Genomic DNA, 57,671 nt, shown 5'->3' on the forward strand with positions numbered 1-57,671 from the left:
TTTGTTGCCGCGCTTTCTGAGCATGCGCCTGCGGCAGCTCGCGTTGAGCGAGTCGATATTGCGGATTTGGAGCCTGGCGGCTGGAGCGCTGCCGATGAGCAGGGCTTTCACATTGTGGCGTCGCAGGACCAGACCGCGCACACGACGCTCGTCTCGCCCGATATCGCCACCTGCGACGATTGTCTGCGCGAGTTGTTCGATCCCGCCGACCGACGCTATCACTACCCCTTTATCAACTGCACCAACTGCGGCCCACGCTTTACCATCATCCGATCGCTGCCTTATGACCGAGCGGCCACGTCGATGGATTGTTTTCCCATGTGTCCCAAGTGCGCTGCGGAGTATGTCGACCCACTCGACCGGCGTTTTCACGCGCAGCCCGATGCCTGCTTTGATTGCGGGCCGCATATTACGTGGCGCGAGGCTGTAAACGGCAATGCGTGCGGGAATTCGTCCGCGACACCGGCCGTCGGCACCACACGCGAGGCCAGCGACGCTATCATCGAGCGCTGCGTTGAGCTGCTGGCCAGCGGTGGCATCGTCGCCATCAAGGGCCTGGGCGGATTCCATCTAGCCTGTGACGCTGCCAACGAGCAGGCGGTGGCCGAGTTGCGCCGTCGCAAACGCCGCAGCAACAAACCACTTGCCGTCATGGTACGTAGTCTTGCTGATACCGAGCGCCTGTGTCATATCGATGATGCTGAACGCGATCTGCTCGCTGGCAGTATCCGCCCCATCGTGCTGCTGCGCCGGCGCACTGTTAGCGAGGACAACGACGGTTCCCCCGACATCCTCGCCCTCGCGCCATCTGTCGCGCACGACCTGCCCGAGCTCGGCGTCATGCTCCCCTATACGCCGCTTCAACATCTGTTGCTTGCCGCGGCAGAAGTCTGCGGTATGCACGCGCTCGTCATGACCAGCGGAAACCTGAGCGAAGAACCCATCGAGACCGACGACGACCTTGCCTGGGAACACCTCGTTGCCGCCGGCATCGCCGACGCGTTGCTCGGTAACGACCGCGCGATTCTCTCGCGCTATGACGATTCCGTGGTGCGCGTGGTCGACGGCGCCGTTATGCCCGTGCGCCGCGCTCGGGGATATGCACCCCAGCCGCTGCCGTTGCCGGCGCTCGACGGCGCTCCGTCCTGCGTGCTCGCCTGCGGGCCACAACAAAAGGCCACGATTGCGCTCACACGTGAAGGGACGAACGGCGAGGCGCCCTGTTTTGTGTCGCAGCATATCGGCGATGTTGAAAACGGCGGGACCTTCGATGCCTGGAACGCCGCGCGCACGCGCTTGGAAGATCTCTTTGATTTGGCGCCCGCCGCCTTGGCCTGCGATGTACACCCCAGCTATCTATCGGGCCAGTGGGCGCGCGAGCAGGCGCGAAAATGCAATCTGCCGCTCGTCGAGGTGCAGCACCATCATGCGCATATCGCGAGCGTAATGGCCGAGGCCATCGCCGCGGGCCAGCTTACAACCGACGCGCGCGTCCTTGGCATCGCCTTTGACGGCACCGGCGCCGGCACCGATGGGACCATTTGGGGCGGCGAGTTTCTTGTTGCCAGCCTTGGCGGCTTTGAACGCGCCGCGCATTTGCGCACCTGGGCGCTCCCCGGCGGGGCGGCCTCCGTGCGCGACGCCCGCCGCAACGCCTTTGCCCTGCTCAGTGAGCTCGGTCTGCTCGAGCACCCAGGTGCCGCTCGGCTTTTGGACAGCCTCGACGAGCAAACGCGCAGCGTGACAGCCACCATGATCGAGCGCGGCATCAACAGCCCGCGTACCAGCAGCATGGGGCGTCTCTTTGATGCCGCGGCAGCAATTCTGGGCATCTGCGACAAGGCAACCTACGAGGGCGAACCCGCCATCGAGCTTGAGGCTGCCGCCTGGCGCGCGCTCGACAACGAAATCGCCCATTTTCCCGACAACAACGCCGGCTATTTCGCATCTGGCCCATCGTGGCTGGACGGCCCCTATGTTCTGGACCAGAAAGCACTCTTTGAGGCACTTTTGGGAGGAATTGAAGCCGGAGCGCCCGCCGACAGGCTCGCACTCGATTTCCATGTCTCCGTCGCGCGCTCCTCGGCGCGCATCGCCAGCGATATCTGCGTGCACGAGGGCATCGACACCGTCGCGCTCTCGGGCGGCGTCTTCATGAACCGACTTCTGCTTCAGCTCCTCGCCCGCGAGCTCAAAAGCGCAGGCCTTACTGTCCTTGTCCCCCACACCGTACCCGTCAATGACGGCTGCATCACCTACGGTCAGGCGGCAGTCGCACGCGCTCGTCTTGCGCAGGTTGCATCGCAGTAGGCTGTTCGGCCAGCCCGCAAGCCGCCGTCTCACAGGTGTAGCGCGTTTGCCCGCAGCGCCCGCGAGCGCTACCATCAACTGATGGATTATTGAGCGCCCGTCCAGCGCAAAGCGTATAAAAGGGGAACAATATGTGCCTTGCCGTTCCCGGCAAAGTAGTCAAACGCGACGACGACCTCAAGGCCACCGTCGACATGATGGGCATCGAGCGCCCCGTGTCGCTGCGGCTCGTGCCGACGGCGCAGGTTGGCGACTATATTCTCGTACACGCCGGCTTTGGCATCCAGATTGTCGACGAGCAGGAAGCACAGGAAACGCTCGAGCTTGTTAATGCCATGTCCGAGCTGGTCGAAGAAGACCAGCTGGCCACCAACCCGGCGGAGGCTTACTAGTGGCGCCCGAGCAGCCGGCTCGCTCCGGTATCGATTTCTCGGCATTCCGCGATCCCAAGCTGGCTCGCGAGCTCATCGAGCGCATTCATGAGCTTGTCGGCGACCGCACCATCAACCTTATGGAAGTCTGCGGCACGCATACCGTGAGCATCGGGCGCTATGGCTTTCGCTCCATTATGCCGGCAGGGCTCAAGCTGCTGAGCGGCCCGGGCTGCCCCGTCTGCGTCACCGCCAACCGCGACATCGACCACGCAATCGCGCTCGCCAACATAGACGGCGCCATCATCACCACCTTTGGCGACATGATGCGCGTGCCCGGATCATCCACCTCGCCCGCTGCGCAAAAAGCGGCAGGGCGTGACATTCGCATCGTCTACTCCCCGCTCGACGCGCTCGACATTGCCGAGCAAAACCCTGATCGCCCGGTCATTTTTATGGGCGTGGGCTTTGAGACTACGACGCCCACCATCGCCGCCGCCATCTTGGAGGCCGAGGCGCGCGGGCTTTTGAACTTCTCGGTCTATTGCGCCCACAAGACCACGCCGCCGGCGTTGCGCGCCATCGCCAACGACCCCGAGACCGCCATCGACGGCTTTATCCTGCCGGGCCACGTCGCCACCATCACGGGCTTGGCCCCCTTTGGCTTTTTGGTCGACGAGTTTAAGACTCCAGGCGTGGTAACGGGATTTGAGCCGGTCGACATCTTGCAGGGTATCTGCATGCTGGTCCAGATGGTTGTTGAGGGGCAACCCGCGATCGACAACGCCTACCGTCGCGGCGTCAATGCCGACGGCAATCCTGTGGCGCGCCAGCTGGTCGAGCAGGTATTTGAGCCGTGCGATACCACGTGGCGTGGATTGGGGCTGATTGCCAACTCGGGCCTTTCCATCCGTCCCGAGTTCTCGCGCTTTGATGCCCGCGTTCGCTTTGACGTGCCCGTTGAGGCGACGGTCGAGCCGCGCGGATGCCGCTGCGGCGACGTGCTGCGCGGGGCCATTACGCCGAGCGACTGCCCCCTGTTCGGCCACGCTTGTACGCCCGAACATCCCGTCGGCCCCTGCATGGTGAGCTCCGAGGGCAGCTGCGCGGCGTACTACCGCTACCGCAACTAGCCCGGACACACCCGCACACCGGCACCACCCACGATTGGAGTTTTCGATATGTCCCATAGCGTTACCGATAGCACCGTCCTGCTGGGCCACGGCTCCGGCGGACAGATGATGAAGCGCATCATCGATGAGGTCTTTTTGGATGCCTTTGGGTCGCCCGAGCTGCTCGAAGGCAACGACGCCGGCGTCGCCGCGCTGCCCGCGAGCGGGCGCATCGCCATGTCGACCGACAGCTTTGTAGTCTCGCCGCAGTTCTTCCCCGGCGGCAACATCGGCCGCCTCGCCGTGTGCGGAACCGTCAACGACGTCGCGACCTCGGGCGCCAACGTGCGCTACCTATCGTGCGGCTTTATCCTCGAAGAGGGCTATCCCATGGATAAGCTCCACCAGATTGTGCAGACGATGGCCGAAACGGCGCACGAAGCGGGCGTGTCCATAATCACGGGCGACACTAAGGTGGTCGAGCGCGGCGGGGCCGACGGCGTCTATATCAATACCGCCGGCGTGGGCGAGGTACCCGCGGGCGTGGCGCTCAGCGGCGCAAACTGCCGGCCCGGCGACGTCATCCTGGTGTCGGGCACACTGGGCGACCACGGCATCGCCATCATGAGTCAGCGCGAGGGTCTGGCGTTTTCGAGCACCATCGAAAGCGACGCCGCGCCGCTCAACCACCTGATTGCCGATGTGCTTTCCGCAGCACCCGACACACATTGCTTCCGCGACCCCACGCGCGGTGGCCTGGCGTCCACACTCAACGAGTTTGCACAGGCCAGCGGCGTTGCCATGGAGGTCGACGAGGATGCCGTGCCCGTGCGTCCCGACGTGCAGGCCGCCTGCGAGATGCTCGGCTACGATGTGCTGCAGGTGGCAAACGAGGGCAAGATGGTTGCCGTCGTGCCGGCCGAACAAGCCGATGCGGCGCTGGCCGCCATGCGCGCCGCCCGCTACGGCGAGAACGCCGCGATTATCGGCCGCGTGCTGCCACTTGGATCGGACGCTCGACCCGCCGTGCGCGTACGTACCGGCTGGGGCTCGACCCGCATCCTCGACATGCTCGTAGGAGAGCAGCTGCCGAGAATTTGCTAACGACAAAGGCTCAGGGCTATTAAAGATATTCAGATTCCAAACATGCCCGGCACGCATGCCCAGTATCATGGGGTGCGTTTTACAACTCAAGCGGCAGGAGCACCCATGGCAGCAGCTTTTTCCCATGTGATCTTTGACCTGGACGGCACCATTCTCAACACGCTCGAGGACCTGGCGGCCGCCGGCAACCATACCTGCGAGGCGCACGGCTGGCCCACGTTTGCCGTTGACGAGTACCGCTACAAGGTGGGAAACGGCATGCTCAAGCTGGTTGAGCGCTTTATGCCCGCCGAGTACGCAGGCGACGGCCGCATGTTTGAGCAGACACTTGCCGTGTTTAGCGCTTACTACGGCGAGCACAAGGAAGACCACACCGCTCCCTATGCCGGCACGATCGAGATGCTCGACCGCCTGCGCGCCGCGGGCGTTCAGCTTGCCGTGCTCACTAACAAGGACCACGTCTCGGCGGCTCCGCTTATCGAAAAGTATTTTGGTTCCGAGCGCTTTGCGCTGGTGCAGGGCCGTGTCGATGCGTTTCCGCCCAAGCCCGAAGCACCCGTCACGCTGCATGTGATGGAAGAGCTAGGCGCCGACCCGGCGACCACGCTCTACGTAGGCGATTCCAATGTCGATATCCTGACCGGCCACAACGCCGGCCTTAAGAGTGCGGGCGTCAGCTGGGGTTTCCGCGGCCGCGCAGAGCTGGAAGCCGCCGGCGCCGACTACGTGGTGGACACCCAGGGCGAGCTCGCAGCGCTAATCCTGGGCGAGTAACGAGCGACACTGCTTAACGCAGCTGCGACAATGCTGTTGCGCGGAAAGTAGTCGTTGGGGACGTTCTTAAACGACTAGTCAGACAAGAACGCCCCAACGACTACCCCAACAATGGCAACGCCGCAGGTAGAGGACGGACAGCGAGCGGACACCAGAGCGAACAAATTGGCATGAAAAGAGGACGGCATAGACCTTCTGGTCATACCGTCCTCTTTGAATGACAAGTTGTCGCTCTGGTGCCCGCGCAACGTTGAGCAGTTGCGGCGTTTGGTAAAACGCCGCAACGAACTAGCTCAGCATTGCATCCATCATCTCGGAGTTGACGGAGTCGTCGGCAGACCACTCGCCGTCGTCGTTGCAGGTGTACTTGAAGATAACCGTGGTCTTCCTGGGCTCGGTGGCCTTGGTCACATCGACCATAACCTGACCGGCCATCTTGTACAGCTCGTCATCGGAAGGAACCGTATCAAGCGCGGCAACCTTCTCCTGATACTGGGTGGAGAAGTCCTCGACGATCTTGTTCATGGACTTGCAGGTGATGGAGACCTCGGCGGTCGCGACGCCCTTGTCCTCGTCGACCGTCACGTCGCCGATCTTGTAGTCAAAGCCCTCGAGATAGGTCTTGGCATACTCCTTGGGATCGATACCCAGCTGCTCGAACTCATCGCCCGAAGCCTCCTCCAGACCAGAGAGGAAGTCGTCGCCACCGTTCTTGACCTCGTCAAACTGCGTCGTAAGATCCTCGGTGATGAGCTCCTCAACCGAAGGACCTCCACAGCCGGAAAGCACGACCACGCATGCAACCAAGACGGCCATGAGGGGCGCAAGCAGCAGCTTCTTTTTCATGTTGTTCCTCCCAATGAGCGGCACCGCGCTTCCCGGACGCGGCACACGTTGTAATAAGTAAGCCCATACTATCCACTTATGAACACCCTCGGCAACGCGAAGGCGCGGTCGGTTCGTTTTAGCGTCCGAACGGTTTGCAAGCCCGCCCAACGTGCAATAAAACGCTTCCCCGCGATGTAATAAAAAGGTGGCCGGAAAACCCGACCACCCTTGCACATCCTTTGGATGCCACAGTTTACTTGCGGACGACCTTGACGATGGCGTCACCGGCGGCGACGGCGGAGTCGGCCTCGACGGCGAGTTCGACATCGGCAAACTCGGCGGTGTTGGACACGGCCACGACGACGCAGTCCTTGTAACCGGCAGCGGCGATCTTGGCGCGGTCGATCTTGAGTATGGGCTGGCCAGCCTTCACAACGTCGTCGGCCTTGACGAAGCCCTCGAAGCCATCGCCGTTCATGTTGACGGTATCGACGCCAACGTGCACCAGAACCTCGATGCCGCTATCGGACTGCAGGCCCACGGCGTGACCCATGGTGACGGTCACCTTACCGTCGCAGGGAGCGTAGACCAGATCGTCCTCGGGCCACACGGCACAGCCCTTGCCCAGAACCTCGCCACCAAAGACGGGATCGGGCACGTCGGCCATCTTGATGACCTTGCCCTTGACGGGCGAGCACAGCACGTCGGCGCCGGCAGAAGCAGAGATGGAGGCCGGAGCAGCGGCAGCCGCGGGCTCAGCCTTCTTCTTGAACATATCAAACAGACCCATACGTTTTCTCCTCTTGATTAAGCGCAACGTTGTGCGCATGCCTACGGTAATTATAGTGCCAAATGGTTCAAATGCTAAGGTGGGGACTCGAATCGCAAGCCCTTCTCGGTAGTGCTCGTGGGATGAGCATCTCCTTTGCATCGCGGTTCGATAAGCCGAGTATCGCCCACGCGCGGGACGGGCAGAAGCGGGCACGCCAAACCCGATACTTCTTTTCGCTCTCGAGTCCTGCCGCCGCCCCGTCCCTGACACTTCCTGATACCGACCGAAACGTGCCAAAATAAACCCGTCCCTTTTTGGTAGGTTTGGCGAGTGTGGATTTTCGGACGCTTAACTAACGAGCGTGGATAATCTCCCACTTTGAGGCCGTCACCGAGCCAAAAACGGGAGATTATCCGCTCTCATTTTGGATAACCCCCCTTGTACCAAGCCGAGCTCCATGGTCAAGTAATAACGACTTCTCATTATTAGATTGTTTACATCAATTCTAATAACTATTTAATCCTTAAACTCGTTATTAGAATTGATATGATTGGCCTAATAACGAGTTTCCGGCACTAAAGATATGGAGGGCGCGATGCAAATCGAGGAGAACGGCCAGGGAACGCTCCGCAATAATCTATCGGGGAAATTGGCTTACTATTCGTTTTTTCCAACGCCCTTGCAATCATTGAGGCAGCTAAACCTCACCGAGGAAACCTATCGCACGCTTTCCGCATGCTCACGAAAGCTTGGAGAGCTTGAAGGCATGCTCTACTTTGTTCCCAACGCCGATATGTATCTGACAATGTACGTGCGCAAAGAAGCACTCCTTTCTTCGCAAATTGAGGGAACCCAGTGCACGTTTGACGACCTACTTAGTCCATCGCAAACACAACTCCATCATAAAGATGTCGCAGACGTCGTGAATTACGTCCGTGCTGTCGACCGCGGCGTAGAACTGCTCAAAAAGATGCCCTTGTGCACGAGACTTCTTAGGCAAGTTCATGCGGTCCTGCTGGACGGAGTGCGCGGAACGGAGAAGAATCCAGGCGAGCTGCGCTCCTCACAAAACTGGATTGGCCCCTCAGGCTGCACCATTGCAACCGCATCGTTTGTCCCTCCAAACATTGAAGATTTGAGTAACACGCTCCAGGACCTCGAACGCTTTATCAATGAGCCTCAAGTCGAAATGGATCCGATTGTGCGGGCGGCGCTCGTCCATTACCAATTTGAAACTGCCCATCCATTCCTAGACGGAAACGGTCGCCTGGGCAGGCTTCTCATTACACTTATGCTCATCAATGATGGCGTTCTTCATTCTTGCTTGTTCTATCCATCGTTCCAGTTCAAGAAAAATCGAAGCGAGTACTACCGGCAACTCACATCCGTAAGGGAGAGAGGCACTTACGAGGAATGGATAGAGTTTTTCTGCAACAGTCTTCTCGAGAGTGCGAAGGACTCGGTAGGGTCTTTAAAAAACCTTGTTGACCTCCATAACCGTTCCACAGCAACCATTACCGAAAATCTCGGAAGGACCGCTGCAAACGGGCAAAGGCTGTTGGGCATTCTTGAAGAGCACCCCATCGTCGACACCGCATTCATCGCTGCCCAACTCGATATCGGCAGGAGTACCGCGAGCTCGCTCGTCAAATCATTTGAAGAATTGGGTATCCTCCGTCCGCTCGACGAGTCAAGACAGAGATACCGGCAGTACGGGTATGAAGAGTATCTTTCGATTCTCAGGGAAGACGCCGAGCCGATTAGATAGGCATCGCAACCCAGGCAAATTAAAGCGAGCGTGGATAATCTCCCACTTTGAGCCTGCACACAGGCCAAAAACGGGAGATTATCCACGCTCATTCCTGAGTAGTCATTTATGAACGTCCCCAATGACTAGTCCGGCAACGCCGATGTTTCGGCAACGACAGCGAGCGAGCCGCATTCGGAGCAAGACGACGCCGCAGGTAGAGAACGGACAGCGAGCGGGTCGCATTTGAGACAAGGTGACGTGAAACGAAAGGGCGCTGACCTTCTGGTCGCGCCCTTGAAGTTGAACGTCAGATTGTCCAAATGCGGCCCGCGCAGCGTCGAGCAGTTACGGCGTTTGGTAAAACGCCGTAACTAACGTGCTCCGTACTGCTCGTAGTAGGCGTCGATGGCGGTCTTGAGCTCGTCGTCGATGACAACCTTGCCGTCGATCTCGTGGTTGTAGAGGGTCTCGACGACCTCAGCCATGGAGACGATGCTCGCGACGGGGAAACCGTACTTGGCCTCGATCTCCTTCTGCGCGGTGGTCACACCGCCCTTGCCGACCTCCATGCGGTTGAGGGACACGATCAGGCCCTTGATCTCGACATCGGCAGCAGCCTTGACCTTGGGATAGGTCTCGTCGATGGACTTGCCGCTGGTGGTAACGTCCTCGACCATGACCACACGGTCGCCGTCCTTGGGCTCATAACCCAGCAGGTTGCCCTTATCGGCACCGTGGTCCTTGGCCTCCTTGCGGTCGCAGCAGTACTTGACCTCCTTGCCGTACAGCTCGTGGTAGGCAATTGCGGTCACGACGGCCAGCGGAATACCCTTGTAGGCCGGTCCAAACAGCACATCAAAGTCGTCGCCAAAGTTATCGTGGATGGCCTGGGCGTAATACTCGCCCAGCTTCTTGAGCTGATAGCCCGTCACGTAAGCGCCGGCGTTCATAAAGAACGGGGACTGACGGCCGCTCTTGAGCGTAAAGCTGCCGAACTTAAGGACGTCGGACTCGACCATAAACTTGATGAACTCTTGCTTGTAAGCCTCCATGCGGGCTCCTCTCGTAATCGCGTACGTGCCTTCCAGTTTAGCGCAGGCGAAGCGTCGATGCGGGCGCGCTTTGGGGCCACGGCATTCTGTAAAGGCTTTGTCAGGGGGAATGGTTTTCCGAACAATGGGGTTGACATGTCAAACCCCCTCATCAAGAATACGGGCGGATTAAAAAGGGGTACGAGATACCCAAAGCGCGCTGCGCTCAGCCTTTAGGAGGTGTGCCATGGAAGGCAGTCCTAGTCGAAAAACCTGCATGTCGCCCTCGGCACGCCGCGAGGACTCCGCACACGCATAAACGCCACCGGCAGATCGCCAAAACCACCGCAAAGGCGCGCTGCACCCTTTGTGGGCTCAAGAGCTTGACGTGAGCGACATCTAGGTTTTTTGAAGCAAATACGACACGTACGCTAACTCCCCTCAACAAGGAGGACCCTATGCTGATGCTCAAAACCGTCACGGTACTCGAAGCCATCTCCAAGCGCCGCCGCACGGCGCGCCCTGCCGCTCATACCGGCCTGTCCAAGAACACCATATTCGCCGCCACCCATAGTGCCGAGGACGCCCTCGTACTGCTTGACGCCACGGCAAACGGCCTCACCGTCGAGCAGGCAACTGAGCGCCTGAACGCCGTCGGCCCCAACACCATCGAGGCAACGACCAAAACGCTCGCCCGCCGCATCGCCGACGCGTTCATCGATCCCTTCGCCGGCATCCTCGCCGCGCTCGCACTGGTCTCGCTCTACATCGACGTGCTCGCCGTGCCCGAACCGCAGCGCGACCCCTCCACGGTCATCGTCATCGGCACCATGCTGCTGGTATCGGGCGGCATGAAGTTTATCCAGGAAGCCCGCAGCGGCAATGCGGCCGAGGCCCTCAAGGACCTGGTCTCCAACACTTGCACCGCCCTGCGCGACGGCGAGCGCATCGAGATCCCCTTCGACGAGCTCGTCCCCGGCGATGTAATCCGTCTCTCTGCCGGCGATATGGTGCCGGCAGATGCCCGCATCATCACCGCGCGCGACCTGTTTGTGATCGAGTCCGCACTCACCGGCGAGAGCGAGGCCGTCGAGAAGACCACCGCCGTCACCGTCGTCGAGGGCGCCGACGGCTCCGCACTGCCACTCTCTGCCTGCAAGAACATCGTCTTTACCGGCACCTCCGTGCAAAACGGCGCCGCCATGGCGCTTGTCGTTGCCACCGGCTCGGACACCTACCTGGGCGGCATCGCCAAGATGCTCAACGGGCGCGGCGAAAAGAGCGCGTTTGACCGCGGCGTCTCGAGCGTCTCCATGCTGCTGGTGCGCCTGATGCTCGTTATGGCGCCGGCCGTCTTTGCCATCAACGCCGCCACCAAGGGCAACGTCATCGACGCGCTGCTGTTCGCCACGAGCGTGGCCGTGGGCATCACGCCGCAGATGCTTCCCGTCATCGTGACCACGAGCCTGTCGCAGGGCGCCAAGGACCTCGCCCGTCGCCAGGTTATCGTCAAGGAGCTGCCGGCGATTCAAAACCTCGGAGCGATGGACGTCCTGTGCTGCGACAAGACCGGCACCCTCACCGAAGACCGCATCGTGCTCGAGCGCTACCTCAACACCGATGGCAACGAGGACGCGCGCGTGCTGCGCCATGCGTTTTTGAACAGCTTCTTCCAGACCGGCCTCAAAAATCTTATCGACCTGGCCGTAATCGACCGTGCCGATGTGACGCCCTCGACCGTCGCACCCGATTCCATGCTGGGCCAGAGCCTGCGCGACCGCTACACCAAGGTCGACGAGGTTCCCTTCGATTTCTCGCGCCGTCGCCTGAGCGTAGTTGTCGCCGACGCCCAAGGCAAAACCCAGATGCTTACCAAGGGCGCCGCCGAGGAAATGCTCGAGATCTGCTCCTTTGTCGAGATCGATGGCATCGCTCAGCCGCTCACCAAAGACAGGCTCGCCCAGATTCGCAAGCAGATCGCCGGACTTAACGCCGAGGGCCTACGCGTAATTGCCGTGGCGCAGAAGACCAATCCGCGCTGCGTGGGCGAGTTTGGCATCGCCGACGAGTGCGACATGGCGCTGATGGGCTTTTTGGCCTTCCTCGATCCGCCCAAAGCAAGTGCCGCGGGCGCCGTCGCCACCCTCGAGGCCAAGGGCGTGGCGGTCAAGGTCCTAACCGGCGACAACGACCGCGTCGCCGCCACCGTCTGCGAGCAGATTGGTATCGATGCGCTCGATGACGCCGAACTTGCCGAGCGCGCCGAGAAAACCCACCTCTTCGCCAAGCTCTCGCCGCTGCAGAAGGCGCGCCTGGTACGTGTCATGCGCGAGATGCTCGGCCACACCGTGGGCTTTATGGGCGACGGCATCAACGACGCCGCCGCCATGCGTGCGAGCGATTGCGGCATCTCGGTCGATTCGGCCGTCGATATTGCCAAGGAATCCGCCGATATCATCTTGCTTCAGAAGGACCTGGGCGTGCTCGAGCGCGGCATCATCGAAGGCCGCCGCACTTACGGCAACCTGCTCAAGTACCTCAAGACCACGGTGAGCTCCAACTTTGGCAATGTGCTGTCCGTGACCGTCGCGAGCCTGTTCTTGCCGTTTTTGCCCATGAGCGCCCTGCAGCTGGTACTGCTATCGCTGGTCTACGAGATCGTGTGCATCGCACTGCCGTGGGACACCGTCGATGACGCCTGGACTGCCCGCCCGCGTGCCTGGGACGCCGCGTCCATCAAGGGCTTTATGCTCGAGCTGGGCCCCGTGAGCTCGCTGTTTGACATCGTGACCTTCGCCGCGCTCTTCTTTGTCGTGTGCCCCGCCGCCGTGGACGCAAGCTGGTCCGAGCTTGCCGCCGCGGGCGACGTCGCGGGTATGGCGACCTTTGCTGCGCTCTTCCAGAGCGGCTGGTTTGTCGAGTCCATGTGGTCGCAGACACTCGTGGTCCACATGTTGCGCTCCCAGCATCTGCCGAGCCCGCGCGACCACGCCGCGCCCGCATTGTGCGTTCTTACCGTGCTGGGCCTGGCGCTCGTCACCTGGCTGCCGGCAAGCCCCATCGCCGATGCGCTCGGCCTCATGCCGCTGCCCACGAGCTTTTTTGGGCTGCTCATTGGCATCGTTACCGCCTATATCGCGCTCACCCAGCTGGCGAAGCGCCGCTACATTGCCCGCCACGGCGAGCTGCTGTAGCAAGTAGACGGAAAACACCCTGCCAGCTGCCGTTGCCACTACCACAGCTGCCAACGCCGCTGCCGTTGCCTCTGCCGCCGCCGCAGTCTATCCCCCCAGCAGTTGCGGTGAAATAGTTCCTGTTTAAAGCCCCGTGACTTTAATTTAGGGACTATTCCACCGCAACTTATTGGGAGATTAGCTAGTCCTTGGGTGTCCAGGACCAGAAGAAGTTGATGAGGGCCACGCGCGAGGCGGTACCGGCCTTTTTTTTGATCGAGGAAATGTGGCGATAGAGCGTGGAGCGCGAAAGAAAGAGCGTTGTGGCGATGTCCTGAACGCTCTGGTCCGAAACGACCAAGGCCTCAAGAATATCGCGCTCGCGCTCTGTAAGCTCGAAGGTGGCAACGAAGGCATCAAGACGTTCATCGGACGTGAGCTCCGCTGCCTCCACGGGCTCGGGGTCGGAGCATGTGGGCGCAAGATCCCCACCAAGATCGTCGGTGGCAAGCGGCAGGCCGTCCTGCATCACGACATCATCGGCCCGTTGCCCCAACTGCCCCAGCAGCGTAATCGCAATACCCACAAACATCACGAGCGCCGCACCGACCGCAGCCAGCACGTTTTGACTCGAGATAATCGCCACTGCCGGCGCCGTCACGAACATCGAGCACACGTTGTTGACGACGCGACCCATGCACGGCCAAAAATATGACCAGCGCGCATAGAGCGAGACGGCGGCATATTTTGTGGTAAAGAACACCACGAAAAAGCCCGAGCCCAGATAAAAGATGATCGTGGCAGCAAGCTCGTTGCCGCCATTGCCATCGACGATGAGCACAAAGAACGAAAGCGTGGACAGTATGGCGGCGCATGTCATGCCGATATTCATATACGAACGGCCGTGCAGGTCAAATAGGACGCCAGCGGCCAACGAGCTCACGACAAGCAGTAGGCGCGGCCAATCGCCCAAATCGACGGCTCCGACAGCATGCAAGGTCGTGAGGCCAGCGTTGAGAGCGGCGAATACGCCGGAAAGATACACCGTCGCCACGGTCAGGCGAACTACGGCGCGGCGGAATGCCGCCTTTGCCTTGGGATCGTCTTGCCACTTGGCGCCATATTCCAAAGCATCTACCGAAAGTCCGGCAACGCTGGGTTCAAAGTTGGGATCGGACTCGTCGCGCAGTTTGGCGCGTCGGGCACCGTGGAGCAACGCCACCTGCACGATCGCACAAACGACCAGAACAGCCTGCTGAGGAATACCGACAGGCATCACCATGTGGTTGAACACCTGTACCAGAACGCCCATGGCATAGGAAAGTGCTGCGGCGCGCGCCAAGCAGGGCGTCCGCGCAAAGCGTCGCGCAAAGTTTGCGTGAGCAGTCGATCCGCAGTAGCCCAGCGCGCAGCACGCCACCAAACCGCCGACGATTACCACCTCGACCTGAGCTGCCATAATCAACAGCAGCAATGCCGCCACCAGCAAAATGCCCGTAACGTCACTCGTTGCTTCAATGGCATGGGGACGGCGATAGTACATAATAGGACGCACAAAAAAGCCAATCACGCTCGCGCCGATAACAAGGCTCTCATAAATAACAACCTCGTCCGGAGACACGAACTCGGCCATGCGCGCATCAAAAAGATACTCGCACGCCAAAAACGTGAAGAAGAACAGCGCCAGGCATATAATCTCCCGAATGCCCCGACGCAGATATGCGGTTGTATCTCCCATGTCCCTCATGGTTAACCCCCAGCCGCTCAATTGTCTGGAAAACTATTTTAATAAAGAACCAGTCTCAATATCGAAGCCGAGCTCGAAATGCTGCAAATTTGACCCCAGCCGTTCACGTCACACCGCGGTTTTGAGCCTCATGGACCAGAAGGGACACGCGCGGCCTCTAGCTCGGCAAGGAGTGTCTCCAACTGCCACTCATTTAAGTACGTCCCCAATGAGTGCCCAATGACTACCCGCAGCAAGGAGTGTCCCTATGTGTCGGATGAAAAATGGGCCATGTGTCCCAGTTGTGGAGACTCCTTGAGCCGTCTGGGTATCGTGAAAGATCGCGCACTCCCCCATCATCAAAAGTGACACACGCTACCTGTTGATGGGAGGCAGCCATGGGCTTCTTTGACAAGATGTTCGAGAAGAAAGAGTGCGCGATTTGCGGTACCGAGCTGGGACTTTTGGGAAAGACCAAGATCCACGAAGGCTACCTGTGCAAAGAGTGCGCCGGCAAGCTCTCCCCCTACTTCCACGGCTATCGCTCCAGCACCGCGGACGATATCCGCGAGCAACTCGCCTACCGCGAGGCCAATGCCGAGCGCCTGGCCTCGTTCAACCCCACGCGCACGCTCTCTGCCGGGCGCACCAACATCATGCTCGACGAAGACGCGGGCCTGCTGATCATTACCTCGCAGAGCCGCTGGCGCGACGCCAACCCCGACGTCATCGAGTTCTCGCAGGTACTCGGCTGCGATATGGATATCGACGAGCATCGCACCGAGATCTATCGCGAGACCAAAGACGGCGAGCGCGAGAGCTATAACCCGCCGCGCTACGACCTGGATTACGACTTTAATCTGACCATCCACGTCAACACGCCGTACTTTACCGAAATCAACCTGCGCGTGAACGACTCCACCATCGAGCAGCGCGGTTCCATCGAATACCGCGAGGCCAAGCGCCAGGCAACCGAGGTCCGCGACGCGCTAGTGCAGCTGCGCCAGGAAACGCGCGACAGCGTCGTGGCCGCCAAGGCCCCCAAGACCGCGGTCACCTGTCCCTTCTGCGGTGCAACCACCATTCCCGATGCCAGTGGGCGCTGCGAATACTGCGGCGGCGCCATCGGCGCATAGCCTCCGGCAGCGAAAGGACCGATCATGGCCTTCGAGAGCGTTAACCATCAGTGCCCTGCCTGCGGTGGCCCCTTGCATTTTGCCAGCGCCGAGCAAAAGCTCGTCTGCGACTACTGTGACTCGCGCTTTGAAGTCGAAGAAGTCGAGGCCCTCTATCGCGAGCGCCAGGACAAGGCAGATGCCAAAGCCGATGCCGCAGCCGCGGCCCCCAAGCCTGCTGCCGACGATGCCGTGCAGGAGCTCGCCCAAAACGCCTGCTACATCTGCTCGTCATGCGGCGCCGAGCTCGTGTCCGACGGCACCGTCGCCGTCACCACCTGCCCGTACTGCGGCAACTCCGCCGTGGCGCCCGGTCAGCTTTCGGGCGATTTCTCGCCCGACCTGGTGATCCCGTTTAAGCTCGGACGCGACGATGTCACGGCCGCACTCAAGGAGCACTACAAGGGCAAGATCCTGCTGCCCAAGAGCTTTGTCACCGGCAACCACATCGACGAGGTCCAAGGTGTCTACGTGCCGTTTTGGCTCTACGGCGCCCGCGTTGACGGCGAAGTGTACTTTGACGCGACCAACGAGACCGTGACCGAGGAATCCGACCGCACCGTCACGACCACCGACCACTACGATGCCTACCGTAAGGGCAATATCTCGTTTGAGCGCGTGCCCGTCGACGGATCGTCCAAGATGCCCGACGGCCACATGGACGCCATCGAGCCGTTTGACTACGGCGCACTGCGTCCGTTCTCGGTCGCATATATGCCCGGCTACATCGCCAACCGTTACGACGAGGACTGCGAGACCTGCAAGGCGCGCGCCGAGCGCCGTATGGAAGAAAGCACGATCTCGGCCCTGCGCGAGACCGTCGTCGACGAATACGACGATGCTACGGTCGAAAGCAAGCAGCTCGACTACACCTGGGAAGACAGCGACTACGCCCTGTTCCCCGTCTGGATGCTCTCCACCTCGTGGAACGGCAAGAGCTACCTGTTTGCCATGAACGGACAGACCGGCCGCTTGGTCGGCGAGCTCCCCTGCTCCAAGCCCAAGCTCGCCATCGCCTCGGTGCTGTTCTTTATGATCGGATTTATCCTCTCCCAGATTCTCTTTATGGGGGAATACGCCTTCGATCCGGATTACCTCACCTTTGATATCGAGGGCATCCTCATCAATATCATCGCGCCGCTGATCATCGTGATTATCGGAGACGTGCTACTGGTAGGCCAGCTCAAGACGGCCAACGAAGCAACCTGTGCCGATGAGTATTGTGGCGAGCTCGACCTGACCGAGAAACACGACACTTTCAGCCACACCGAGACCACCGTTGTCATGAAAGACGACAAGGACGACTAAGCAATCCAACCAATACCACCCGGCCTTTGACGAGAAAGGAAGATCACCATGGGACTCTTGAAAGCTGGATTGGGAGCTGCCGGCGGCGTCATGGCCGACCAGTGGAAGGAATTTATCTATTGCGAATCGATGCCTGCCGACGTCTTGGCCTGCAAGGGCAGCAAACGCACCGGTGGCCGCAGCTCCAACACGCGCGGCGAGGACAACGTCATCTCCAACGGCTCGGTCATCGCCGTCAACGACGGCCAGGGCATGCTCGTGGTGCAAAACGGCAAGATCATCGAAGTCGCGCTGGAGCCCGGTGAGTTCGTCTTCGATACCGGCAGCGAGCCGAGCGTCTTTAGCGGCAACCTGGGCGATTCCATCAAGGAGACCTTCGCCAATATCGGCAGCCGCTTTACCTTTGGCGGCGACGCGGGCAAGGACCAGCGCGTCTACTTCATCAACACCAAGGAGATCATCGGCAACAAGTACGGCACCGCCTCGCCCGTGCCCTTCCGCGTGGTCGATAACAACATTGGCCTGGACGTCGACATCTCCGTGCGCTGCAACGGCGAGTATTCGTATCGCATCACCAACCCGCTGCTGTTCTACACAAACGTGTGCGGCAACGTGACCGATAGCTATACGCGCGACAAGATCGACAGCCAGCTTAAGTCCGAGCTGCTCACCGCTCTGCAGCCCGCCTTTGCCAAGATCTCGGAGATGGGCATCCGCTACAGCGCTATCCCCGGCCACACCACCGAGCTCGCCCGTGCGCTCAACGAGGTCCTCTCTGCCGACTGGCGTGACCTGCGCGGCGTCGAGATCGTGAGCTTTGGCGTCAACTCCATCGCCGCCTCGCAAGAGGACGAGCGGATGATCAAGGACCTGCAGAAAGCCGCGGTCATGCGCGATCCCACTATGGCGGCAGCCAACATTGCCAGCGCCCAGAGCGACGCAATGCGCGCGGCAGCCGCCAACCCCAACGGCGCGATGGCGGGCTTTATGGGCATGGGCATGGCAGGCGGCATGGGCGGTATGAACGCCAGCCAGCTGTTCGCCGCCGGCCAGGCACAGCAGCAGGCCGCCCCGCAGCCGGCTCCGGCTCCCGCCCCCGCACCGGCTCCCGCCGCCGCACCTGCGGCCGGCACGTGGACTTGCAGCTGCGGTGCCACCAACACCGGCAAGTTCTGCTCCGAGTGCGGCAGTCCCGCACCCGCCCCGGCACCGGCAAAGTGGTTCTGCCCCAACTGCGGCAGCGAAAACGGCGACAAGTTCTGCAGCAACTGCGGAACGCCCCGGCCCTAGCCCCTCTATCTGGTAATTGGCGGGGAATCCGCCACCCCCGCATTTGCTTCTATGGGTTTCGTTCGATAAAGGAGGACACCATGAAGACAACGTTCAAAAAGTCCGTACTCGCATTTCTGACATGTATCTTGGCGCTCGCCTTTGCCCTGACGGGCTGCAGCGGCGGCGGCAAGGACCCCAAGGCCAACTTCGTCGGCAGCTGGGAACTCTCGGGTGGAACCGTGGATGGCGAAGAGCTGACCGATGAGTACATGAAGATGCTCGAGAATTGGGGTGTCCACTGTGTTCTGATTCTCGATGAGGACGGTACAGGTGCCCTCGACCTGTTCCTTGAAGTCATGGACCTTAAATGGGAGGCAAAGGACGCCACCACCGTAACCATCACCGCCGAAGACGAGTCGCATGACATGAAGCTCAAGGACGACAAGCTCGTCCTCGAGGTGGAAGGCGACAAGCTTATCTTTACGAAGTCCGACAAGGATCTGTCCGGTACGGTGAAGAAGGATCGCGAGAACGCCGAGAAGGAAGAAGAGATCGATGAGGCCGTCGAAGACGACGACGTCCAGAGCATCGAAATCTCCCCCGCCGTCACCGTCGCCGATGACGACCTGTGCACCATCACCATCACCGAGAAGTTCAAGGACGACTGGGGCGACATCGGCTTTGTCGTCAACATCACCAACAAGAGCGACAAGGACCTGACCTTCCACGCTCCTTCTGGCAAGACCAACGTCAACGGCACCATGAAGGAACCCTGGTTCTCGGCTCACCTGATGCCCGGCACCAACGCCACCGAGGAATTCACGTTCTCGAGCGGCGAGCTTGACAGCCTTGACGACCTCGTCAATACGACCATCGGCATCGACGCCTACCTGACCGATTCCTATGAGGACGTCGCCTCCTACACCGCGACCATCGCGTAGCGACACGTAACATCAGCCGCGGATTGGCGGACACATCCGCGCACTTGCCAGGCGGGGCCGCAGGAGTTGATCCTGCGGCCCCGCCGCTTTATGCCGATGCGTAACGAGCGCTAGCGCTCCATATTGGGAACGATGCTGCCCTCCGTTACTGCGCGCACGGCCAAGCGCATGATGTTGTCGTAGCCGGTCTTATTGAGAATCTCCGAGATGCGGCGTTTGATGGTGCCCTCGCTCATAAACAGCTCGGCCGCGATCTCGCGGCGGCTCTTACCCTCGCAGGCAAGGCGCAAGATCGACAGCTCGACATCGTCGAGGGCCGCCGTGCCCGAGAAGATGCTCTCGGGCGGCTTGGGAAACGTGCAGTAACCCGCCAGCGTGGAGCGCATCACGGCGAATAGCTCGTCGATACCGACGTTCTTGTACACAAAGCTGTCGACGCCCGCCTCGCGCGCCTGGTCCACAAAGGTGATTTCGGGCATACCCGTCATGATAATGACGCGGCACTCGGACAGTTGTTCTTTAATGCGCGCCGCCGCCACGATGCCGTTGGAATCATGCTCGGTGCATACGTCCATCAGTATCATGTCCGGGCGCTCCTTGAGCGCGACACCCAAGGCCTCGGAAGCATCGGCAATGGCGGAAACAACGGTCATATCGGGCTGGTCTCCAACGGAGCGTGCCAGGCTCTCGCGCAGGATGGCCTGGTCTTCGACTATAAGGACGCGGATCATGAACTTCTCCTTTGGACCGTGGCGTTGGAGGCGAGCGGGATGGACACCGTAAGCGTGAAGGGCGGGGCGGTGTGGACTTCCAGGCTGCCGCCCAGATTCTGTGCGACATGCCTCATACCTGGGATACCCGTTCCCTCGCGATACGATACGGGTGCAGGCGCGCCGTCGTTAGAAACGGTCATCCGCGCAGCAGCACCGTCTTCCGACGTCTCCTGCCACAGACGCACGTGGACCCGATGCGCCTGTGCATGCTTGGTGGCATTGGTCGAGGCCTCGCGGATAATCTGCAAAAATGCGGCGGCGACACGCGCGTCCTCAGGCAGCGCACCCTCAACATCGATCTGCACACTCACCAGGCCAAAGGCATGGACGATATCTCCCAGTTGCTCTGCCGGTTCGGTGTCGCCCCCGCTGCGCAGATCGGCAGCGATTGAGCGCAGCAGCGGGTCGATCTGCTCGAGTGACTCGTCATCCAGGCGCCCCTCCTCCAGATAACGATGGAGGATGGACAGGCGCTGCCCGATCACGTCGTGCACGCGAGCGCGCATACGCAGATAGGCCGCATTGTCAGCAACTTTTTTGACTTCTTCGATCTGGGCTTGGAGCTCTTGGCCCGCAAGCTCAAGCAGGTGGTTGGCTTGCGCCAGGCGATCATGAGCATGCGCATACTCTGTTACATCCAGGCCGATAATGCGCTCGAAGAGGCGGCCCGAAACCATAACGTCATCGTGCACAAACAAGCGAATCTCGGCGGGAGAAACCTCGACCACCGCCCGCGCCTCACCAAAGCGGTCCAGATTAATCCGCACGCGGTTCTGGCTGCTTTCGGGCATTTGCATGCTGAGTTTGCGCAGGTCGTTCCATGTACCGCTCATATCGCCTAGGTCGGTGGGCATATGAAGCTCCACCAGGTTTTTCGCATGCAGCGGTTCATGAGCAGCGGACGGCCCCTCGGGTCCAGATACAGGATGCCCACGGGAATCACGTTGATGGTTTCGATCGTCGAGAACGCGGTGATATCCTCCTGGCGGTTGCGGACATCCATCAAGAGCGCCGCAATGGAGCGGAACAGGAAAAACGCTCCCTCTGCGATAAGGACCGTGGCCCACGCCGAGCCCATGGCAAGCACCACCGGCGGTGTCACGGCGGCAACGAGCAACAGTTCGGCCAGCATGACGGGGCGACGATAGTGCACCATAAGCACCATGCCGTAGGCAAAGATCACGGCATTGAGCCACAACGCTCCGCCCATTGCCCTGGCGCAAACGTCAAGCGGCGCCACCAGATATGAGCCAGACGACGCGAACAAGATGAGCGCCGAAATAATTAGGTGAAGCACAAGGCTCGCCTCGTAGGCACAAATCACCTTACGGTTATAGGACGAGCGGCGCGATGCGATGAGCGGGACGTGGATCGTCTGCAGACACGCAGCCAGGGCAAAGACAACATCGAGCGCAACGATTTGGGGAAGAATGAGCGAAATCTGCATCGTCACTCACCCGCCCTCGGCATCAAGACGATCATGCGCAGCTGGCCGGGCTCGCCCTCAAGGCGGTATGCCACGTTGCGCCCTTGCAGAGCGCTTTCGAGCTCTTGCGCAGCGGGCGTCTGCGAAAGATCTGCATCATCGTTGGAAAAAAGCGCGGCACGCAGCTCGACACTGCATCGGTCATGATCGCCCAAGTGATACATAAGCGCCGGATGGTCGGTGGTGTAGGCAAAAAACGCAAAGTCATACACGCAGTCGTACAGGGCGCTTACCGTACTGGCGTGCATCGGGCGCCGTATGGCGATAATCGAGGCGCAATCGATATCGATGGTGCGCAGGTCGCTTGCGAGCTCGTTGGCAATGAGCTGAATGCGGTCACGATCAAAACCGCTCTCCCCGTGCTGTGCCAACGTGAGCGACCCCTTGCGCTTGCAATAGGCGACGAGCATCTTGGCGCGCTGCAGCATGCGGTAACGCTCGTGCGAAGACGATTCATCGGTCAACGGCGGTAGCGAGCTCAGCAGGTCGTACATCCCTTCGAGCGCGCGGGCAAGCGCCTGGTCCACGTCTTGGACCAGCAAGGTCTCGGCCTCTTGGTCTGCCAGGTGCGTCTTAAGGTCGTAGTCGGCGGCGAGCAGCTCGTTTTGACGCTGCAGCTCCATGCGACGATGTGCCAGTTCACGGTTAAGCTCGTTGAGATCCGACACGTCTTGGGCAAGCAGGGCCGATCCGCCCAGCAGTGGAAAGGCACGGTACATCACATCGGGATCGGACGCCACGGCAAAGGCATGGGCGCGGCCGTGCGCCTGGGTCCGCAACTCCTCGCGCACGCCTACCGGCATTGGCTTTGACACTGGCGTGGCATAGACTTCCTGCAGGTCGCGCGTTAGAACTTTGAGGTCAAGCGGCAAGGTGTCGAAAATGCCGGCGATGTCGTGATATGACGGAATGACACCGCAATCGAGACAGATTTCCATCGCCGCCACGCACAAGACGCAATAGACGAGCGAGAAGTTGAGCCTCCATGCCCAGGGCACACGCAACGCATATGAGATGGCAAAGAACGCGCCGCCCAGCAGCACGAGCGCCGCCGTGCCCGAGAAACGTTGGATGCGAAAGGACGAGGACCGGCCCACCAGGGTAAAAAAGGCCACAAAGTTAAAGGCCGTCCACACGAGGACGGCGAAATAACCCCAGCCGTACGTGTAATCGTTGCTCCAGGTGTCGCTTGTACGGTCAAAGTGGAAGACCTGCTGGTGAAAATCGTTGGTGAGCACAAATCCGATAAGCAGGATAGCCATAATCCACAGCGCAGCGCAGTAGCGGCGACCCAGGCGGTGTTGCTCCAGGCCCGCAAGGCGCAGACCACACAACTGGTAGAGCAGCGGAATGAGCGTCATGGGCACGTAGTACAGGTACCACAGCACGGTGGCATAGAACGGCGTGAACGACTTGTACTTGAGAATGACTTCGATCATCCACAGGGCGCAGATGGTGGCGACGGCAACAAGGCGGCGGCGCAACACATAGTCCAAACAGCGCAGATAGACCGATACGCCCCAGATCGAAAATATAATTGCGGCGACAAGCAGCGGGAGAGAGCTCGAATGGACAAGCGCATCCACGACCTCTTCGGACACCTCGCTATAGGCGGGCGCGGCGTTAGAAAGTTTGGGGTCGAAGGCGAACAGCGCCGGTAAGACTGCCAAAAGCATGAGGAACATCGCGGTGATGGCGCCGGCGATAGCAAAGACGCGGTGACGGTATACCCGATGTGTTATGCCAACAAGGAATCGCGGCATGGCGAAGAGCCTGCCACCCATAGGATCCGCCACGGGTGCGGATCGGGCGGCCGCGTGGCCGATATGTCGCTCGCAGGTACCCATAGTGCTTTTAGTGTACCGACAGATGGGTCGAAAAAGCGGGCCGCATGTCCCAAAATCCGCAGACGGCAAGGCGCCCGGCAGCCTCCCCCGTCTGGCACTTCCCGATATCCGCCCGCCCCAAACCACCGCAAAGGAGACAGGCACCTTTGTGGTGGTTTGGGGCGATGCGCTAGTCCACGGTGATGTCGATATTTTTGCCGATGAGGCCTACGTAGCCGCCCTCGGCAGCTTTGGGACTGTCGGCGTGGCAGAGGACCCACTTGTCGGCCTTCCAGTAGCAGTAGCTGTCACCGGCGGCAGGCATGTCGGATGCAGCCTCGGGGCGCGGGCCGTTGGTGCCCGCCGGCAGCGCCACCATCACCTGGAAGCCGCCTTCGTCGACCATACAGGGCGTGTAGTGGAGCGTGGTGTTGAAAACCTCGACAACCGTACCCGCCGGCACGCGGAACGCCTTGACGCACGCGGTATCGAGCTTGCCGTCCTCGATCTCCCAGCGATGCGCCACGAGCAGGATAAAGTCGCGGGCACCTAGGTTAAACTCGCTGGCGCGGTGATACTCCAGGCAGTTGAGCTGCGTGTTGTGGCCATTGCACCAGCCCAGCTGGAAGGGTCGACCGCCAAACATGAGAAAGCCCAGTTTATCGGCATCTTTGACACCCTCGAGCTCCGGCGCGCTTGCTACGTACTTGCTGCCCTCGGGAATGGGCGTGGCAGAGAGCGCCTCGAGCACGGGCGACGTGAGCTCGGACGGAACGTCATCCCAAACGTTGCCATAGGATTTGAACTCGGGATCGTTGACAGAGTAGATATGCATGTTCACTCCTGTTTGTAAATGTGACTATACGAACATTCTAGAACAAACATGAGCGATTTTGAACGCTCGTCCCGACCAATCAACAAAAAGGCGCCCCCGCATAAGCGAAGGCGCCCAATGCGCGCGTTTTGGGCGATAAAGCCCTTACGCCTGCTGATAGTGCAGGTGCTTCTCGTCGATATCGGCCAGGTCGCGGTCGAGGTAGCGGCGCGCAAGCCAGTTGGCCATGGGGAGGTTCTGGTCCAGGTAGTTACCGCATTCCTCGGGAGCGGCACCGGGGACATCGCCCTCAAAGCCGGCGACAAACTCGAACAGCTCACGCACGAGCGGCAGGATCTCCTCGCTCGTCACCTCGCCAAACACAACCAGGTAAAAGCCCGTGCGGCAGCCCATGGGGCCAAAGTAGACAATGCGGCCCGACCACTCGGCATGATTGCGAAGGAACGTCGCGCCCAGGTGCTCGATGGTGTGGCACTCGGCCGTGTTCATGACCGGCTCCTTGTTGGGCGTGGTCAGGCGCAGGTCAAAGGTGGTGACGGCGGCCCCGGTCGCCGGATCGCGGTCGATGCGGCTCACATACACGCCGGGCTCAAGCAACAGATGGTCAACGGAAAAGCTCGCAATGCGCTCCATGGCAGATCCTCTCGGTAGTCAATTTGGGACGGGCTCTTTTAGCTGGTTCGAATGGTCGCACCAATCATACCAGTCAAAAAAGCCCCGTCCAAAAAGACAACTTAGCCAAGGACACGGGCCATACGCGTCTTGAACTCGGACAGGAAGCGCGGAGCATCCACGGTCAGTGCCACAAGCGCGCTCTTGTCCGGATCGGACAGGCGGCGCTCATCGCAGATGGTGCGACCGCGGTACTCGCCCAGCAGATCAACACGCAGGTTGCAGCCGAGCGCACCTACGAGCGTGGGGTCGATCGCCACGGCAACGGCCAGCGGATCGTGCAGCGCACAACCACCCAGGTAGGGTGCGTTCATCTCGTACGAGCCAATGTAGTGCTCGACCATGCTCGCAAATGCGCAGCCCGCCATGGTGCCCGAGCCCGTCCAGCCGGCAATGTCGCGGCGTGTGAGCACCACGCGATGCGTCACGTCCAGACCCACCATGGTGAGCTTACGGCCCGAGCGCAGCACCGCGTCGGCTGCCTCGGGGTCGCTCGCCATATTGGCCTCGGCGCCCGCGCTCACGTTGCCGGGCACGGTAAGGGCGCCGCCCATCACGACCACGCGGCCGATGGACATCATCGCCGCCGCATCGCGCTCCAGGGCGAGCGCCAGGTTGGAGAGCGGGCCAGTCGCCACGTAGACCAGATCGGGACCATAGGTGCGCGCGGCATCGATCAGATAATCGACCGCAGCGTTGCCGTCGGCCGAGGTCGCCCCCACCGGCTCGTAGGGCGACGCGGGCACGCTCGCGCCGCCGATGCCGTTCTTGCCGTGAATGAGCGCGGTGGACGCCGGCGGCGTATAGGGCTCAGTCGCCTGCAGAGGACGGTCGGCACCCAGGTACACCGGAACCTCGGGGCGACCCAGCAGATCGAGCACCGCCAGGCAATTGTGCGCCGATTGCTCGACGCGCACGTTACCAAAGCACGTGGTGATGCCCACGAGCTCCACCTCGGGGCTCGCGATGGCATAGGCCAGCGCCATCGCATCGTCAACACCCATATCCAGATCAAGGATCAGCTTCTTGATTGCCATTGTTCTACTCCGCTTCTCCGTCTTGTACTAAATCGTCTAAATCAAACACGCGCTCAACTTCGGCGCGCGTGGGAATCGATTGCTGAGCGCCCAGGCGCGACACCGTCACCGCCGAGGCGCGAGCGCCCGCGGCCATGCACTCAAAGAGCGGCAGGCCCTCTAGGCGAGCCGCCGCCAACGCGCCGATAAACGTATCGCCGGCGGCCGTGGTATCGACTACCGTACTCGAAAGTGCCGGCATGCGCAGCAGCTCACCGCCATCGCCGAGCGTAACCGAGCCGGCACCGCCCAACGTGATGACCGCAGCCCCGGCACCCTTGTCGAGCAGCGCATTGAGCGCCGCGACGCAGCTTGCATCATCCGTGGGCAGAATGCCCGTCAGAACCTGGCACTCGGTCTCGTTGGGGCAGACCAGGTCGACCGCAGGCCAGACCTCCGCAGGCAGCTCGCAGGCAGGCGCTGGATTAAAGACCGTATAGAACCCCAGCTCGTGAGCACAAACAAGCGCCTCGGCCGTCGCCGCAAGGTCACATTCACCCTGGGCGATAAAGACGCTTCCGGCAGCCGGGGCAATCTCGCTGGCGTCGTCGTCGAGCTCATGGGCCACCAGACGCCTCAACGCGCAGGCAACGTCCGCGCCCGCAAGCGCATGGTTGGCGCCCGGTGACAGTATGATGCGGTTGTCGCCCTCGCAGCGAATGATGGTCGCCGTTCCCGTCTCCACGTCATCGCGATGCACTACAAAGTCACAGTCCACGCCGGCGTCTTGGAGCCCCACCACGAGCGACGCGCCGAACGCGTCGCGACCGACCGCGCCGATCATGTGCGTGCACGCGCCCATACGCGCGGCAGCTACAGCCTGATTGGCGCCCTTGCCGCCGGCGTTGGTGATAAACCCGCTGCCGCCGACGGTCTCGCCCGCACGCGGTATGCGCTCGCACGCCACCGAAAGGTCCATGTTCATGCTGCCGAACACCGCAACGATGCCGCGATCTGCCATGGAAACCTCCTCATCTGCGGGCCTTATGCCCACCGCCGGCCGTCGATCGTGCACTCTCGCACCCCCTATAACTTTAGTTCACTTTGATGTGGACGCGCGCTTGAGCTTGCGCCAGCAGCAAGCATTCACAGGAGCAGGCAGCTACAATGAAGGCGTGCTGATTATTCTCGTCATTGGATGATGTTTTATGGAACAACTCTCGCAATCGGGCTCGCGCGGTCGACGCCGCACAGGCAACGAGCCGGCGCCGCACGAACGCGTGAAGAGCGAACGCCGTGCCAACGAGCCGCGACGCACCGCGAGCCCCCATCGCGCTTCTGCCAACAACGCGGGTCGCGCCAACACTCCCGCCGCGGAGCAGACGCCTGCTCGCCCCAAGTCCCGCTACATCCCTGCCCTTGACGGCCTGCGCACGCTTGCCGTCGTCGCGGTGGTGCTCTATCACCTCAACCTCACGTGGGCGCAGGGCGGTCTGCTCGGCGTCACGATCTTCTTTGTGCTTTCGGGCTATCTGATCACACGCCTGCTGCTCAACGAAGTCGCTAAGACCGGCCGCATCGACCTCAAGAGCTTCTGGATCCGCCGCATCCGTCGCCTGGTCCCCGCCGTGGTGACCGTCGTGGTGGTGATCTGTGCTCTGTGCACCGTCTTCAACCACGTGATGCTCACCAAGATGCGCCCCGACATCCTGCCGTCGCTGTTGTTCTTCAACAACTGGTGGCAGATTGCCCAAAACGTCTCGTACTTCAATGCTCTGGGCGACCCCTCGCCGCTCACGCACTTTTGGTCGCTTGCCATCGAGGAACAGTTCTACCTGATTTGGCCGCCACTGCTGTTTGCCATGGTATCCATGCATGTGAGCAAACCCAACACGCGCCGCGTGGTTCTGGGCCTTGCCGCGGTATCTGCCCTCGCCATGATGGTGCTTTACAACCCTGCCGCCGACCCCAGCCGCGTGTACTACGGCACCGACACCCGCGTGTTCTCGCTGCTGCTGGGTGCCTGGATGGCCTTTATCCCCGATCGCGACCTGGCGCCGGTGCGTCTCGCTCGTCGTTTGGGGCTCGACCGCTTGGTCGGGGCCGCCAAGCACGGCAAGAACGCCGAGGGCAAGCCTGGCGAGAAGGCCGACGAAGCAGCCGAGACCGCCCCGGCACAGCCGAGCGTCCTCGTGCGTTTTTGGTCCTCGCCCGCATCCATCGATGTGTTGGGCGTCGTGGGTCTGGTTGGCCTTGCCGCCATGGTCGCGCTCACCAACGGCTACACCGCCTTCCAGTATCGCGGAGGCACGCTGCTGTGCTCGATCCTCACGCTCATGGTCATCGCGGCCTGCGTGCAGCCCCAGGGAATGGTTGCCCGCGCGCTGTCCGCCGAGCCGCTCGTATGGGTTGGCAAGCGCTCGTACAGCATCTACCTGTGGCACTATCCACTGCTGTTGCTTATGAACCCGGTCGCCAACATCAACGATACACCGTGGTGGCAGTACATTTTGCAGGTGCTGTTGGTGGTCGCCGTGGCCGAATGCTCATATCGCTTTATCGAGACTCCGTTTAGGAAGGGCGCCTTTGGGCGCACCGTCGCCGAATTCCGCGATGACACCACCACGCCCGCCAACTGGGCACGCACGCACGTCCCCGTCTGCGCAGCCTGCGCTGTCGTGTTGGTCGTTGCACTGGGCGGCCTGATCTTTGTGCCCGAGACGTCTGCGCTGAGCGGCGAGGGCGCCGAAGTTCTGAACAAGGAAGCCAAGAACACCGCGCCCACCGACCAGCAGGCGGCCGACGACACCGACACGGACAACGACGGCTTCCCCGATGGCTCCTACGATCTGCTTATGATCGGCGACTCCGTGTCGCTGCGCGCCGTTGATTCCTTTGACGGCGTGTTCCCGCACAGCCATATCGATGCCGAAAAGGGCCGCCAATTTGATGCGGGCCGCGCGACATTTGAGGGCTATCTCCAACAGAACCTTGCCGGCAAGATCGTGGTCTTTGCGCTGGGCACCAACGGCTTGGTAACCGACGATCAGATCGACGCCATCATGGCCGATGCGGGAGATAAGCGTATTGTGGTGTTTGTGAACACGCGCAGCCCGCAGCCGTGGGTTGGCTCTACCAACCAGGCCATCGCCAACGCCGCTACGCGCCACAAGAACGTGCGCGTTATCGATTGGTACGGATACAGTGCCAACCGCAACGACCTGTTCGATGGCGATGGCACGCACCTATCGACCACTGGCGTGACTGAGTACCTCAACTTGATCCACGATGCCGTCAAGAAGGACCTGCCCGTACACCCCGAGGATCACGTCAACGATCCGCAGCCGGCAGCCGTCAAGTCTGCCACCGACGCACTCGTCAATGCGCTCGCTCTCAAGCCGCACAAGCTGGGCACCGACAAGTAGCCCGCAGCACAAACTTCCCACATCCGGAGGGGGGGCGCCTGCCACGGCAGACGCCCCCCTTCCGGTAGTTGGGGACGTTCCTTATGTGCCGGCACCTAGGGACACTCCTGACACAGCCGAGGAAGACCTCTACGGATGAATTCCGGGCCGCTCCGTCGCTCCAGACATCGTTTCCGCGCCTCGCGCCTGCCCCAAACAATCAAAACAAGCCCTTTTCGCCGCACCCTCAAAGGTCTGTGGGCAAAAAAGGGCAAATATGAGTACTGTTACCATTTCAGTAGCAGGCAAAACCACCCAAAATGACGTCCGAGCGACCCCTACAACCCCCTAAAGCAGCCAACCTGACTGGTTTAAGGCGTATTACAGCCAATTTTAATGAACATACTAAATGCTATGTTCATTATCTTTTAGGATGTAAATGCTATTCACTTAGCAACAGTACTCATATTTGGCATTTTTTGTCCATTGCTATATAACTAACACCCTATAGCAGACAAAAAACAGGCCGCAGCCCATCGCTGCGGCCTGTTCGGAAGCAAAAGTGGGCGTTAAGCGCTGTAGCCCATCGCTTGCAGCACAAACATGACGACTGTCAGCACCGTAATCACGGCGATAGTCGCCCAAGTGAGCACGTTCCACACACGGCCGTTGCGGTTGGCACCCATAATGTGGCGATCCGCCGCGATAACCACCTGGAATACCAAGACTACAGGCAGCAGCACGCCATTGATGACCTGCGAGGTCATCATAATCTGGAACAGATCAACGCCGGGCATAAGCACCAGCACGGCAGAGATACCGATGATGGCCGTAATGATGCCGCGGTAAACCGGGGCCTCGTCCCAGCTGCGGTCGGCACCGCGCTCCCAGCCAAATGCCTCGCAGATAGCGCTCGACGTAACGCCCGGTAGCACGCAGGCGGCCAAGAAGCTCGCCGCGACCAGGCCCGAGGCAAACAGTACCGTGGACCACTGACCCGCAATAGGCTCCAGCGCGCGGGCAGCATCGGCGGCATCGCTAATCTGAATACCCGCCGGGAACAACACCGTACCGGTCGTGATGATAATAAAGCCGGCAATGATATCGGCGGCAAGCGAGCCGCTCACAGTATCGATGCGCTGCAGCACGATATCGTCCTCGCCCGCGTTCTTATCGACCACGTTGTTCTGCGCCAAGAAAATCATCCACGGCGCGATGGTGGTACCGATCGTTGCGACCACGAGCGACACGTAGCTGGGGTCATTTTGAATGTTAGGCACGACCAGGTCGACCGCGACCTCACCCCAGTTGGGGCCAGCCATAAACGCGGCGACAATATAGGTCACGAACACGCAGCTCACCAGCAGCAGAATCTTCTCGATGCGCTGGAAACTACCCGACATGGTAAGCATCCACACCAGCAGCGCTACCAACGGCACCGAGATGCTCGCCGGCACGCCAAAGAGAGCAAGGCCGCTGGCGATGCCCGCAAACTCCGAAATGGTCACAGCCGTGTTGGCGATCAACAGCGCCGCCATAGCAAGTACACTCTTGCGCACGCCAAAGCGCTCGCGAATGAGCGATGCCAGGCCCTTGCCCGTGACGCAGCCGCAGCGCGCCGCGGTCTCCTGCGTCACGATGAGCAGCACAGTCATGACGGGAAGCATCCAGAGCATCTTGTAGCCATAGCTGGCGCCCGCGCTGGAATACGTTGCAATGCCGCCGGCGTCATTGCCCGAAAGCGCCGCCAGCAGACCGGGACCCATAGCGCCAAAGATGGCCGCGATGGTCAACTTTTGCTTGGTGCCCGACTTTTGCTTGGTATTTTGCACGCGACCACCTAACCCATGACCGACATGGTGAGCAGCACCGCAGCGGCGCAGTACGCTATGCACGAGATCATGACGGCAATAACGTTCATGGCGGTGCCCGACGTGTTGAGGTCATGCTCGTCACGCCAGAACAGCACCATCAGGTAAATCACGGCGCTCATGTTGCCAACCAGGCAAATGATGGCAGCGATATTAAAGCAGCCGGTAAAGAGCTGCTCCTCAAACATGGGCGCATCGGGAAACGCGGCGGTGCGCACCAGCTGGGCGCACAGATAGGTCACGAGTGACAGAATCAGGCCCATGCCCGTGCTCTGGAAGAAGAACCCCAGATATGGCTTGGGCTCGTCGTCGTGACCGTCATACTCCAAGAAGTAGTTCTTGACGAACGACACCATGCGCGAGGCAGCAAGCAGCACGAGCGGCATGGCGCACATGGGGAACACCACCAGATGCGCGGAGCCGAGCGCCGCCCCCAGCACCGTTGCCATGATGCACGAGGCAATGCCCCACACGACAACCCAGTACTGGCGATGCACGAACCAGCTGAGCACGTTCGTCGAGTCGTCCGACGCGCTATCGCCCGAGCCGACACCGGCGATCTGCAGGTCCTCCTGATGCTCCTCGGCGATAACGTCCATGGCGTCGTCGAAGGTCACGATGCCCAGGATATGACGGTTCTCGTCGCAGACAGGGATGGCAACCAGGTCGTACTTGGTCATCTCGTCCGTCACGTCTTCCTGGTCCTCGTCGGGCGACACGTAGACCAGGTCGCGATAGGCGAGCTGGCCCAGCGTGGCATCGCGGTCGGCCACGATCAACGTGCGCAGCGAGAGCACGCCGGTGAGCATGCCGCTCGGATCCTCGGTATAGACGTAATAGACACTCTCGAAGTCCTCATCGAGTTTGCGAATCGCCTCGATGGCGTCACCGACTGTTGCCGTGGCGGGCAGGGAGACAAACTCCGAGGTCATGATGCGGCCGGCGGTGTTGTCCTCATACCCCAGCAGGTTACGAATCGCCTTCTCCTCCTTGACGCCCATCAGGCGCAGGAGCTTCTCGGCCTTCTCGTAATCGAGCTCGTCGATCAGGTCAGCTGCATCGTCCGGGTCCATCATGGCCAGCATCGACGATGCGTCCGTGTCGGACAGGCCCTCGAGCATCTCGGTCATAAGCTCGTCGTCATCGAACTCCGAGATGGCCTCGGCGGCCTGGGCAGTATCGAGCTGCGCAAACACCTGCGCACGTAGGCGCGGGTCGAGCTGCTCGATAATATCGGCGATGTCGGCAGGGTGCAGCTCGCCGAGCGTCTTGTGCGACACCGAAAGTTGAATGTTCTTGGTCGAGCGGTCGAGCAGGTCCATGTAGGACCAAGCGATGATATCCTCACTGAGCGGCTTGCCCAGGTGCTTCATAAATCCTTCGACGATATGCTCGAGCGCGGGGCTGATGGCGCGTAGCAGACCGCGGGCACCGACCTCGGCGCCCAGCAGGCGCAGCTGATTTTCGCCCGACATGGAAAACTTGATGTCGTTTACGCGCACGACCTTCATGCCCTGCGTGTCGACAATCTGCTTGTTGAGCACGTCGCGGGCAAGCAAGAGTTCGGTCGGCTGCAGGTACGAAAAACGGATTTCGGTGGCCGACGTCTTAAGGTGTACACCCGTCTCGTCGATACGGTCGACCCATTTGCGCCAACTGATCATAAACGGCGTCTTGCCGGGACCGCGGAACGCGAGCGACGTCACGTGTGGAAAAACTTCGCCGGTAGCAATGCCAAAATCGTTCACAACGCCGAGCTTTTCGCCATCGACGTCCAAGACCGGCAGTTTGAGCATCTCACTCAGATAATTCAATGGTGCTCCCCATCATTATTCCTCCGGACGTGGCCGCGCGTGCGGCGTCCGGGGGCTTCTGGATATGTATACGCATGCGCGGGCGGCACGCCGCTCGGCGCTCACACCCCGTGCATGCGCAAGAAGCACCTGCAAGGGGTCATCGACTGTATGGTCGAGGTTTGGATTTCACCTGTAACCTTTCTCTTGACCCTTGTTATCCGCAGTAACTATAGCATCAGCATCGCGCCGTGGCGCCGAATTTATGCGCTGCACATTGCAGGCATACCAAACGCTGACGCATCCGTGACATAGTCATTGGGGGCGTTCTTAAACGACTATTCCGTAGTGTCGTCATTTTCGGCGAGCTGGGGGAACACGGCGTTTTTGGGCATGGTGACCTTCGTCAGCGAGGTGAGCTTTTTGCTCAGTGATGTATCCGTCTTGACCAGGTCGCTCAACGTCACGATTTTGTAGCCGTCGGCAATAAGCCCGTCGATAATCTGCGGCAGCGCCTCGAGCGTCTGCTCGGAGCACTCATCGCTATCGGTGAGTAGCACGATATTGCCCGGCGTCACCGAATCCAGCACCGTCGAGACCTGCTCGTCGGCACCGTTAAGCAGCCAATCGCCCGAATCGATATTCCACGAGACCACCGCGGACACCAAATCCATCGAGTCGATCCAGTTTTGTTCGTCAAAGGCGGCGTACGGGGCACGCAGCAGCATCGTCTTCACGCCGGTCGCCGACTTGATGGCATCGGTGCCCTTCGAAATTTGCTTGCGCACCGTCTCGCGGTCCGCGCCCTTGAGCGAATCGTCGCTGTAGCTGTTGGAACCGATCTCACATCCGGCGTCGACAATCGCCTTGGCCGTAGCGGGCGAGGCCTCGGCCGCATCGCCCGAAAGGAAGAACGTCGCGGTGACGCCCTTTTCCTTGAGCACCTGCAAGATCTGCTTGGTAGTGCCGCTCGGACCCTCGTCAAACGTCAGCGCCACGTACTTTTTGTTGCCCTTGGGCGCCACGCTGGCGCACGCAACAACGCAATCGGTGGCGGGCACAACCTCGCCGCGGTCCTGCGTCTTGCCCGACTGCTCACCAACCCACACCTCGGATCGGCCCTGGACACCCCATGTCTGCACATACTCGATAGCGCCCGTGCCCTCGACCTTGAGCTTGGGCTCGATAACCGTAGCCTGAACCTCGTGCTTCTCGTAGGTGTTACGGCCATCCTTGACCGTCACCTTCTCGCCACCCTCAAGTTCGCGGCTATCCCATTTGCCCTGCTTCACGCGCTTGCCGTCGACCTTCACCGACAGCTTTTCGCCTCCATGGCGCTTGAGCACGCTGTCATCGACGGCCAACAGGTCGCCTGCGTCGTAGGTGTCAGTCAACTCCTGGTCGTCGATGAGGTTTTGTAGCGTAGAGCCGACGCGCACTGCGGTCTTCTGGCCGTTGAGCTCCACGTCCACGCTGCGGTTGACGTAGCCCACGACGGCAGCGATAAACAGCACGAGTGCGCAACCCACGGCGATGAGCGCATAGGGCAGGCGAGACGAACGACGGGGTGTGCGGCTGTTGCCGATGCGAGCGCTGCGGTCGCTAAAGCCGCGGCTATGGTTGAGATACATCGCGCCGGGCTTACGGTGACGCTTGCGCTGACCGCTGGGCAGCTGCCCCAGGTCGCGGCGCGCCGTCGGACGCGCACCCGAACGCCCGTTTAAGTTGGATCCGTTTTGGCGCATGTGCCCTCCCCCATAAACACAGCGAGCCGGAGTTACATGTCTCCGGCTCGCCTCCCATCGTTTGGTATGTCGCTATTTGTTAGCTTTCGACGAGCCCCCGCTCGCCTTTTGATATTCGTCCTTAAAGGCCTTGAACATGCCACGTGTCTTACCGAGCTGCCTGCCCAATGCGCGACTGCCCTTGTCAACGGCAACCGAACCCTTGTCATCGAGCACCTTGGCACCCTTTTTGACCTTGTCGCCCACCACGACACTCGCCTCGGCAGCCTTGGCGGCCGCACCGCCCGAATACCCGAGCGTCTTGACCTCATCCGAGACGATCATCGCGCCGTTATCGTAGCCGCGCAGCATCGTCGGCGGCACCTGCGTGTCGCCCACCAATATGCTCGATGCAGCGCTGGCGGTCACATAGAACGTCTGCACAATGCCCGAACGCGGTTTGAACTCAACATCCGAGCAATAGCCCACGACATCGCCCGATTCCGTGCGCACGTCCATACCGACCCAGATAATGCAGTCGTCCAGGTTGATATCGAGGCGCTTGGCAGCGGCGGCATCGTAGGTGCCCTTGGCGTCATCGACCGCGATGGCACCCTCGTAGACACCGATGGCATCGAGCGCCACAAACCGGTCGGGACGCTCGATCATGCCCGCGATATCGGACTGGCGAACCATAAAACCCACCACGCGCGTGCCGCCCGGCGAAAAGACCGGAAAGTGAATCTTGCCGAGCTTTTTGGGGCTGCGCGGCGTGCCGTCCTTTTTAGTGCGCTTGTCCTCGGCGGGCTTGCGGTAAACCTTGATGCCGACAAAATCCCCGGTGCGCATTATGCCTCGGTCGAAGGCTCCGCAGCCACGGTGTCGGCCTCAACGGCGTTCTCGACCACGACATCGGCGGCGGGCGTCACGTTGCCACCCGAGATGGCATCGTTGAGCTGCTCGCGCAGTTGGTCCATGCGCTCGCGGGCCAAGTCGACCTTGGCACGCAGGTCATCGGTCTTAGCGTCGACCATCGGGCCGAAGTCACTGACCGCGGCGCGGGCCTCCTCGGCACCGTGCTCGTAGGTGTCGCGCATGTTATCCCAAGCATCGTTGGCGATATCGGCAGCCATGGCGCGGGTCTCGGCACCCGAACGCGGGGCCAAGGCAACACCGATGATAGCGCCAGCGGCAGCACCAAAGAGCGCGCCGGAGACAAAGCTGAAAGTCTTTCCCATGATCATTCCTCTCCTGCGGGCACCTCAGTGCCCACCGTTTGAATGCTGTCCATTATACCCGCAGCGCGACACTTGCCGCCCCGCTCATCTGCGTACGGTAAAAGCGCAGGTAGACGGCGGTAATAAACGCGTGAGCTTACTCTTGCGGCAGGGCCGGCATGGCCACCGTGGCGGCAGGGTCCTCGCCGGAGCCGTCCACGAGCGGCAGGCTGCCCTCGTGCGCAGGTCCTGCCGGAACCGTTGCCGCACCGCCAAAGACGGCAGCGGGGACCTCGTGGCTCTCGACGGTCGCGCCTTCGGTATCAATAGCCACCTGCGGCTCGTCGTCAAAGCTGGGAACGCCCTGGGGCTCGGCAGGCTCGGACTCAGGCTCGGCAGCCGTTTCGGAAACAGGCTCGGCGGCGGTTTCACTTTCAGCAGCGGCGTCGCCCTCAACAGCATCCTCTGCCACGTCCTCGCCATTCGCGGCGGCGACGGCCTCGTGCGGATCTTTGCCCTCGGCCTCGGCGCGCATGCCCAGCACCAGGTTGCGCAGGCCCGCGACCGTGCCCTCCACGTCGGGGGCCGGCTGGTCGGCGTGCAGGTAAGCCCAGTCCATCATAAAGGTGGCCGAAGACAGCGCACCGATGGCCAGCGCATCATCGGGGCACGAAAGCTCAATCTCAAAGACGCGCTCGTCGTGCTCGCTCACGCGGGTGCGGCCGCACGAAATGCTGCCCGCAAGACCGGTCTCGTTCATGAGCTCGACCGTCACATGCTCAAGCAGGTGGCAAAGCTCGGTCTGGCCCATGCAGTCCTGGAACTCGCGACCGGAATCACCCAGGCACAGGTGCTTGGCAATCGCCGGCACCAGGTAATACACGCGCGCCGTGGCCTCGATATCCTCCGAGGTCATGAGCGGCATGCCGGGGTTCACCAGCACATGCGCGCAAATCTTGTCCTCGCTGACGGTGACCTTAAGGATGTTGAACAGGCCTGCCATAACTCTCCCCTACTCTTCCTTGCCCTACTCGTCGCCATCGTGCGGATCCACAGAGCCCGCACCCGACGCCGCCGGCTTCTCTGCCGAAGACTCGGAATCCTTCTTATCGGTTTCGGCCGGAGCGATCACGCGAATAAGCGAGATGCGCTGGCCACGCATCGACTGCACCTTAAACTTGTACCCCGCAACCTCAAACACCTCTCCGATGTCGGGCACCGAGTCGCAAAGCTCCAAAATCCAGCCGGCGATGGTCTCATAATCATCGCTTTCCTCGAGCGGCCAACCAAGCTCAATCGCGTCATCGCACGAAAAACGCCCATCGACGAGCCACTCGCGGCGCGAAAGGCGCGTGAGGTACTTGTTGTCGGGGTCGAATTCATCCTCGATCTCGCCGACGATCTCCTCGACGATGTCCTCGATGGTGATGATGCCGGCCGTGCCACCGTACTCGTCCACGACCACTACGATCTGGTCGTGCGAAGTCTGCATCTCGGACAGCAGCGGCAGGATGTCCTTGGTGTCGGGCACAAAGGTGGCGTCGCGCAGGTAATCGGCGATGGGCTGGTCGCCCTTGCCGTCGAGCGCGGGCTGAATCAGGTCCTTGATGTGCGCGATGCCCGCGACGTTGTCGGGATCCTCATGATAGACGGGGATTCGGCTGAAGCCGGTCTGGCGCATGGTGGACAGCACGTCGGCGACGGTCTCGTCGTCCTCGCACATGGTGGTGTCAACGCGCGGCACCATGACCTCGCGGGCAACGGTGTCGCCCAGGTCGAAGATCTCGTGGATCATGCGCTTTTCCTCGTCGAGCAGGTCGTCCTGCTCCGAGACCATGTACTTGATCTCTTCCTCCGAGACGTTCTGGCGATCGTCGGCGCTCTTGATGCGCAGGATGCGAGCCAGACCATCGGAGCAGGCGCCGGTCAGCCACACGAGCGGACGGGCGATCTTTTGGAACACGGAAAGCGGCCCCACGACCTGCTTGGACACGCCTTCGGCATTGGCCAGACCAATGCGCTTGGGCACAAGCTCGCCAATCACGATGGACACGAAGGCGACCGCGACGGTGATGATGACCGGCGCCAGGCCGCGCGCGATGGCGGAGAGCGGCGCGATGCCAAAGCTCGTGAGCCAAGCAGCGAGTGGGTCGGACAGGCTCGTCGAGGCGACGGCGGACGAGGCAAAGCCCACGAGTGTGATGGCAACCTGGATGGTGGCCAGCAGCTCGTCGGAATCGGCGGCCAGCTTAACGGCGCGCTCGGCGCGCTTGTCGCCCTCCTCGGCCTCGTGCTCCAGCACGGCGCGCTTGGCCGTGGTGAGCGCCATCTCGGACATAGAGAAGTAGCCGTTGATGAGGGTCAAAACGAGGGTGGTGATAAGGGAGATGGTTATGTCCATCGGGAGTTTCTCGAACCTCCAAGATTCGGGACGTTAGGTAGTAAGCGTAGGTGACGGATAGGGCAGTTGCGCCCGGCGGCCGCCTGGATGGGTCCGCGGGCACAGACGCGATCGCTAGATTACGAAGAGGATCACCGCCATGAACTGGAAGATACTGCCGGCGAGCACCCACAGGTGAAACACACTATGCAGGTAGCGCACGTTTTTAGCGATGTAGAACGGCACGCCCACGGTGTAGCACACGCCGCCGACAGCGAGCAGGGCAAGTGCCACGGGGTTGAGCAGCGACACGAGCTCGGGCAGCTTAAAGACGACGAGCCAGCCCATCAGCAGATAGACCAGGCCGCTTACCCAATGCGGTTGGCGCTCGCGCAAAAAGCACTCGAGGGCGATGCCGATAATGGCGATGGCCCATACGGCAAAAAACAGCACGGGGCCACCGTCGTTTGCCAGCGTGATGAGGCAAAACGGCGTATAGCTGCCAGCTATGAGCAGGTAGATGCAGCTGTGGTCGATGATGCGAAACACACGCTTGGCGCCCGCGGGCTGAATCGCATGGTAGAGCGTGGAGGCAAGGTATTCGAGAATAATGCTGGCACCGTAGACGATTGCCGCGGCCATATGCGCCGGACCGCCACCGCGAAGAGCGGCAAATACGATCAGGAGCACCAGGCCCGCGATGCCCAGCAGGCAACCGACACCATGGGTGACGGAGTTCATGATCTCCTCGCCCACCGTGTAGTGCGGAACGGCCGCGGTCTTGGGTCGCGGCTTAGAACTGTCGCTCGAATCGGACATGCCGGTTACATCCTCCAACGTAAAGAGTTCTCAACACTATATCAAAGCGTCTAGATACGTGCGAAATTTGCACCATATGTGACCCTTTGTTTACCCATTCTTTGCTTGTTGACGCATCAACGGCAAACGCCCATAATGCGCTTGCATTAAATGTTGATGTATTAACATCTTATAGGAAAGCTTCTTATGTCTCAAAACGCACGTTCCCATCGAAAGCTTAAGATAACCGTCGTTGTTGCGCTGGTGCTCGTTGTCGCGTTGCTCGGATTTGCCGGCAACTTTTTGTTTGACTTTGCCCTGAACCCCCAAGCGCCCTACACCATGAAGATGATGCAGGATGGCAAGGCCGACAAAAAAGGTGAGCAGCCGGATGCCGAGGAAACCGAGGCGCGGGCGTGGTTTAAAGAGAATCGCGAGAGCAGCAGCCTCACCGTAGATGACGGAACCGAGCTTGCCGCTTGGTATTTTGCCGCCCCAGAGACCACACACAATTACGCTGTCTGCCTACACGGATACACCAATGAGCCCATCGGTATGGCCCGATACGCCAAACGATTCCACGACCGCGGCATGAACGTACTCGCACCAGCCGCCCGCGCCCACGAGCGCTCCGGCGGCGACTATATCGGCATGGGCTGGCCCGAGCGCCTCGACATCGTCGCATGGATCGAGCGAATCGTTCAGGCTGACCCCGAGGCGCGCATCCTGGTCTTTGGCGAGTCGATGGGTGCGGCAACCGCCATGAACGTCGCGGGGGAGTCTCTGCCCGCAAACGTGAAATGCATTATCGAGGACTGCGGTTATACGAGTGTTTGGGACGAGTTTTCCCTGCAGCTCAAGAATGTGTTCGGCCTGCCCAGCTTTCCCTTGCTCGATGTAGCAAACTTGGTGTGCAACGTGCGCGCGGGCTACGACTTTCATAAGGCGAGCAGTGTGGAGCAACTCAAACACGCGACGGTTCCCATGCTGTTTATCCACGGCGACCAGGACACCTTTGTGCCGTACAGTATGCTCGACCAAAACTACGAGGCGTGCGCCAGCAAGGTCAAGCAAAAGCTCACCATCCATGGCGCCACCCACGCCAAGAGTGCGCAAGTTGACCCCGAGCTCTACTGGAACACAGTCAATAACTTCCTCGACGAGCACTTTTAGGCAAAATAGTACGGTTTACTGGTCTATCTGACCCCCTGTTTTCGGAAGTGCAGGGAAAATCGCGGGAAGCCCGACCAGATCACGGTTTTACCAACAATTTATCAGGGGTTTTGTTGTCAAAAAACGGTTTGTGGTCGGCGGTATTCGATTTTTCACCGCACTTCCGAAAAGCCGCCCGCGAGCGTTGTTCTCGCGGACGGCTCTTGCTCAACTTACGCTGCACAGGCGCTTGTTTTGTCCAATAGCTAGGTGCTACTTGACCTCGATGAGCTCATACTCGCTCGTGCCCAGGCCGATCTTTTCGGCGTGCGCGATGCACACGCGCCAGTCGGTGTCGGGATGCGTGATGCAGAAGGGGTCACGCGCCTGCTCGCCCTCCAGATGCTCGTGGTTATGCTCCATCTTGGCGGCGCTATCGGTGAGCTCGGTGTTGGGCAGCGGCTCGGATGCCATGACGGCATCGGCGCAGGCCTGGTCAATGGCGACCGGGTCGAAGCTCGCGAACATGCCGATATCGTTGACGATAGGTGTGTCGTTTTCGGGATGGCAATCGCAGTTGGGGCTGATATCCATAGCCAGCGAAATGTGGAAGCTGGGACGATCCTGGACAACGGCCTTGGTGTACTCGGCGATCTTACAGTTGAGCACGTCGGCCGCGGCCTCATAGCCGGGCTTGATGGCGTCCTGGTTGCATGCCGCAATGCAGCGTCCGCAGCCCACGCAGCGATCGTGGTCGATGGCAGCCACGTGCACCGTGCGAGTAGCGCCGCTGGCAAGCTCGCGCTCGCGGGTGTCGTCGAACGAGATAGCGTTGTGCGCGCAGATCCTTTCGCAGGCATGGCAGCCAACGCAGCGCTCGGTCGCGACGTTCGGCTTGCCGGCGGCATGCTGCTCCATCTTGCCGGCGCGGCTGCCGCCACCCATGCCCAGGTTCTTCATGGCGCCGCCAAAACCGGCCTGCTCATGACCCTTAAAGTGGGTGAGGCTGACCACGATATCGGCATCCATGAGCGCCTGACCGATCTTGGCCTCGCGCACGTACTCGCCGCCCTCGACCGGGACGAGCGCCTCGTCGGTACCCTTGAGGCCGTCGGCGATGATGATCTGGCAGCCCGTGGCATACGGGGTAAAGCCGTTCTGGTAGGCGGTGTCGATGTGCTCGAGCGCGTTTTTGCGGCTACCGACATAGAGCGTGTTGCAGTCAGTGAGGAAGGGCTTGCCGCCCAGCTCCTTCACGACATCCGCGACGGCGCGGGCGTAGTTGGGGCGCAAAAAGCTCAGGTTGCCCAGCTCGCCAAAGTGAATCTTGATGGCGACGAACTTGTTCTCAAAGTCGATCTGCTCGATACCGGCGTGGCGGATGAGGCGTTTGAGCTTGTCGAGCTGGCTCTCGCGAGCATGCGTGCGTAGGTTGGTGAAGTACACCTTAGCGGGTGCCGCGGGTGCAGTTGCGGTCATAGATCTATCCCCTCGGTCTATATGGCGTTACAGACATAGAGGATGGTACCAGTTAAAGCAGAGTTAAAGTCAAGCGCGAAACCTAGTCGTTAGGGACGTTCTTAAATGACTAGCCGCAAGGGACACTCTTTCGCCACCCGGCAGTTAGGGACTACTCATTGGGGACAGACTTAAATAAGCGCCTCGCCACCCGGCAGTTGGGGACGTTCCCTTTCTGCCGGCAGTTGGGGACAGTCCTTGCCAGTCCGGCCGGCGAGCCGGCGAATCGGCAAAGACTGTCCCCGATGGCTACTCTTGGACTTTGAGTGCCTCGGCCAGGCCCACACGTTTGATGGAACGCATATGCAGCAACGCCACGACCAGATAGGTTGCAAAGCCGATTCCCGCGCACGCCGCCATGGACCAAGCGGGCACGTAGATCTCGATATTGCCGTTATAGGCGAGCAGCATCGAGCGGAAGATGGCCGTGAGCGAGCCAATAATGACCGGCAGGCTCAGCACGAGCGACGCCGCCACGCACAGCGTGATCGAGCGGATGTACAGATGCGAGATCTCGCTATCGCGATAGCCAAAGACTTTCATATAGCTAATCGAACGGGCGCTGTGGTCGATCACAGCCTTGGTCAGCAGATACATAAACAGCAGGAAGATAAACACCGCGAGGCCAACCATCATGCCGATCATTTTGCTCATCATGCCGATGAACTGGTCGCCCACGGCGCGCATGTCGTCGGGCGTGGTGTCGCCGGCAAAGTAACGAGCATCGAGGTCGAGCTTCTCGTCGCTCACATAGCCGTTAAAGTAGGCAGCGTCGTTACCGAACAGCTCGTTAAAGTCGTCGATACTCATATAGATATTCATGTCCGACTTGGAGCCCCAGGCACAGTCCTTGTCCGCGTACTCAAGGGAATAATTCTTGCCCTCGTACTTGTCGCGGAGCGCAACCTTCTGCCCCTCGTTCCAGCCAAACTTGTCGAGCAGACCGCCGCCAAAGACGACGCGCCCATCGCCAACATTGAGGTCTTTCCAATAGCGCGAATCGGATGAAATGCCGTAGACGGAAATCGCCTCCTCGCCATTTCCATCGCCGCGGTCGTATTGCAGCTGGTAAACGGCATATTTCTCGGCCTGCGCGATTGCGCCCACGCCGTTATCGGTCGTATTGACCGGGTGGACATCATCGTTGTCAGTGTCAATCTTAGAGGCCTTGTCGATCAGGCCGATAGCCTCGTCGCGGTTGCAGCCGAGGGCATCGGCAAGGTCATCGAGGCGCGCGTAGAGCGCATCCTTCTTGTCCTGGACCTTGGAAAGCTCATCCTGCGCCGCGACCAGGCTCTCGGCAGACGGAGATGCGGTCGCGGCATCGGCTGCCGCCTGCGCCGCATCGGCCGCGTCGTCAAGCTCATCATCGGCATCCTGAGCGGCAGAAAGCAGCGCGCCATCAACCGACTGCAAGCGCTCGAGCGCTGACCACTGCTCACGCTCCTCGGCAGTGCCCTCGAGCTCCAGCGGAGCCTTGAGCGTGTACTGGTGCTCGGCGACCAGGATTGTCTCGAGGTTGTCGGCGTAGTGCGTCATCGTGGGCAGAATCGCCAGGCCAAAGAGCAGCAGCAGCGAGGCAAATGCAATGCCCACGAAGAGCGTGGCGAAGTTGCCCAGGTTGCGCAGGAAGATCCGCAGGCGGAATCGCGTGACAAAACCCATTCGCTCCGGCAGTTGCATACCACGCTTGGTGCCAGACTTGCCGCTCGCCTCGTGACGAAGAAACTGCAACGGCGTCTTGCCCATTTTGCAAAGCAGACCCACCAGCGTGATGAGGATGAGCGCGACGGCGGGAACCACGGCGCACTTCACAAAGATCTCCCAGCTCCAGTACACCTGGAAGGGCGGCAGGCTGTACGAACCGTAATAGAGGCTGCGCATGGGCTCCGTAAAGAACACAACGCCGAGCGCGGTGCCCAAAAGCGCCGCGACCACGCCCACGATGGCGGGAAGTGCCAGGTAGTGCAGCACGATCTCGCGTCGGCGATAACCGCTGGCGAGCAGCGTGCCGATGATGGCGCTCTCCTCCTCGATGGTGGCGTCGGTAAGGACCACAAAGACGAACGCCATGATCACGATGATGATGTCGAGCAGCGTCATCCACATCATGGAGTCGCCGTCTACGTCGTCGCACGCATAGCCAATGCCCTGGTTGGAATCGGCATCGATGAGGTCATCCACGCGTGCATCGGCATCGGTGAGCGCCTCCACCATATCTTGCTCGGCATCGATGCGATCTGCGGTGGAGAGATCGCGATCGGTAAAGGTAAAGGAGTAGGTGTAGGCGGGTGCGCCACCGGCATCCTCGAGCGCGGCAAAGCCGGCATCGGTGACCTCGGCCACACCGTACGTGATGGTGTTCACCGTAAAGTCCGAATTGTTGAGGAACAGCGCCTGGCTATCGGGCTGGCTCATGATGCCGCAGATGGTGTAGGTGCGGCCCTCGAGCTCGACTTTATCGCCCACAGACAGGTTGTTATTGCTGGCAAAGACACGGTCGATGGCCACCTCGTCATCTGCCCTGGGCTGCTTGCCCTCACAGTAGGACGCGATATCGACCTTGGTGCGGTGCGCATAGGTGCGCAGTGTGCGCTTGGTGCCGTCGTCGCCGGTGGTCTTTTTGATGATGGCGTCGATGGAGAAATTCTTGTAGAGCGTGACGCCGCCGACGTCGCCGGCTGCATCCTCGGCGGCCTTGAGCTGATCGTCGGTAGCCTCGAAGGAGGTGGTCACGCGGCCGTCCTCAATCGTGTACGCATCGCGCATGCCGTCGATAAGGCAACCGATGGAGTGGGCCGCAAGCAAAAAGCCCGATGTAAGGGCGATGCTTCCGCACATAAGCAAAAAGATGCCCAGGTACTTGCCGATATTGCGGCGCAGCTCGCGCGGGAGACGTTTTGCGAGAGGTGTCATGGCGCCGCCTACCAATCGAGCTCGGCGGCCGCGACGGGCGACTCGTTGAGCTCATCCTCGACGATGCGCCCGTCGCGCAGGCGCAGCACGCGGTTGGCCATGCGAGCGATGGCGGCGTTGTGCGTGACGATGATGATGGTGCAGCCGTAGGTGCGGTTGACATCCTCCATGAGCTGCAAGATTTCCTTGGACGTCTTGTAGTCAAGCGCGCCCGTGGGCTCGTCGCACAGCAGCAGACCCGGGTTTTTGACGAGCGCGCGGCCGATGGCACAGCGCTGCTGCTGGCCGCCCGAAACCTGGCGCGGGAACTTGTTGCGGTGCTCGTAGAGGCCCAGCGAGTGTAGCAGGTCGTCGACGCTGAGCGGGTTTTTGGACAGGTGCGCCGTGACCTCGATGTTTTCCTTGATGGTGAGATCGGGCACCAGGTTGTAGAACTGGAAGACAAAGCCCAGCTCGCGGCGGCGATACTCGCCCAGGTCTCCGGCCTTAAGCACGGTAAGGTCACAGCCGTCCACCAGAATAGAGCCGGCGTCGGCATCCTCCAGGCCGCCGATCAGGTTGAGGAATGTCGATTTGCCCGAACCCGAGGGGCCCAGCATAGCGCAGATCTCGCCGCGATTGATGGACATGTCGATGCCGTCGAGCACCGTCAGGCGCGCGTCGCCGTCGCCGTAGTGCTTCTTGAGCCCCTTGACCTGGACGTAGGCTTGCTTCGTCGTCATGCTATCCCCTATTGTTAGCCTCATACTACTTTATGAGCGTAATAGTAAACCATGGCGAACTATTTTGGAGCGAGGCCTGGGATTTATTTCAGACTAGTCATTGGGGACGTTCTTAAATGACTAGCTGTTGGGGACACCCTTTCGCCACCCGGCAGTTAGGGACGCTCCTTTCCTACCGGCAGCTGGGGACAGTCCTTGGCAACCCGGCCGGCAAGCCGGCGGTTCGGCAAAGACTGCCCCCAATGACCACTCTTGGTCGTTTAAGTCTGTCCCCAATGAGTACCCAATGAGTAGGTGGCTAGGCGCGGGATTTGGTGCGTGCGAGGGCGAGGCCTACGGCGGCGATGGCCACGGCAAAGAGTGCCGTGACGCCCAGGTCGCAGGCGATGTCCCCCAGCACGGCGGACGTCAAATCCGAGGCAAGCGCCTTGCTAATCGCGTCGTTCACCCAATATGTCGGCACAAAGTGCGCCACCGTCTGCACGGCCGAACCCATCAGCGACAGCGGCATCCAGGCGCCGCCCAAAAACGTCATGAGCATGCCAAGCAGGTTGCCCACACCGTTGAGCAGCTCCTCGCGCGCGCCCAGACTCGAAAGCGCAAAGCCAACGGCCAGCGGTGTGCACGCCAGGGCAAACGTCGCCGCCAGCGCCAGACACACGCGGCCCACGCCGACCTCGGCAACCGCACCGGCAAAGCCCACGACGCCCATCATGCTCGACACAAACCAGATGCAGACGGTGAGCACCGCGGCGGCCGCGAACACGGCGAGCGAGCGCTGGCGCTCGGAGACCGGACCGGCATCCATGCGGCGCACGCGCTCGGGCTCATTCATGCCCGAGAATACCAGCCCCACCGACACGATGACCGACGAGATGATCGCGTACGCGCCAAAGTTGAAATACGACTCGAGCGTGGCGGCGGCAGTCGAGTCGACCTTGACCTGCTCGATCTCGACCTCGGCACGCTCGGCGGCCGCATGTTCGGCAGCCTTGGCGACGCCGCCATTAGAAGCAGCGGGCTCAAGTGCGGCCGCAGCGCCCGCGAGCGAGATCCAGCGCGAGGCCTCGGCAGACGAAAGCGCTGCCGCCATGGTGCCGGCACCGTAGGTCACATCGAGCTTGGGCAGGGACTCCCCCGCTCGAGCGGCTGCAACGAGATCGTCCTCAAACCCCTCCGGGATAAAGAACACGCAGTCGGCGCTGCCCTTGGCGCTGTTGCTCTTGGCGAGCGCATCCGCAAGATCGTACGTGTCGTCGCCGACACCCGTGACCAGGTCAAAGCGCGACCCCAAGTGCTTGGTGAGTGCCCGCGAAAGGTCGCTGTTGTCGCGATCGACCACAATCACGTTGGTGTCGTAGGGCTTGTATTCGGTGAGCTGCGACGAGTTCCAGCTCACCGACGCCGCAATGAACACGCCCATGAGCGAGATGAACACCGTATAGATGAGCAGGTAGAACGGGTGCGCCAGCGCCATGCGAAGCGCGGTCTTAAAGGTGCTCATAGCGACTCCTTCCAAACACCAGCGTGGCAGCGGCGACAAACACCAGGGCCATCAGGACAAGCGCGCCCGCGCGAACGGCGAAGGGGCCCAAGTCCTCAAAGAAATACAGGCGGTTGAACATGTCGCAGATGAGCTTAACGGGGTTGAGCCAGCACTCGGCCGGGCAGGCGCGAGCGACGTCGTCGGCAAGCGCCATCGCCGGCTCGCCGTAGAGACCGGCGAACAGGGCACACGTGGTGGCAAAGCCTGTGAGGATGCCTGACTTGGACGCCTTGCCGCCCTTAACGGGCAGCGTGCCCACAAAGAGCCCCAGGCCCGTCGCGGCAAGCGCGGAGGCAGCGCCACCCATCAGGCAGAGCCCCTCGCGCCCGCCAAAGTCGACGCCCACGACCAGGCGCACGTAGCCAATCGCAATCGTCATCGAGGCAAAGGAAACCAACCACGAGCCCGCAAAGATACCGGCCAGCGACGCTGTCTTGGAAAGGCCGCCCACGCAGCGACGCGCGCCAAGGCCGGACAGATTGGGTTGCAAATCGACGACACTCAAAGCGGCAAACTCGGCAGACATCATCGCGACCAGGCCAAAGAGCGCGTAGTAGTAGATGACCGTGCCATCGGGCGTGGTGCGTGTCAGGCTTACGCGGCGGGTGCCGCCCTCGAGCGACAGGGCGCGCGCAACCGCCTCCGGGTCGGCGAGCGCCGCCGGGTTGTCCTGGGCAATCTGGGACATGAGCTCGGCATTTTGTGTATACGAGCTTGCCACCGTCTCCAGAATGCTGCGGTCGGTGAGCACCGACGACGCACGCGAGCTGTCGTAGCTCGAAAGCAGCGTGAGTTTGGGCGTGCCCGCGGCATCGACCGTGTAGATGCCCGCGACCTCGCCGGCCTTAAGCGCACGGTTCGCATCGGCTGCGTCATCGCACTCGTGGATCTCGAGCAGTTGGTCGTCGCCTTCCTTGGCAAGCGACGTCGCCACGTCCTTAAAGGTCGAGGCGTCCCAGGCCTCGTCCGCCACGACGGCAACCGGCACCGGATCGACCGTGCCGTCGGAGCTGAGGTTCGCAAACATGAACATGAACATCGTGGAAAGCGCGATGGGAAAGAGAGCGCCCCAAACCCACGTGCTCGGCCGGCGCAGCAGCGTCTTGACCGTAATGATAATGGTGTTGAACATGGCTGCCCCCCTAGTCGCGCAGCTCGCGGCCGGTGATCTCGAGGAACACGTCGTTGAGGGTCGGCGGCTCGCTCCACACGCGGCCGAGCGCAACGTCGGCAGCGCGCAACGTGTCGAGGATGTCGACCAGATTGTGCGGGCTCGCTTCGCAGGTGCATATGAGCTCGCCGCCGGAAAGCTCAACCGAAAGCACGTGCTCGAGGGCGCGCAGCCGCTCGATTGTGGCTGGCTCGACGGCGCCGACCTCGACGGTCACGCGCTCACCCATCTGAATCATGCGCTTGAGCTCATCGTTGGTGCCCTGCGCCAACACGCGGCCGCCGTCCATGATCATGATGCGACTGCAGATTTGCTCGACTTCCTCCATGTAATGGCTGGTATACACCACCGTGGCGCCCTCGTCGCGCAGGCGGCAGATGCCCTCCAGGATGGCGTTGCGGCTCTGCGGGTCGACCGCCACCGTGGGCTCGTCAAAGAAGATGAGCTCGGGCTTGTACGCGATACCGCAGGCGATGTTGAGGCGACGCGCCAGGCCGCCCGAGAGCTTGCCGGGGCGAAACTTGGTAAAGTCGCCCAACCCGACGAAGTCAATCGCCTCGTCCACCAGCTCGCGGCGGCGCTTGCGGTCGTTGACGTAGAGGCTGCAGAAATAGTCGATGTTCTCGCGCACGGTGAGCTCGTCGAATACCGCCACTTGCTGCGGCACCACGCCGATGCGGCGTTTGAGGTCGTAGCGGGCGGGCGTCATGGGCTCGCCGAACAGCTCGATGGTGCCTTTGTCGTAGGCGAGCAGCTGCAGAATGCAGTTGATGGACGTGGTCTTGCCCGAGCCGTTGGGGCCCAGCAGGCCAAAGATCTCGCCAGGGGCGATGCTCAGGTTAAAGTGGTCGAGCGCGATAAGATCGTCGTAGCGCTTGACGAGGTTTTCGACGTGGACGATATCTGTCATGAGGCGGTCCTTCTGTTGCTTGCGGCCCGGTACGATTGCATCATCGCAGGAGCCGCCGGTGCGCACCAGTGAGCTTTGTCACGAGTGCGAGGAGGCGGAGGCGAAACCCCCGCTCGCGCGAGCGATCGACGCCGCTTTGCCGCGTGAGAGGAATGTCACGGTTGCGCAGGTGGCCCCTCCACCACGCGCGGCTTCGCGTACAATACCCGTATGAACAGGCTTTTCGACAAATCGATCGTGCTGGCGTGCTGCATTGCGGCCGCCATGGGTCTTGCTGTGGACGCTCGCCTGGTCGCGGCGTTTTGCCTTGGCGTTATTGCCACTTCGCTGGCCGAGGTCGCACAGGGGGAACGCACGCGTCGTGCAAGCGAGGCCGCGAGCTACGCTTTCATCATCGCGGCTGTCTTCGTGCCGCCGTTTGTGCCGTTTGCGCCTCTCGCCCTCTATGACATCGCGCGGCGCGTGCGCCGCGAACACGCCTGGGTCGCGCTGGGCATTGGCTCCGTCTTTGCTTTTGCGCTCGTCGCGGACCTTCGCACCGACGCGCTCACCGCCCGAACGCTTCTGCTGACCGCCATCCTTTCGGTTGCCGCCACCTTGTTGTCACTGCGTACCGCCCAGCTGGAGCGCGAGCAGCAGCGCATGCGCCGCACGCGCGATGAGCTGCAGGAACGAGCCCTCGTGCTCGAAGCGCGCAACCGCGATCTTGCCGACCGCCAGGACTACGAAGTCGAGCTCGCGACGCTCGCCGAACGCGCCCGTATCGCGCGCGAGATCCACGATAACGTGGGCCACCAGCTCACGCGCGCCTCACTGCAAGCCGAAGCCTTGCGCGTGGTCCATGCCGACGAGCCCAGGGTTGCCGCCGATTTCGCCGACGTCAAACGCACGGTTGACGAGGCGCTCCAGCTTGTGCGCACCAGCGTCCACGCGCTCAACGACAACGCCGTCGACCTTTCCGTGCAGCTCGAACGCATTGTTGAAGGCGCGCGCTCGGACGGTGGCCCGCAGATTGAGCTTGAGGTTTTGGCCGAGCATGCGCCCGCAAATGTCGCCAACTGCTTTGCGGCGGTCCTGCGCGAGGCGCTCTCCAACACCATGCGCCATGCTTGCGCCCATGCTGTCACCGTACGGTGCATGGAGCATCCGTCGTTTTACCAGCTCATTGTTACCGACAATGGCGCGGGCGGGGTTCAAGCAAGCGGCCACGGCGCCGCGGAGGGCATGGGGTTGAGTTCCATGCGCGAGCGCGTCGAGGCGCTTGGCGGCACCTTCACCGCCGGCCCGCGCGCCGGCGCCGGCGGCTGGCGTGTGTTTGCCACCGTTCCCAAACAGCAAGGAGATGAGAGCCGATGAGGCTCATAGTTGTCGACGACGACCGCTTGGTGGTCGATTCGCTCAAGATTATCCTGGGCGCCCAGCCGCAGATCGAGGTAGTGGGCACCGGCGCCAACGGCAACGATGCGGTGGCGCTCTACGCCGAGCACGCACCCGATATCGCACTGCTCGACATCCAGATGCCGGGACGCGACGGCCTATCGGCGGCACGCGAGATCCTCGGGCGCGACCCTGCGGCGCGCGTGGTGTTTCTGACGACATTCTCGGATGACGAGTACATTGTGTCGGCGCTCAAGCTGGGTGCCCGCGGCTATCTGATCAAAACCGATGTCGCCGCCATTCCGCCAGCGTTGGCGCAGGTCATGAGCGGCAAACGCGTGCTCGAGGGCAAGGCGATCGAGGACGTCGATTTTGACGGAACGGACGTTGAGGCGGGCACGCCCCGCCGGCCTGCGGCCTTCGCCAGCCTAACCGACCGCGAATTCGAAGTCGCCGAGCTCATCGCCCGCGGCCTCGATAACAAGGAGATTGCCGCCACCGCCTATATGGGCGAAGGCACCGTACGCAACCACATCAGCTCGATCCTTGCCAAAATGGGCCTACGCAACCGCACGCAGATCGCTATCGCCTACCTGCGAGGGTAGTTGCCCGAAGACCGACCGTTCCGGCATAGCAAAATGGCTGCTACCGATTTAAGGCCATTTCAAAACTATGCCGGTTTACGGGGCTAAGCTCAGGGCCCCCATCCATACCCGCGTTTTCCGTAAAATGACGGCTTGTCTACCTGCGGTTTTATTTTCACGGATATCGGCATGGTTGGGAGCGCGTGACTTAGCCCCGTAAACCGGCATAGTTTTGTTCGGGCGGCCCTGGACGAGTGCCTCCGCCAGCCTCGCGGGACCAAAATGATCCGTTTTCCTCCGTCCCCAAGGGATCAGCCGGAACCGCTCGCCACGAAATCGGCCCATCTACTACGTTTGACGCGATACCCATGACCATACCTTCGTTTTGAACAAAACCACAGGCGTTCTACCTGCGGTTTTGTTTTCGCGCTTTTTGGCATGGTTGGGGGTAAGGGGCTAAACGTAGTAGATGGGCCGGTTTCGTGGCAGGCCCTTCTCGCCTACGCACAAAAGCGCCGCCACGGAGGAGGGAGATACCTCCGTGGCGGCTGGGGCTGGGGGTGGGGCTGTGTTCTGGCTCCCCGCCGGCCGCCCGGGGCCTTTTGGCCCCGGGCGCTGCCAGCGTGCCTAGCGCTTACGGATACCCCAGACCAGGGCACCGACACCGGCCATGGCAATAACAAATGCCATGAGCAGTGCGGCGGCCTGTTGGTCACCCGTGGTGGGCAGGAAACCCTTGACCGTCTTGACGATGTTCGTCACGGTCTTGGGCGTGCCGGGATCGGGTGTCGGCACGGGCGTCTCGGGCTTTTTGTACGTGTTGTTGAACACGATGCCCTCGACGCTTTTGTCGCCCTTGGTATAGGTAACGCTCGCCTTGAGGTTACCCTCACCGTCGTCGACCACGTTGACGGTCGCGGTAAAGACGGACTTGTCGTAGGTCATACCGGCCTCGTCGCCCTTGACTTCGCTGATGGTGTAGACGTGCGCACCGGGCTCGCTGTACTCAAACTTGTCGAAGTTGATCTTACCGTCGGCATCGTTGGTGACGGTGGACTCGATGTCCTCGCCAACGAGCTTAAAGCTAAACTCGTCCTTCTTGAGCTCGCGTCCCTCGAGCACCTTGAGCGCGCCGATGGAAACCTGCGTAGGCATGGCGTGATACTTGTTGGTAAAGCCAGCCGACTCGGTGGTTCCCTCGAGCTTGTGCGTCGCGCTCAGCATGCCGTCGCCGTTGTCGGAGACGGTGGTCACGACGGTGTAGGTCGTGCCGTCATAGGTGACGCCCTTGTACAGGCCGAGCGCGTTGGGGCAAGCCTCGCGCAGCGTGTACGTGTGCGTACCGGGCGCCTCGTAGCGGATCGGGCTCAGCGTAACGGTGCCGCTGGCGTCGTTGGCGCCGCTGGCGACAACCACGCCGTCCTCGAGCAGCTCAAACGTGAACTCGCCGGCTGCAAGGTCGCGGCCGGTCAGACGCTTGACCGTCTTGACCTGATCGGTCACGGAAGAATCGGTGGGCGTCACGCTGTAGGTGTTGGTGAACGTGAAGCCTGCACCGTCGTCGCCCTCGCGCACGACACGCAGATGTCCGGTACCGTCGTCAGTCACGGTGTAGGAAACCTTGCGCATGGCGTTGGCGTCGTTGGTCACACCAGGGGCGCTACCGGACTCGGCCACCGTGTAGGTAAAGGTGTGCGAGCGCGGAGCGGTGGGGGCTGCGGGCTCGGACTCGTCGCCGGGCTCGTCAGCGTTGGCATCAGCGTCGGCGTCGGCCTCTGCCTCGTCAGCATCGACGTCGTCAGCTTCGTCTGCCTCGGACTTATCGGTCGCATCGTCCGTCACGCCCAGGGCGCGGTTGAGATCCTCGAGCGTAAAGTGGATCTTGCCAAAGTCCACGTTGCCGGCCGCGTCGTTGGTTGCGGTCGTGTGCTCGGGCATCGGGGCACCCGCCTCATCGGCGGTCACGGTAAAGGTGAACTTACCCGTGATGTCGGCCGGGGTCAGGCCCTCGGCAGCCTGGAGCTTCTTGGCTCCGGCGAGCGCGGCGTCAACGGCATCGGCGCCGTAGACGTTCTCGAACAAGGGCTCGACGCCGCCGTAGTCGACCGTTGCCGTCAGGGTACCGTCACCGTTGTCGACGACGACAACCTTAAAGCCAAAGCTCCACGTTGTAGCGGAAACGCCATTTGGCAGCCCGAATAAATCTTCGTAGGCCGTGTAGTTAATGGTCCAGGCAAGCTTGCCGTCCTTATCGGTACGATAAGCAAGCCCAGCAGCCTCAAGATTAGCAAGCATCTTGGTGTCGTAGTGCAGCGTATCAAAGCTCACGTGCCCGCCGATATTGGGCTTGAGGTTTTCGTATGCCACAAGCTCACCCTGATAGGCGATACCGAACCAGAACTCGCCGTCGACCATCGGGCGACCGGTCAGGGTCTTGGCGGCAACGACCTGAGCGGCGGTGCCGCCAGGCGTGTTGGTCGTAGCGCTGTAACTGTTGTGGAACGGCACCAGGGCCTTCTCGACCTTGTTCTCGCCACTCTTGTGGACCGTCTCATGCGTGCCCTCGGGACCGCCGGAAACGGTCGTCGTGGCGGTGAGCGTACCAGCGGTGTCGTCGGCGATGGCGATCGTCACGGTGCGCGCAGCGTCGTCGTAGGTGTAACCGGGCTGGCCGTCGTTCTTTTCGGCCACGGTGTACTTGAAGGTCTTGCCGGCGTCAGCCTGCGTAAATTTAACCTCATGACCAGCCAGGATGTCGATCAGTCCGACCGTTGTCTCTGCCGCTTCGGGGGACTTGAAGCTGTTGGCCCCGGGCAGCAGACCGAGCGCGCGAGCCGAAGCGTCGTCAGCTGGTGTCACGGTAAAGGTGAACTGGCCCTCGGTCATGGGGCGGCCGTCCAGATACTTGCTGAGCCACAGACCGCCGGCAGCGGTGTAGTTAAGCTCAGTGCGATACGTGTTGGTAAAGCGTCCGTTTTCCTTCTTGGTGACGTTGGCGGTCAGGTTGCCCTCGCCGTCCTCGGTCACGGTCACTTCGGCGATCGCGACATGTGCGTCATACGTCATACCGACCGTGCTGCCCGCGTTCTCGCGAATCTCGTACTTATAGGTTCCGGCGGCAGCGTAGTGAATCTTGCCGAACTTGATGGCGGCGATGCCGCCCTTCGCGTCCTTCTTGCTCACGGTTACGGTTGCGGGATCGGGGAGCGGGGCGCCTTCGGGGGCGGTGATGGTAAAGCTGAACTCGTCCCCATCCGTCCAGTCGCGGCCGCTGATGACCTTGCTCAGGTCAAAGTCGAGCTCTGCATCGAGCGGGGTCACGCTGTAGGTGTTCTTGAACTCGGCGGGCTCGGCGTCCTTCAGGACATGCTCGGCCTTGAGGGTACCGTCGCCGTTGTCCGTGATGGTGGTCTCGATAGTGTACTTGGCGTCACTGTAGGTGATGCCCTTGCTGGTGGTTCCGCCCTTGAGCTCGCGCAGCGTGTAGGTGTGCTTACCAGGCTTGGTGTACTTCACGGCGCCCATCGTGATCTTGCCTTCGGCATTGTTGGTACCGGTAGCGATGACCTTATCGCCCTCGACGAGCTCGAAGGAGAACTCGCCTTCCTTGAGCTCACGCCCGGTCAGGACCTTGTTCGCGGTGATCTGGTCGGTGACGCTCGTCTCGACAGGCGTCACGTTATAGGTATTGGTGAACGTAAATGCCACATCGCCGTCCGGCTTGCGGGATACGATCAGATTACCCTTGCCGTCATCGGTCACGGTGAAGAAAACCTCGCGCGACAGCTTGGCGTCGTTGGTCACGCCAGCGACCTCGCCGGACTCGGTCACGGTGTAGGTAAAGGTGTGCTCGCGCTTCTCGGGCTTCTCGCCCAGAGCCTTGTTAAGGTCGTCGAGCGTAAAGGTGATCTTGCCAAAGTCGACCTTGCCCTTGGCATCATTGGTCACGCTCGCGTTCGCGGGCATGGGTGCACCCTCTTCACCGGTCACGGTAAAGGTGAACTTGCCGGCAATGTCAGCCGGGGTCAAGCCGTCGGCGACCTGCAGGTTCTTGATGCCCGCAAGCGAGGCCTCGGCAGCATTCGCGGTGTAGGCGTTCTTGAACTCGATACTCTTGACGTCCTCGGCGCCCTTCAGCTCGTGCGTGGCCACCAGCTGGCCCTTGCCGTTATCGCTGATGGTCGTCACGATGGTGTAGGTCGTATCGTCATAGGTGATGCCGCCGGCGTCGCCCTTGACCTCGCGCAGCATGTAGGTGTGCTGGCCGATCTCGGTGTACTTGATGGCGCTGAACGTCACCTTGCCGTCGGCGCCGTTTGTAACAGTCTCGACAGGCTTAACTTCCTTGTCCGCGATCTCGAGCAGCTCAAAACTGAACTCGCCTTCCGCCAAGTCGCGCCCGGTCAGGGACTTGGCCGCGGTAATCTGGTCGGTAACGCTGGACTCAACAGGATCCGCAGCGTAGACGTTCTTGAACTCAGTCTCACCCGAGGTCACCTTCACGTCAGCGCTCAGTTCGCCCTTCTTATTGGGCTTCACCGTCACGGTGATCTCCGCGACGTTACCGCTGTAGGCGATGCCGTCAATCGTGGTCCCGGCGTGCTTTTCACTGACCTTGTAGACGTACGTGCCAGGTTCGGTGTATTCGATCGTACCGAAGTCGATGGCAGCCTTGCCCTGGGCGTCCAGGTCGGCCTTGCGCACGATCGCAGTCGTAGTCGTAGGCATCGGGGCGCCGTTCTCGGACGTCAGGCCAAACTCAAACGCGTCAGCATTCGTCCGGTCGCGACCCTCGAGCACCTTGGTCAGACCAAAGCTGGCCTTGGTGTTCACCATTGCCGGCGTCATGTCATACGCAAAGCTGATCTTGCCGTTGTTGCCCAGGTAGGAATTGACATGCGTCGCGGTCGCCTTGGCGGACACGTTATTCCACTTGGGGTTGAGAACATCGGTCGCGGTACCAGTGTTGTTGTCGCCCACGCTCTTCTTGGTGGTGTGGAGCTCATCGATAAAGGCCAGGCGCGCGGTTCCCACGCTAAACGAAAGGTTGCCGTCCTCGTCGGCAACAATAGCGCCGTCAAACTTCGCAGCGTCGCCGCCGACAAACTCGATGACGGCGGTGGCGGGCTTGGCCTCGCCGTTCTTGCCCTGCTCCTCAAACTCATCCTTGTAATAATAGGTGCCAGTATCTGTCAGCGAATTCTTTGCAGGCTGCGTGCAGTCCTTATCCGCGTAAATGGGAGTCTGCTTCTGGAAGTAGTAGTAGCGGTTGGTGTCGGCCGGCTCAAAGGTCGCAACCGTATCGCCCAACGCACCACCGCTCCACTTGTTCGCGTAGAAGCTCACGGTCTTGGTGCCGTCAACGACAGTCGTATTATGCTCGATGTAGTCCTTGAGCCCTGCTACTTTCTCGGGCGTAAACAGGTTGTCAAGTGCGGCGCTCTTCACGCTCGAGGCATACTTCACCTGGATGGGCTTAACGTTGTCGACCGAAAGCTTGCCGTCTACAGTCTTAAAGTGGCTCAGCGGAATCAACGACGCAGGAATATTAACCGTTACGATATCGCCCTTCTGGAGATTATCATCGCCGGCACGCTGCACGGTGATGAGCAGGTCTTTTGCCTTGCCGGCGAACTCGTAGGTGTCGGTATTGGTTTCTTTGTTGACCGTCTTGCTCGCCTCGGTAAACGGCGTGCCGTTGATGACGACTTCGGTAAATCCGTCGACCTGCATAAAGTCGCCCAGCTCGTCGGTAAACGTGATGTAGCCGGACTTGGTCTCGTCGTAGCCCTTATGGATTTCGGTCGGATAAGGCGCCTCCGATGTGATGGCCTGCGAGATGTCGTCGAAGACCTTCTTGAGCTCTTCGGCATTGGTCGCCGACTTGTAGTAGTCGGAATTTTCCGCGCGTGTGCCAAGCTTGTCGCTCGCATACGATGTGGCATCGGGATAATTACTCGACACGGCGTGCATAAACTTGTTGACGTCGCTTGTCCCCTTTTTCGAGGGATCGGCAGCGGGGTCCGCTCCACTAAAGATGCCGATGGTATAAACGGTGGCCTTGCTGTCCTTCATGTTCTTGGCAGCCGTCACGGCATCGTTAGCGACCTTAGAATCAAACTCGTCGTAGCTCGTTGGCGTGCCGTCGGTAAAGAACACAACAATCTTCTTGGCGTCCGCGCGACTAGAAGTGATGCCTTCTGCCAGCTGCAGGCCATTGTCGGCGCGCGTGGCACCAGCTGGTTTAATTGCCTTAATTGTTTCCCTAAGATCAGTCACGCCGGGGCCGGAGCAATTGGTCAAGCCCGCCATTACCTGGGAGTAGTTGTAGGT

42 protein-coding genes (2 of these 42 cut by a window edge) are annotated in these 57,671 nt (G+C 61.0%); 15 read left to right on the plus strand and 27 right to left on the minus strand.

Annotation, left to right across the window (positions count from 1 at the left end; genetic code table 11):
- From hypF to AAAX72_RS04600, 5 genes are all read left to right on the plus strand, one after another.
- Window positions 1-2,310, plus strand: the 3' portion of a protein-coding gene (hypF, locus tag AAAX72_RS04580) for a carbamoyltransferase HypF (protein ID WP_349129265.1). 162 nt of this gene lie to the left of the window's left edge; the window shows 2,310 of its 2,472 coding nt (coding positions 163-2,472); its start codon lies off the left edge, out of view; its stop codon occupies window positions 2,308-2,310.
- A 131-nt stretch (window positions 2,311-2,441) separates the two neighbouring features.
- A complete protein-coding gene (locus AAAX72_RS04585; RefSeq protein ID WP_006235228.1) occupies window positions 2,442-2,702 on the plus strand; it encodes a HypC/HybG/HupF family hydrogenase formation chaperone in 261 nt (86 codons plus the stop codon).
- Window positions 2,702-3,814 carry a hydrogenase formation protein HypD gene (hypD, locus tag AAAX72_RS04590; protein WP_349129266.1) on the plus strand — a complete coding sequence of 371 codons (1,113 nt, stop codon included), beginning with the start codon at window positions 2,702-2,704 and terminating at the stop codon, window positions 3,812-3,814. Before AAAX72_RS04585 ends, hypD begins: the two co-directional genes overlap by 1 nt.
- 48 nt (window positions 3,815-3,862) lie before the next feature.
- Window positions 3,863-4,897, plus strand: a complete 1,035-nt coding sequence (hypE, locus tag AAAX72_RS04595) for a hydrogenase expression/formation protein HypE (protein ID WP_349129268.1) — start codon at window positions 3,863-3,865, stop codon at window positions 4,895-4,897.
- A gap of 105 nt (window positions 4,898-5,002) precedes the next feature.
- Complete coding sequence (locus AAAX72_RS04600; protein WP_349129270.1) at window positions 5,003-5,671, plus strand: HAD-IA family hydrolase; 669 nt, start codon at window positions 5,003-5,005, stop codon at window positions 5,669-5,671.
- Window positions 5,672-5,959: 288 nt separating this feature from the next.
- Here the strand turns inward: AAAX72_RS04600 and AAAX72_RS04605 are convergent, their stop codons facing one another.
- Both AAAX72_RS04605 and AAAX72_RS04610 read right to left on the minus strand, forming a co-directional pair.
- The gene (locus AAAX72_RS04605) at window positions 5,960-6,517 is read right to left on the minus strand and encodes a hypothetical protein (RefSeq protein WP_035136614.1); all 558 of its coding nucleotides are present in this window, start codon (window positions 6,515-6,517) and stop codon (window positions 5,960-5,962) included.
- A gap of 235 nt (window positions 6,518-6,752) precedes the next feature.
- The gene (locus AAAX72_RS04610; protein WP_055285321.1) at window positions 6,753-7,289 is read right to left on the minus strand and encodes a PTS glucose transporter subunit IIA; all 537 of its coding nucleotides are present in this window, start codon (window positions 7,287-7,289) and stop codon (window positions 6,753-6,755) included.
- A gap of 577 nt (window positions 7,290-7,866) precedes the next feature.
- Between AAAX72_RS04610 and AAAX72_RS04615 the strand changes: the two genes are divergently transcribed.
- Complete coding sequence (locus AAAX72_RS04615) at window positions 7,867-9,039, plus strand: Fic family protein (protein ID WP_035136612.1); 1,173 nt, start codon at window positions 7,867-7,869, stop codon at window positions 9,037-9,039.
- 353 nt (window positions 9,040-9,392) lie between these two features.
- Here AAAX72_RS04615 and pyrE read toward each other — a convergent pair whose 3' ends face one another.
- Window positions 9,393-10,073 carry an orotate phosphoribosyltransferase gene (pyrE, locus tag AAAX72_RS04620; RefSeq protein ID WP_148332521.1) on the minus strand — a complete coding sequence of 227 codons (681 nt, stop codon included), beginning with the start codon at window positions 10,071-10,073 and terminating at the stop codon, window positions 9,393-9,395.
- A gap of 437 nt (window positions 10,074-10,510) precedes the next feature.
- Here pyrE and mgtA point away from each other — a divergent pair, with 437 nt between their 5' ends.
- Window positions 10,511-13,246, plus strand: a complete 2,736-nt coding sequence (gene mgtA / locus AAAX72_RS04625) for a magnesium-translocating P-type ATPase (protein ID WP_349129272.1) — start codon at window positions 10,511-10,513, stop codon at window positions 13,244-13,246.
- Window positions 13,247-13,427: 181 nt separating this feature from the next.
- Here the strand turns inward: mgtA and AAAX72_RS04630 are convergent, their stop codons facing one another.
- The gene (locus tag AAAX72_RS04630) at window positions 13,428-14,963 is read right to left on the minus strand and encodes a helix-turn-helix domain-containing protein (protein WP_349129274.1); all 1,536 of its coding nucleotides are present in this window, start codon (window positions 14,961-14,963) and stop codon (window positions 13,428-13,430) included.
- 386 nt (window positions 14,964-15,349) lie between these two features.
- On the opposite strand from AAAX72_RS04630, the gene AAAX72_RS04635 reads away from it, so the two are divergent.
- The 4 genes from AAAX72_RS04635 (at window position 15,350) to AAAX72_RS04650 (ending at window position 19,647) form a co-directional block, all read left to right on the plus strand.
- Window positions 15,350-16,087, plus strand: a complete 738-nt coding sequence (locus AAAX72_RS04635) for a DUF4428 domain-containing protein (protein ID WP_349129275.1) — start codon at window positions 15,350-15,352, stop codon at window positions 16,085-16,087.
- Between the two features lie 24 nt (window positions 16,088-16,111).
- Complete coding sequence (locus AAAX72_RS04640; protein WP_349129276.1) at window positions 16,112-17,434, plus strand: hypothetical protein; 1,323 nt, start codon at window positions 16,112-16,114, stop codon at window positions 17,432-17,434.
- A gap of 48 nt (window positions 17,435-17,482) precedes the next feature.
- On the plus strand, window positions 17,483-18,724 hold the full coding sequence (locus AAAX72_RS04645) for an SPFH domain-containing protein (protein WP_349129277.1): 1,242 nt from the start codon (window positions 17,483-17,485) through the stop codon (window positions 18,722-18,724).
- Window positions 18,725-18,804: 80 nt separating this feature from the next.
- Window positions 18,805-19,647: a hypothetical protein gene (locus AAAX72_RS04650; RefSeq protein ID WP_349129278.1), complete on the plus strand. Its 843-nt coding sequence runs from the start codon at window positions 18,805-18,807 to the stop codon at window positions 19,645-19,647.
- A gap of 110 nt (window positions 19,648-19,757) precedes the next feature.
- Here the strand turns inward: AAAX72_RS04650 and AAAX72_RS04655 are convergent, their stop codons facing one another.
- From AAAX72_RS04655 to AAAX72_RS04690, 8 genes are all read right to left on the minus strand, one after another.
- Complete coding sequence (locus tag AAAX72_RS04655) at window positions 19,758-20,378, minus strand: response regulator transcription factor (RefSeq protein ID WP_349129280.1); 621 nt, start codon at window positions 20,376-20,378, stop codon at window positions 19,758-19,760.
- On the minus strand, window positions 20,375-21,274 hold the full coding sequence (locus AAAX72_RS04660; RefSeq protein ID WP_349129282.1) for an ATP-binding protein: 900 nt from the start codon (window positions 21,272-21,274) through the stop codon (window positions 20,375-20,377). The genes AAAX72_RS04655 and AAAX72_RS04660 overlap by 4 nt, the downstream gene beginning before the upstream one ends.
- Window positions 21,259-21,873 carry a hypothetical protein gene (locus tag AAAX72_RS04665; RefSeq protein ID WP_349129283.1) on the minus strand — a complete coding sequence of 205 codons (615 nt, stop codon included), beginning with the start codon at window positions 21,871-21,873 and terminating at the stop codon, window positions 21,259-21,261. Before AAAX72_RS04665 ends, AAAX72_RS04660 begins: the two co-directional genes overlap by 16 nt.
- Window positions 21,870-23,669 carry a histidine kinase N-terminal 7TM domain-containing protein gene (locus AAAX72_RS04670; RefSeq protein WP_349129284.1) on the minus strand — a complete coding sequence of 600 codons (1,800 nt, stop codon included), beginning with the start codon at window positions 23,667-23,669 and terminating at the stop codon, window positions 21,870-21,872. Before AAAX72_RS04670 ends, AAAX72_RS04665 begins: the two co-directional genes overlap by 4 nt.
- Before the next feature lie 253 nt (window positions 23,670-23,922).
- Entirely contained in the window at window positions 23,923-24,567 is a 645-nt protein-coding gene (locus AAAX72_RS04675) for a DUF4867 family protein (protein WP_349129286.1), read from the minus strand.
- A 144-nt stretch (window positions 24,568-24,711) separates the two neighbouring features.
- A complete protein-coding gene (locus tag AAAX72_RS04680; protein WP_055310646.1) occupies window positions 24,712-25,200 on the minus strand; it encodes an S-ribosylhomocysteine lyase in 489 nt (162 codons plus the stop codon).
- A gap of 101 nt (window positions 25,201-25,301) precedes the next feature.
- Entirely contained in the window at window positions 25,302-26,276 is a 975-nt protein-coding gene (locus AAAX72_RS04685; RefSeq protein ID WP_138374336.1) for a nucleoside hydrolase, read from the minus strand.
- Window positions 26,277-26,280: 4 nt separating this feature from the next.
- Complete coding sequence (locus AAAX72_RS04690; RefSeq protein ID WP_349104309.1) at window positions 26,281-27,276, minus strand: ribokinase; 996 nt, start codon at window positions 27,274-27,276, stop codon at window positions 26,281-26,283.
- Between the two features lie 187 nt (window positions 27,277-27,463).
- On the opposite strand from AAAX72_RS04690, the gene AAAX72_RS04695 reads away from it, so the two are divergent.
- Entirely contained in the window at window positions 27,464-29,680 is a 2,217-nt protein-coding gene (locus AAAX72_RS04695) for an acyltransferase family protein (protein WP_349129288.1), read from the plus strand.
- Window positions 29,681-30,228: 548 nt separating this feature from the next.
- Here AAAX72_RS04695 and AAAX72_RS04700 read toward each other — a convergent pair.
- The 8 genes from AAAX72_RS04700 to AAAX72_RS04735 all read right to left on the minus strand — a co-directional run bounded on the left by AAAX72_RS04700 (window position 30,229) and on the right by AAAX72_RS04735 (window position 39,463).
- Window positions 30,229-31,425 (minus strand): Nramp family divalent metal transporter, encoded by a 1,197-nt coding sequence (locus AAAX72_RS04700; RefSeq protein WP_138114439.1) that lies wholly within the window; start codon window positions 31,423-31,425, stop codon window positions 30,229-30,231.
- Between the two features lie 74 nt (window positions 31,426-31,499).
- Complete coding sequence (locus AAAX72_RS04705; RefSeq protein ID WP_349129290.1) at window positions 31,500-33,344, minus strand: CBS domain-containing protein; 1,845 nt, start codon at window positions 33,342-33,344, stop codon at window positions 31,500-31,502.
- Between the two features lie 317 nt (window positions 33,345-33,661).
- Window positions 33,662-35,068, minus strand: a complete 1,407-nt coding sequence (locus tag AAAX72_RS04710; RefSeq protein WP_349129291.1) for a polysaccharide deacetylase family protein — start codon at window positions 35,066-35,068, stop codon at window positions 33,662-33,664.
- A 72-nt stretch (window positions 35,069-35,140) separates the two neighbouring features.
- Entirely contained in the window at window positions 35,141-35,896 is a 756-nt protein-coding gene (locus AAAX72_RS04715; RefSeq protein WP_349129292.1) for a PRC-barrel domain containing protein, read from the minus strand.
- Window positions 35,896-36,285, minus strand: coding sequence for a YtxH domain-containing protein (locus tag AAAX72_RS04720; protein WP_349129293.1), 390 nt, complete (start codon window positions 36,283-36,285; stop codon window positions 35,896-35,898). Before AAAX72_RS04720 ends, AAAX72_RS04715 begins: the two co-directional genes overlap by 1 nt.
- A gap of 136 nt (window positions 36,286-36,421) precedes the next feature.
- Window positions 36,422-37,267, minus strand: a complete 846-nt coding sequence (locus tag AAAX72_RS04725; protein ID WP_349129295.1) for a hypothetical protein — start codon at window positions 37,265-37,267, stop codon at window positions 36,422-36,424.
- 24 nt (window positions 37,268-37,291) lie between these two features.
- The gene (locus AAAX72_RS04730; RefSeq protein ID WP_349129297.1) at window positions 37,292-38,665 is read right to left on the minus strand and encodes a hemolysin family protein; all 1,374 of its coding nucleotides are present in this window, start codon (window positions 38,663-38,665) and stop codon (window positions 37,292-37,294) included.
- A gap of 114 nt (window positions 38,666-38,779) precedes the next feature.
- The gene (locus AAAX72_RS04735) at window positions 38,780-39,463 is read right to left on the minus strand and encodes a hemolysin III family protein (protein ID WP_195919466.1); all 684 of its coding nucleotides are present in this window, start codon (window positions 39,461-39,463) and stop codon (window positions 38,780-38,782) included.
- Window positions 39,464-39,649: 186 nt separating this feature from the next.
- Here AAAX72_RS04735 and AAAX72_RS04740 point away from each other — a divergent pair, with 186 nt between their 5' ends.
- A complete protein-coding gene (locus AAAX72_RS04740) occupies window positions 39,650-40,615 on the plus strand; it encodes an alpha/beta hydrolase (protein WP_349129299.1) in 966 nt (321 codons plus the stop codon).
- A gap of 252 nt (window positions 40,616-40,867) precedes the next feature.
- On the opposite strand, the gene AAAX72_RS04745 is transcribed toward AAAX72_RS04740, so the two are convergent.
- The 6 genes from AAAX72_RS04745 to AAAX72_RS04770 form a co-directional block, all read right to left on the minus strand.
- On the minus strand, window positions 40,868-42,073 hold the full coding sequence (locus AAAX72_RS04745) for a DUF362 domain-containing protein (RefSeq protein ID WP_349129301.1): 1,206 nt from the start codon (window positions 42,071-42,073) through the stop codon (window positions 40,868-40,870).
- A gap of 288 nt (window positions 42,074-42,361) precedes the next feature.
- On the minus strand, window positions 42,362-45,028 hold the full coding sequence (locus AAAX72_RS04750; protein WP_349129303.1) for an ABC transporter permease: 2,667 nt from the start codon (window positions 45,026-45,028) through the stop codon (window positions 42,362-42,364).
- Between the two features lie 8 nt (window positions 45,029-45,036).
- A complete protein-coding gene (locus AAAX72_RS04755; RefSeq protein ID WP_349129304.1) occupies window positions 45,037-45,750 on the minus strand; it encodes an ABC transporter ATP-binding protein in 714 nt (237 codons plus the stop codon).
- A 298-nt stretch (window positions 45,751-46,048) separates the two neighbouring features.
- The gene (locus tag AAAX72_RS04760) at window positions 46,049-47,254 is read right to left on the minus strand and encodes an ABC transporter permease (protein WP_349129306.1); all 1,206 of its coding nucleotides are present in this window, start codon (window positions 47,252-47,254) and stop codon (window positions 46,049-46,051) included.
- The gene (locus AAAX72_RS04765; RefSeq protein WP_349129307.1) at window positions 47,241-48,428 is read right to left on the minus strand and encodes an ABC transporter permease; all 1,188 of its coding nucleotides are present in this window, start codon (window positions 48,426-48,428) and stop codon (window positions 47,241-47,243) included. Before AAAX72_RS04765 ends, AAAX72_RS04760 begins: the two co-directional genes overlap by 14 nt.
- A 10-nt stretch (window positions 48,429-48,438) precedes the next feature.
- On the minus strand, window positions 48,439-49,377 hold the full coding sequence (locus tag AAAX72_RS04770) for an ABC transporter ATP-binding protein (RefSeq protein WP_349129309.1): 939 nt from the start codon (window positions 49,375-49,377) through the stop codon (window positions 48,439-48,441).
- Between the two features lie 210 nt (window positions 49,378-49,587).
- Here AAAX72_RS04770 and AAAX72_RS04775 point away from each other — a divergent pair, with 210 nt between their 5' ends.
- The gene (locus AAAX72_RS04775; RefSeq protein ID WP_349129311.1) at window positions 49,588-50,733 is read left to right on the plus strand and encodes a histidine kinase; all 1,146 of its coding nucleotides are present in this window, start codon (window positions 49,588-49,590) and stop codon (window positions 50,731-50,733) included.
- Window positions 50,730-51,359 (plus strand): response regulator transcription factor, encoded by a 630-nt coding sequence (locus AAAX72_RS04780; protein WP_349129312.1) that lies wholly within the window; start codon window positions 50,730-50,732, stop codon window positions 51,357-51,359. The genes AAAX72_RS04775 and AAAX72_RS04780 overlap by 4 nt, the downstream gene beginning before the upstream one ends.
- 606 nt (window positions 51,360-51,965) lie before the next feature.
- Here the strand turns inward: AAAX72_RS04780 and AAAX72_RS04785 are convergent.
- Window positions 51,966-57,671, minus strand: the 3' portion of a protein-coding gene (locus tag AAAX72_RS04785) for an FctA domain-containing protein (RefSeq protein WP_349129313.1). The gene runs 588 nt beyond the window's last position; only the last 5,706 of its 6,294 coding nucleotides appear in the window; the start codon falls outside the window, past its right edge; its stop codon occupies window positions 51,966-51,968.

It is taken from the genome of Collinsella sp. CLA-ER-H8, assembly GCF_040092335.1.
Lineage (GTDB): Bacteria > Actinomycetota > Coriobacteriia > Coriobacteriales > Coriobacteriaceae > Collinsella.

What these genes read in the sequence shown, in the direction of transcription:
- AAAX72_RS04585 (WP_006235228.1), top strand. Translation starts at nt 2,442, where the DNA reads ATGTGCCTTGCCGTTCCCGGCAAAGTAGTCAAACGCGACGACGACCTC.
- hypE (WP_349129268.1), top strand. Translation starts at nt 3,863, where the DNA reads ATGTCCCATAGCGTTACCGATAGCACCGTCCTGCTGGGCCACGGCTCC.
- AAAX72_RS04600 (WP_349129270.1), top strand. Translation starts at nt 5,003, where the DNA reads ATGGCAGCAGCTTTTTCCCATGTGATCTTTGACCTGGACGGCACCATT.
- AAAX72_RS04605 (WP_035136614.1), bottom strand. Translation starts at nt 6,517, where the DNA reads ATGAAAAAGAAGCTGCTGCTTGCGCCCCTCATGGCCGTCTTGGTTGCA.
- AAAX72_RS04610 (WP_055285321.1), bottom strand. Translation starts at nt 7,289, where the DNA reads ATGGGTCTGTTTGATATGTTCAAGAAGAAGGCTGAGCCCGCGGCTGCC.
- AAAX72_RS04615 (WP_035136612.1), top strand. Translation starts at nt 7,867, where the DNA reads ATGCAAATCGAGGAGAACGGCCAGGGAACGCTCCGCAATAATCTATCG.
- pyrE (WP_148332521.1), bottom strand. Translation starts at nt 10,073, where the DNA reads ATGGAGGCTTACAAGCAAGAGTTCATCAAGTTTATGGTCGAGTCCGAC.
- mgtA (WP_349129272.1), top strand. Translation starts at nt 10,511, where the DNA reads ATGCTGATGCTCAAAACCGTCACGGTACTCGAAGCCATCTCCAAGCGC.
- AAAX72_RS04630 (WP_349129274.1), bottom strand. Translation starts at nt 14,963, where the DNA reads ATGGGAGATACAACCGCATATCTGCGTCGGGGCATTCGGGAGATTATA.
- AAAX72_RS04635 (WP_349129275.1), top strand. Translation starts at nt 15,350, where the DNA reads ATGGGCTTCTTTGACAAGATGTTCGAGAAGAAAGAGTGCGCGATTTGC.
- AAAX72_RS04640 (WP_349129276.1), top strand. Translation starts at nt 16,112, where the DNA reads ATGGCCTTCGAGAGCGTTAACCATCAGTGCCCTGCCTGCGGTGGCCCC.
- AAAX72_RS04645 (WP_349129277.1), top strand. Translation starts at nt 17,483, where the DNA reads ATGGGACTCTTGAAAGCTGGATTGGGAGCTGCCGGCGGCGTCATGGCC.
- AAAX72_RS04650 (WP_349129278.1), top strand. Translation starts at nt 18,805, where the DNA reads ATGAAGACAACGTTCAAAAAGTCCGTACTCGCATTTCTGACATGTATC.
- AAAX72_RS04655 (WP_349129280.1), bottom strand. Translation starts at nt 20,378, where the DNA reads ATGATCCGCGTCCTTATAGTCGAAGACCAGGCCATCCTGCGCGAGAGC.
- AAAX72_RS04660 (WP_349129282.1), bottom strand. Translation starts at nt 21,274, where the DNA reads ATGCCCACCGACCTAGGCGATATGAGCGGTACATGGAACGACCTGCGC.
- AAAX72_RS04670 (WP_349129284.1), bottom strand. Translation starts at nt 23,669, where the DNA reads ATGCCGCGATTCCTTGTTGGCATAACACATCGGGTATACCGTCACCGC.
- AAAX72_RS04675 (WP_349129286.1), bottom strand. Translation starts at nt 24,567, where the DNA reads ATGCATATCTACTCTGTCAACGATCCCGAGTTCAAATCCTATGGCAAC.
- AAAX72_RS04680 (WP_055310646.1), bottom strand. Translation starts at nt 25,200, where the DNA reads ATGGAGCGCATTGCGAGCTTTTCCGTTGACCATCTGTTGCTTGAGCCC.
- AAAX72_RS04685 (WP_138374336.1), bottom strand. Translation starts at nt 26,276, where the DNA reads ATGGCAATCAAGAAGCTGATCCTTGATCTGGATATGGGTGTTGACGAT.
- AAAX72_RS04690 (WP_349104309.1), bottom strand. Translation starts at nt 27,276, where the DNA reads ATGGCAGATCGCGGCATCGTTGCGGTGTTCGGCAGCATGAACATGGAC.
- AAAX72_RS04695 (WP_349129288.1), top strand. Translation starts at nt 27,464, where the DNA reads ATGGAACAACTCTCGCAATCGGGCTCGCGCGGTCGACGCCGCACAGGC.
- AAAX72_RS04700 (WP_138114439.1), bottom strand. Translation starts at nt 31,425, where the DNA reads ATGGGTCCCGGTCTGCTGGCGGCGCTTTCGGGCAATGACGCCGGCGGC.
- AAAX72_RS04710 (WP_349129291.1), bottom strand. Translation starts at nt 35,068, where the DNA reads ATGCGCCAAAACGGATCCAACTTAAACGGGCGTTCGGGTGCGCGTCCG.
- AAAX72_RS04715 (WP_349129292.1), bottom strand. Translation starts at nt 35,896, where the DNA reads ATGCGCACCGGGGATTTTGTCGGCATCAAGGTTTACCGCAAGCCCGCC.
- AAAX72_RS04720 (WP_349129293.1), bottom strand. Translation starts at nt 36,285, where the DNA reads ATGGGAAAGACTTTCAGCTTTGTCTCCGGCGCGCTCTTTGGTGCTGCC.
- AAAX72_RS04725 (WP_349129295.1), bottom strand. Translation starts at nt 37,267, where the DNA reads ATGGCAGGCCTGTTCAACATCCTTAAGGTCACCGTCAGCGAGGACAAG.
- AAAX72_RS04730 (WP_349129297.1), bottom strand. Translation starts at nt 38,665, where the DNA reads ATGGACATAACCATCTCCCTTATCACCACCCTCGTTTTGACCCTCATC.
- AAAX72_RS04735 (WP_195919466.1), bottom strand. Translation starts at nt 39,463, where the DNA reads ATGTCCGATTCGAGCGACAGTTCTAAGCCGCGACCCAAGACCGCGGCC.
- AAAX72_RS04740 (WP_349129299.1), top strand. Translation starts at nt 39,650, where the DNA reads ATGTCTCAAAACGCACGTTCCCATCGAAAGCTTAAGATAACCGTCGTT.
- AAAX72_RS04745 (WP_349129301.1), bottom strand. Translation starts at nt 42,073, where the DNA reads ATGACCGCAACTGCACCCGCGGCACCCGCTAAGGTGTACTTCACCAAC.
- AAAX72_RS04750 (WP_349129303.1), bottom strand. Translation starts at nt 45,028, where the DNA reads ATGACACCTCTCGCAAAACGTCTCCCGCGCGAGCTGCGCCGCAATATC.
- AAAX72_RS04755 (WP_349129304.1), bottom strand. Translation starts at nt 45,750, where the DNA reads ATGACGACGAAGCAAGCCTACGTCCAGGTCAAGGGGCTCAAGAAGCAC.
- AAAX72_RS04760 (WP_349129306.1), bottom strand. Translation starts at nt 47,254, where the DNA reads ATGAGCACCTTTAAGACCGCGCTTCGCATGGCGCTGGCGCACCCGTTC.
- AAAX72_RS04765 (WP_349129307.1), bottom strand. Translation starts at nt 48,428, where the DNA reads ATGTTCAACACCATTATCATTACGGTCAAGACGCTGCTGCGCCGGCCG.
- AAAX72_RS04770 (WP_349129309.1), bottom strand. Translation starts at nt 49,377, where the DNA reads ATGACAGATATCGTCCACGTCGAAAACCTCGTCAAGCGCTACGACGAT.
- AAAX72_RS04775 (WP_349129311.1), top strand. Translation starts at nt 49,588, where the DNA reads ATGAACAGGCTTTTCGACAAATCGATCGTGCTGGCGTGCTGCATTGCG.
- AAAX72_RS04780 (WP_349129312.1), top strand. Translation starts at nt 50,730, where the DNA reads ATGAGGCTCATAGTTGTCGACGACGACCGCTTGGTGGTCGATTCGCTC.